Here is a 54,928-nt window from a genome sequence, read left to right on the forward strand (position 1 = left end):
AAGCCACCGCCGCGGTTGTCGTCACGACGGTCGTCGCGACGGAAGCCGCCACCACGGTTGTCGTCACGGCGCTCGAAGCCGCGGTCGTTGCGGTCGCGGTTGAAGCCGCCACCGCGGTTGTCGTCACGACGGAAGCCACCGCCGCGGTTGTCGTCACGACGGTCGTCGCGACGGAAGCCGCCACCACGGTTGTCGTCACGGCGCTCGAAGCCGCGGTCGTTGCGGTCGTCGCGGCGCTCGAAGCGCTCGGTGCGCTCCTCGACGGCCGGCGCGGCCGCGATCTCCGCCGCCACCTCGGCCTCGGCGGCCTCGGTGACCTCGGCCACGGCGGCCTCCGGGTCCTCGCCGCGCTCGCGGGCGGCGCGGGAGATGAGGCGGTCGGCGTCCTCGCGGAGCTCGACGGCGCGGCGCTGGAGGCGCTCCAGCTGCTTGGTGAGGTCGGCGACCTCGCGCTCGGCCTGCTTGGCGGCGTTGGCCGCGGAGTCGGCCTGGACCTCGGTCAGCGAACGGGCGCCGGTGATCTCGGCGACCTCCGGGTCGAAGGCGCCGGCGCCGCCGACGATGTGGCGCGAGGCGTCGACGCCCGCGTCCTCCATCAGGCGGAAGATCTGGCGGCGCTGGTGCGGCAGGGCCAGGGAGACCACGACACCGGAGCGGCCAGCGCGGGCGGTGCGGCCCGAGCGGTGCAGGTAGTCCTTGTGGTCACCGGCCGGGTCCACGTTCAGGACCAGGTCGATGCCGTCGACGTGGATGCCGCGGGCGGCGACGTCGGTGGCGACGAGCGCGTTGACGTAGCCGTCCTTGAAGTCCGCGAGGGTGCGGGTACGGGCGCCCTGGGTCATGCCGCCGTGCAGGGCGTCGGCCTTCACACCGGCGTCGCGCAGCTGCTCGGCGATGCGGTCGGCGCCCAGCTGGGTGCGGACGAAGATGATGGTGCGGCCCTTGCGGGCGGCGATGGCCGCGGTGACCGGGGCCTTGTCCTTCGGCTTCACGACCAGGACGTGGTGGGTCATGGTCGTGACGGCGCCGGCGGAGGGGTCGACCTCGTGCGTGACCGGGTTCACCAGGTAGCGCTTGACGAGCGTGTCGATCTCGTTCTCCAGCGTGGCGGAGAACAGCAGGCGCTGGCCGCCGGCCGGGACCTGGTCGAGCAGCTCGGTGACCTCGGGCAGGAAGCCCAGGTCGGCCATCTGGTCGGCCTCGTCGAGGACCGCGATCTTGACCTGCTCCAGGGAGCAGGCGCCGCGGTTGATGATGTCGCGCAGCCGGCCCGGGGTGGCGACGAGGATGTCGACGCCGCGCTCGAGGGCGTAGATCTGGTTGCCCATCGACGTACCGCCGCAGACGACCTTCATCTTCAGGCCGAGCACGTCGCCGTAGGGCTGGAGGGCGTCCGCGACCTGCATCGCGAGCTCGCGGGTCGGGGTCAGGATGACGCCGCGGGGCTTCTTCTTGTCGGTGTAGCCGCCGGCCAGGGTGGCGAGCAGCGGCAGACCGAAGGAGAGGGTCTTGCCGGAGCCGGTGCGGCCGCGGCCGAGGATGTCCTTGCCGGCCAGGGCGTCCGGGATGGTCGCCGCCTGGATCGGGAAGGGGGTGGTGACGCCGTTCTGCGCGAGCTTGCGGACGACGCCCTCCGGCAGACCGAGGTCCGCGAAGGTGAGCGTCGGCTCGGCAGCCTCAGCGGGCTCGTCGGCCTCGTCGAGCTCGGCGGCGACAGCGGCCTCATCGGCCTCGTCCGTCATGTCGGCCACATCGGCCTCGAACGCCTCGATGGCCTCGTCGACAGCAAGGGTGTCGACGGCCTCGACCGAGTCGTTCTCGGGCATGGCGGAGCGGTCAGAACTGGAAATGGACATGCGAATGCGAAACCTTCCGGAGTCTCGGCACGCGCCCAAACTCCGTGAATCGCAAAATCGACCGCCTCGATGCGGTCAGCCACGGCAAGGGAGAGTACGCGCCACGCGGCGCTCTTCGGGTGCGGCGCCGGGCAATGGGATCAAACGATCTATAACCATACGCACCTCCCCCCCACCATGGCAAGTCGTACGGCCCTAAACCGGGCCGGCCTGCACCGATGCCTGCGGTTCGCCCACCGTGACGACCCGCTCCCCGGCGGCCTGGGGCTGCGGTTCGGGGGCCGAGGAGGGCTCCGGCGACGGGGGCTCCGGGGAGGGCTCGGGCGCCGGGCTCTCGCTCACCGGCGGGTCCACCGGCGGGGTCGGCTCCCCGCCGCCCCCGGGCCCGCCCGGGCCCCCGGCGCCGCCGTCCCCGCCCGAGCCCGCCGAGGCACCGCCGTCGGTCCCGCCCGGTCCGGGCTGCTGCGGACCCGGCCCGGCGCCGCCGGGACCGCCCGCGGCCGGGCCGGAGGGCGAGGGTCCGCCGCCGGGGGCCCCGGCCGCCGCTCCCGGGCTGGAGGTGGCGCCCGGCTTCCCGTCCCCGCCCGCACCGCCGGGCCCGTCCCCGCCGTCCTCCTGGGCGCCCTTCTCGCCCTTCGCCCCGTACCCGCCCCCGCCGCCCCGGCCGGCCTGCCCGTACCCGGTACCCGAACCGGGGTCGGCGGCCGCCTCGCGGCGGTCTGCGGACGAGGAGGGGCCGGGCTTGGCCGCGTCGTCGGTCACGCTCATGCAGCCCGCGGAGGCCGCGACCGCGAGCGCGGTGACGGCCAGTCGGACGGTTGCGGGGATCTGGCGCACGGGCGGCACCTCCGGGACAGGGGCACGAGTGGTCCGCGGTGAGCGGGTCAATGTGCCCAACTCCCTTTGCCCCGTAAGAGACACGCCCCAGGCGCCGCGGGGGCCGCGCCGGTCCCGCACCGGACCGGCGGGATGCGCTCCCGGCAGCCCGCCCCAGCCCACGTCAGCCCGGCCCGACCCGGCCCGCGTCAGCCCGCAGCCAGCGCCTGCGCCACCGTCGAGCCCAGGTGGACGGCGCCCAGCCCCGCCAGCACCGACGCGGTCACGTTCGCCGCCGCCAGGAGCCCCCGCCCGCCCTCGGCCAGCCGCAGGGTCTCGTACGAGAACGTCGAATACGTCGTCAGGGCCCCGCACAGGCCCGTCCCGAGGAGCGCCTGCACCCCTGCCGACCCGGTCGGCCCCGCACCCGAGAGCGCGGCCCCCGCCAGGGCGCCCAGCACCAGGCTGCCGGCCGCGTTGACCGCGAACGTCCCCCACGGGAACACCCCGTCGTGCCGCGTCTGCACCGCCCGGTCCGCCAGGTACCGCAGCGGCGCGCCGACCGCCGCGCCGAGGGCCACCAGCAGCCAGTTCACGCGCGCACCCCGCCGGCCCGGCCCCCGGCCCCGCGCACCGCCCGCCGCGTGGCGGCCGCCGCCGCCCACACCGCGCCCAGCGCCCCGGCCGCCGTCAGGCCCGCGTACGCCACCGCCGTGCCCGCCTCCCCGCGGCCGAGCAGCCGCGAGACGTCCAGGGCGTACGTGGAGAAGGTGGTGTAGCCGCCCAGCACCCCGGTGCCCAGGAATGGCCGCAACAGCGGGTGCGCGCCGCGGCCGCCCTCGGCGACCAGGGGCATCAGCACCCCGATCAGGGCGCACCCGGAGACGTTCACCCAGAAGGTCGCCCACGGGAAGGCGCCCGGGGCGGCCGGCCAGGCCAGGGAGGCGGCGTACCGCGCCAGCGCCCCGGCCGCCCCGCCCGCCGCGACGGCGGCGAGCACCCGCCCCTGCGGGCCGGTCACCCGTAGCCCAGCTCGTGGAGCCGGTCGTCGTCGATGCCGAAGTGGTGGGCGATCTCGTGCACGACGGTGATCTCGGTCTCCGCGACCACGTCCTCGCGGTCCTCGCACATCCGCAGGGTGGGGTTGCGGTAGATCGTGATCCGGTCCGGGAGCACCCCGGCGTACCACTCGCCCCGGTCGGTCAGCGGCGTCCCCTCGTAGAGGCCGAGCAGCTCCGGATCGTCCGCCGGGGGCTCGTCCTCGACGAACACGGCGACGTTGTCCATCAACCGCGTCAGCTCGGGCGGGATCCGGTCCAGGGCCTCGGCGACAAGCTCCTCGAACTCCTCGCGCGTCATCTCCAGCACGCGGCCATTCTCCCTCCGGAGGAAACCGTTTTGGCGATACCCAGCCCCATCCCATATGCTTCTCACGTCCCCGACGCGCTGAGAAGCGCCCAGGTGGGCCCTTAGCCCTCATCGTCTAGTGGCCCAGGACGCCGCCCTTTCAAGGCGGTAGCACGGGTTCGAATCCCGTTGGGGGCACGCTTTACCCGTGCGAGAGCAATCTCGTACGAGCCAGGTCCTGTGGAGCAGTTGGTTAGCTCGCCACCCTGTCAAGGTGGAGGTCGCGGGTTCAAGTCCCGTCAGGATCGCTGCACCTCGCAAGAGGTGCGTGGCTGGGTAGCTCAGTTGGTACGAGCGATCGCCTGAAAAGCGATAGGTCGCCGGTTCGACCCCGGCCCCAGCCACAAGTGAAGGCCCCGTCCGATCCGGACGGGGCCTTCTGCATTCCCCGGGGGGATACCGGCGCACGGATACGGGTGCGGGACCGGCATCCCGGCCCCGCACCCGTACGGTCTACCCCTCTTCCGCGCCCGCCGCCCGGGCCCGGCGCCACTGCACGGCCCCCGCGCCCAGCGCACCCGCGGCGACCAGGCCCAGCAGGGCCCAGTCCGGCACCCGGTCCGCGAAGCCCCGCACCCACTGCTCGACGGCGTACGAGTCGTCCACGTCCAGCAGCCCCGGCAGGGCGCTCGCCCCGTCGTACGCCAGGAAGAGCGCGCCCAGCAGGACGAAGAACAGCCCCGACAGCAGCGAGGTCGTGTGCAGCCGCAGCGGGCCCGCGGCCAGTTCGCGGCCCCGCAGCCAGCGCCGCCTCCCCAGGTCGAAGCGCTCCCACAGCAGGGCGAGCAGGAACAGCGGCACGGCCATCCCCAGCGCGTACACGGCCAGCAGCAGCCCGCCGTAGACCGGGGAGCCGCTCACCGCGGCCACCGTCAGGACGCTGCCCAGGATCGGCCCGGCGCAGAACCCGGCCAGGCCGTAGACCGCGCCGAGGGCGTACACGGACAGGGCCGTGGTCGGGCGGATCCGCCCGGACAGCCCGGACAGCCGCCGCGAGGCGAAGCCCAGGCCGAGGATCTGCGCCAGGCCCAGCGCGATGATCAGCCAGCCGCCGGCCAGGACCAGCTGGTCCCGGTGGCCGTAGAAGAACCGGCCGGCGAGGGAGCCGGCGGCCCCGAGCGGGACCAGGGTGGTGGCGAGGCCCGCGTAGAAGATCCCGGTCCGGGCCAGCAGCCGCGAGGCGGAGTCGATCGAGTACGCGAAGAAGGCCGGCAGGAGCAGGGCGCTGCACGGGCTGAGGAGGGCCAGCAGCCCGCCGAGGAAGGCCGCGAGGTAGCCGATCTCCATCTAGCCGGCCGTACCGGACGGCGCCGTGCCCGACTGCGGGGTGCCGGACTCCGCGGTAACGGGCTTCGGGCTGCCGTGCAGCGCGGCCTGTGCGCGGGCCGCCTCGATGGCCGCCTCGAAGGCCTCCAGGGGCTGGGCCCCGGCGATCGGGTGCCCGTTGACCAGGAAGGACGGGGTGCTGCTGACCCCGATGCGGTAGCCCTCGGCCTGGTCGGTCTTGACCGCGGCCTCGGCGGCGGAGCCGTCCATGTCGGTGCGGAAGCGGGCGAGGTCGGGGACCCCGGCCTCGCGGGCGAGGGCGACGAGCCGGTCCGCTCCGAAGCCCTTCTCCTTCGCCCCCTCGGCGTACGCGGCTGCGTGGAACTGCTTGAAGCGGCCCTGCTGCCCGGCCGCCCAGGCGGCCCGCGCGGCGGCCTCGGACTCCTCGCCGAAGATCGGGAAGTTCCGGTACTCGATGCGCAGGGTGCCGTCCTCGACGTACTTGCGCAGCAGGACGGGCTCGTTGTCCCGGGCGAACTTGCCGCAGTAGCCGCAGCGGTAGTCGGCGTACTCGATCAGCACCACGGGCGCGTCGGCGCGGCCGGCCGCCAGCGGGTCGGCCGCATCCCGGCGGGCCAGCTTCAGCAGCTCCTGCTGGCCTTCGGAGAGGGGCTCGGACTGCGGGGTGCGGCTCGGCGCGGCGCCCACGGCGGCGGCTGCGGGCGCGGGCTCCTCCTCCCCGGGCGCGGTGGCCTGCCAGGAGGCCAGCCCGAGGGCGACGGCGGCGAGTGCGACCCCGGCGGAGATCAGCAGCGGCTTGCGGGACGCGGTGGTCCGGGGGCGGGGCATGACAGGCCTCTCACTCGCTTCGGCGGGTCGTTTGGGAGATCTCGTCCGGAATGCTACGGGGTGCCGCGCAGAATGCGTTCGCCACCCGGCGCCCCCTGGTGAGAGCATCGAACTTGTATGTCTACTTCCTTCGCCGCCCTGCAGACCCAGCTCGGTGAGATCTCGCTCCGCGACGCTCACCGGCTCGGCCGTCGTCTCGAAGGCGCCCGCCGCATCCGCAAGCCCGAGGCCAGGCAGGCCGTACTGGACGAGATCGCCGCGGAGGCCGGCAAGGCCGCCGAGCGGACGGCCAGGCGCGCGGCCCGGCTGCCCGAGGTCACGTATCCCGAGAACCTGCCCGTCAGCCAGAAGAAGGACGAGATCGCCGAGGCGATACGCGACCACCAGGTCGTGATCGTCGCCGGTGAGACCGGTTCCGGCAAGACCACGCAGATCCCCAAGATCTGCATGGAGCTGGGCCGGGGCGTCCGCGGCATGATCGGACACACCCAGCCCCGGCGGATCGCCGCCCGCACCGTCGCCGAGCGGATCGCCGAGGAGCTGCGGACCGAGATCGGGCAGACGGTCGGCTGGAAGGTCCGCTTCACCGACCAGGTGGACCCGGACGCGACCTTCGTGAAGCTGATGACGGACGGCATCCTGCTCGCGGAGATCCAGACGGACCGCGAGCTGCGCGCCTACGACACGATCATCATCGACGAGGCGCACGAGCGCAGCCTCAACATCGACTTCCTCCTGGGGTACCTCGCCCAGCTGCTGCCGAAGCGCCCCGACCTCAAGGTCGTGATCACCTCGGCGACCATCGACCCCGAGCGCTTCTCCCGGCACTTCGGGGACGCGCCGATCGTCGAGGTCAGCGGCCGCACGTACCCGGTGGAGGTGCGCTACCGGCCGCTCCTCGAAGAGGACTCCGAGGACAGCGACCGGGACCAGATCACCGCGATCTGCGAGGCCGTGGACGAGCTCCAGGCCGAGGGGCCCGGCGACATCCTGGTCTTCCTCTCCGGCGAGCGCGAGATCCGCGACACCGCGGACGCCCTCATCAAGAAGAAGCTCCGCTTCACCGAGGTCCTGCCGCTGTACGCGCGCCTGTCGCACGCCGAGCAGCACCGGGTCTTCCAGCAGCACACCGGACGCAGGATCGTCCTGGCGACCAACGTGGCCGAGACCTCGCTGACCGTCCCCGGCATCAAGTACGTGATCGACCCGGGCACGGCCCGCATCTCGCGCTACAGCCACCGCACGAAGGTGCAGCGGCTGCCGATCGAGCGGGTCAGCCAGGCCAGCGCGAACCAGCGCAAGGGCCGCTGCGGCCGCACCTCGGACGGCATCTGCATCCGCCTGTACTCCGAGGACGACTTCCTCTCCCGCCCGGAGTTCACGGACGCCGAGATCCTCCGTACGAACCTCGCCTCCGTCATCCTCCAGATGACCGCGGCCGGGCTCGGCGAGATCGAGAAGTTCCCCTTCATCGACCCGCCGGACCACCGCAACATCCGCGACGGCGTACAGCTCCTCCAGGAGCTGGGGGCGCTGGATCCGGCGGAGAAGGACCCGAAGAAGCGGCTCACGCCGATGGGCCGCAAGCTCTCGCAGCTGCCCGTGGACCCGCGGCTGGCCCGCATGGTCGTGGAGGCCGACAAGAACGGCTGCGTCCGCGAGGTCATGGTCATCGCGGCGGCGCTGTCCATCCAGGACCCGCGCGAGCGGCCCTCGGACAAGCAGACGCAGGCGGACCAGCAGCACGCCCGGTTCAAGGACGAGACCTCGGACTTCCTGGCCTTCCTGAACATGTGGCGCTACGTGCGCGAGCAGCAGAAGGAGCGGGGCTCGTCCTCGTTCCGCCGGATGTGCAAGCAGGAGTACCTGAACTTCCTGCGGATCCGCGAGTGGCAGGACATCTACTCGCAGCTGCGCACGGTCGCGAAGACCATGGGCATCCACCTCAACGAGGAGGATGCGCCGGAGCAGAGCGTCCACGTCTCGCTGCTCGCAGGCCTGCTCTCGCACATCGGCCTGAAGGACACCGACAAGAACGAGTACCTGGGCGCCCGGTCGGCCAAGTTCGCCGTCTTCCCGGGTTCGGCGCTCTTCAAGAAGCAGCCCAGGTTCCTGATGTCGGCGGAGCTGGTGGAGACCTCGCGGCTGTGGGCCCGGGTCAACGCGAAGGTCGAGCCGGAGTGGGTCGAGCCGCTGGCGCAGCACCTGATCAAGCGCACGTACAGCGAGCCGCACTGGGAGAAGGACCAGGCGGCCGTGATGGCGTACGAGAAGGTCACCCTGTACGGGGTCCCGATCGTGGCCCAGCGGAAGATCAACTACGGCCGGATCGACCCCGAGGTCTCCCGCGAGCTCTTCATCCGCAACGCGCTCGTCGAGGGCGACTGGCGTACGCACCACAAGTTCTACGCGGACAACCGCAAGCTGCTCACCGAGGTCGAGGAGCTGGAGCACCGGGCCCGCCGCCGCGACATCCTCGTGGACGACGAGACCCTCTTCGACTTCTACGACAAGCGGATCCCCGAGCACGTCGTCTCCGGCGCCCACTTCGACTCCTGGTGGAAGCACAAGAAGCACGAGGAGCCCGAACTCCTCGACTTCGAGCGGGAGATGCTGCTCACGGAGAAGGCCGCCGGGGTCACGAAGGACGACTATCCGGACTCCTGGCGCCAGGGCCCGCTCAAGTTCCGCGTGACCTACCAGTTCGAGCCGGGCGCGGACGCGGACGGCGTGACCGTCCACGTGCCGCTCCAGGTCCTCAACCAGGTCACCGGCGAGGGCTTCGACTGGCAGATCCCGGGGCTGCGCGAGGAGGTCGTCACCGAGCTGATCCGCTCGCTGCCCAAGCCGGTCCGCCGGCACTACGTCCCCGCGCCGAACTTCGCCGGCCGCTTCCTGGACACGGCGGTGCCCCTCCAGGAGCCGCTGACGGTCACCCTGGCCCGGGAGCTCCAGCGGATGGTCGGGGTGCCGGTCAAGGCCGAGGACTTCGACCTGGGCCGCCTGGCGGAGCACCTGAAGATCACTTTCCGGATCGTCGACGAGCGGCGCCGCAAGATCGCCGAGGACAAGGACCTGGAGGCCCTGCGGCTCCGGCTGAAGCCGAAGGCCCGCCAGGCCCTCTCCAAGGCCGCGGCCGCCACCGCCGAGCGCGCGGGCGGCGAGTCCCTGGAGCGCACCGGGCTGACCGACTGGACCATCGGGACCCTCTCGAAGGTCTTCGAGACCCGGCGGGCCGGACAGCCGGTCAAGGCCTACCCGGCGCTCGTGGACGCGGGCGACAGCGTCTCCGTACGGCTCTTCGACACCGAGGCCGAGCAGGCCGAGGCCATGTGGCGGGGCACCCGCCGGCTGATCATGCTGAACATCCCGGTGAACCCGGCGAAGTTCGCCTCGGACCGGCTCGGCAACCAGCAGAAGCTGGCCCTGTCGCGGAACCCGCACGGCTCGGTGCAGGCCCTGTTCGACGACTGCGCGACCGCCGCGGCGGACCGGCTGATCGCCGACCACGGCGGCCCGGCCTGGGACGAGCAGTCCTTCCGGAGGCTCTTCGACGCCGTCCGCGCGGACCTCGTGGAGGCGACCGTGCACACCGTCGGGCAGGTGCAGCAGATCCTGGCCGCCTGGCAGGCCTGTGAGCGCCGCCTGAAGAGCACGAACAGCCTGGCCCTGGTCGCGAACGTGCAGGACGTCAGGACGCAGCTGGCGGCCCTCGTGCCGCCCGGCTTCGTCACCCTGACCGGGCTGAAGCGGCTGCCGGACCTGATGCGCTACCTCGTGGCGGCGGACCGGCGGCTCCAGCAGATGCCGACGGGCGCCCAGCGCGACACCACGCGCATGGAGAAGGTCCACGAGATGCAGGACGAGTACGCCTGGCTGCTGGAGCAGTTGCCGAAGGGCCGGCCGGTGCCGGCGGCGGTGACGGACGTCCGCTGGATGATCGAGGAGCTCCGGGTCAGCTACTTCGCGCACGCGCTGGGGACGGCGTACCCCGTCTCCGACAAGCGGATCGTGAAGGCGATCGACGCCATCGTCGGGGCCTGAGGAGCCGGGTTCGACCGGAGGCCCTGACCTGCTGTACAGTCTTGTTCGCAGCCGCCCGGCGGATGCAAGCAAGGTCCTGTGGAGCAGTTGGTTAGCTCGCCACCCTGTCAAGGTGGAGGTCGCGGGTTCAAGTCCCGTCAGGATCGCAGGTGCAGGGCCCGTATCTCTCGGAGATACGGGCCCTGCGGCGTTTCCGGGGTGCCCCGGTACGTACGACGGCGTGTCCCGGTGCGTACGACGGAGTGGACGGACCGGTCCGGGTTGCCCGCGGAGCGGAGGTTTGACCCCCGCCAGGGGGCGGAATGATTAATTCCGATTAGACGATGAACCGCAGCGGGACCAAAGTCCCACGAACGCATGACCGGTCTCGCCGCCGAAGTCCCCTTACGGGTGCAATGCCGGATATACAAGAGCGATCAGGTGTGACGGGAGTCACCACACGAGTTTTCGGAGCACCCTTATTTATGGCACACATACACGGGGTCGATTTTATATGTGCCATTGCACCCCACCTCGGAAGGCCCCGGGCGGGCACAAAAAAATCGCGCTGGACCCGGCGGAGTCCAGCGCGATCGACGGCCTGGGAGGACCTGTTGGGGCAGGTCCGACCGTATGAAGCTAGGTGGGCTTATCGGATTGGGGGATCCGGAAAGAGCCCGGCAAAACGGGGTGCTGCGATACTCAGGCCTCGCTGCGCTGCTGCGGAATTCCCGCCAGCAGGGCGCGGACCTCAGCCTCGCGGTAACGGCGGTGTCCACCCAGGGTGCGGATGGACGTGAGCTTGCCGGCCTTGGCCCAGCGGGTAACCGTCTTCGGGTCCACGCGGAACATGGTGGCAACCTCAGCCGGGGTCAGCAGCGGCTCGGCATCAGGGGTGCGAGCGGTCATGAGCGGCCTCCTCGGGAGAACCGAACCATCTCGGTTCTTTCCTCTAAATTCTGCACCTTGGCCCGCGTTGCCCGAAATGGACATACGCGGGCCGAGTCGGTTATAGGACGAACGGCTTGTCCTCGGCACTACAACTACACCATCTGTCCAGCCTCGTCGGCCAAACCGATGGAATTGCCCTCTGAGGTGTTCATCCGCGACGGAAGCCGATGGACCCCCCCATAACGGACAGTCACCCCACAGTGACGATCAGTCACACAGCGATCGGGAGCCACCGGGCCCCCCATAGAGTGCAATACCAAGCGATCCGCCCGGAGTTGGGCGGAAGGAACCCTCCCCAGACTCCTTGTCCTATTTTGGCACGAGGGTAGGGGAACGGCGCAAGGGTGAAGTTAGTGCGGTCCGTCACGCTTGGGCCATTGGCCCGGATCAGGACGTAGGTCCCGGCACTAAGACCCGAGTATCACCCGATCGGGCCTCCCGCGCACCCCTCACCTGCGATTAGTTCGCGAAGAGCCGCTCCCGGACCGCCCGCCACCGCCCGCTCAGCTTGACGTACTCCGCCCCGGCCGCCTCCCCGTCCCCCGCCCCCAGCGCCCGCAGGCCCTCCGCGAGGTCCGCCGCCGAGCGGTCCTCCGCCAGCCGGTCCGCGGGCAGCGCGTGCACCAGCCCGCCGTAGTCCAGCTCCACCAGCGAGCGCGGGTGGAATTCCTCCAGCCAGCGCCCCACCTCCACCAGCCCCTCGGCCAGCACCGCGTGGGACTCGGCCTCCTCGCCCTCGACCCCCCGCAGCACCCGCAGCGCCCGCGCCAGCCGCCGCCGGGCCTGCACCATCGGCGTCCGGTACCGCAGCAGCTCCCCCGGCCGGTACTCGCGCTCCTCGTCGGCCACCAGCACGAACCAGCGCAGCGGCACCTGCCAGACCGCCGTGCGGATCCAGGGGCGCGCGTCCGGGTTCCGCTCCCGCCAGCGCTCGTAGTCCGCCTCCGCCTGCTTGCGGACCACCGGCGGCAGCGCCAGGTCCAGCACCGGGGCCGGGAAGTCCGCCGACAGCTCCTGGAGGGCCAGCCAGCCCCGCAGCCGGGTCCGCCACGGGCAGACCAGCAGCACCCCGTCCACCACCGCCGTGAAGGCGTCCGCGCTCTCCTGCGCCGGCACCCCCGCCGGGGGCACCGCGGCCAAGTCCGCCAGCGACCGGCGCAGTTCCTCCTGGTACGACGGGCACGGCCCGCGCCGGGCGTAGTCCGCCCAGTGGGTGCGCTCCGGCTCCGGGAAGGCCGCGAGGGGCTCGTACACGCGCAGGTAGGAGGCGTACGGCACGGTGAGGGATGGATTCACCCCCACCTCCTCCCCCTCGGCCCGCCCCGCTACGCGTACTCCCCGCGGGGGGTGATCCTGGGCACCCGGCCCCCCGGGGCGGCCCCCAGGTCTTACGCTGCTCACACACGCCCTCCCCACCCGCAGGAGGGCCCCCGCCGCATCACTTATGGGAGTCACCACCGTGACCGAAATGACCGACGGCGTCCTGCACACCCTGTTCCGCTCGGAGCAGGGAGGCCATGAGCAAGTCGTGCTGTGCCAGGACCGCGCCACCGGCCTGAAGGCCGTCATCGCCATCCACTCGACCGCCCTGGGCCCGGCCCTCGGCGGCACCCGGTTCCACGCCTACGCCAGCGACGAGGAGGCCGTCCTCGACGCGCTGAACCTCTCCCGCGGCATGTCGTACAAGAACGCCCTGGCCGGCCTGGACCACGGCGGCGGCAAGGCCGTCATCATCGGCGACCCGGACGTCCTCAAGTCGGAGGAGCTGCTGCTGGCCTACGGGCGCTTCGTCGAGTCCCTCGGCGGCCGCTACGTGACCGCCTGCGACGTCGGCACCTACGTGGCCGACATGGACGTCGTGGCCCGCGAGACCCGCTGGGCGACCGGCCGCTCCCCCGAGAACGGCGGCGCGGGCGACTCCTCCGTGCTCACCGCCTTCGGCGTCTTCCAGGGCATGCGCGCCAGCGCCCAGCACCTCTGGGGCGACCCCACGCTCCGCGGCCGCAGGGTCGGCGTGGTCGGCGTCGGCAAGGTGGGCCACTACCTGGTCGAGCACCTCCTGGCCGACGGCGCCGAGGTGGTCATCACGGACGTCCGCCAGGAGTCCGTCGAGCGCATCCTCGCCAAGCACCCGCAGGTCACCGCGGTCGCCGACACCGAGGCCCTCATCCGCACCGAGGGGCTGGACATCTACGCCCCCTGCGCCCTGGGCGGCGCGCTCAACGACGACTCGGTCCCGGTCCTCACCGCGAAGATCGTCTGCGGCGCGGCCAACAACCAGCTCGCCCACCCCGGCATCGAGAAGGACCTCGCCGACCGCGGGATCCTCTACGCGCCGGACTACGTGGTCAACGCGGGCGGTGTCATCCAGGTCGCCGACGAGCTGCACGGCTTCGACTTCGACCGCTGCAAGGTGAAGGCCACGAAGATCTTCGACACCACCCTGGAGATCTTCGCTCGCGCAAAGGCGGACGGTATCCCGCCGGCCGCCGCGGCCGACCGGGTCGCCGAGCAGCGGATGGCCGAGGCGCGCTCCTCCCGTACGGCGTAAGGGCATGTCCGGGCGGCCCGTCCGAAAGACGTGGTGAGACTCACTGCGCTTCGGCGGGTCGCCCGTCAATAAGGAGCTAAAATCGCAGCTGACCAGCGAGTACGGGGCGTCTCGCAGGCACTGCGCAGAGGCACGTCATGCGGGCGGCGTACCGTATGGCCGCGGAAGCAGGTACCGTTGAAGCCCTACGGACCGGTCTCTCTAGCGAGAGCCCGTTCCGAATCATGAACGCGTGTCAAGACTCTGGGGCCGTCGAGCCCCGTCACCGAGGGGGTCGAGCCATGGGGCGCGGCCGGGCAAAGGCCAAGCAGACGAAGGTCGCCCGCCAGCTGAAGTACAGCAGCGGCGGGACCGACCTCACACGTCTGGCCAACGAGCTGGGCGCATCACCTTCGCAGCCGGTTTCGAACCAGCCGCCGAATGGCGAGCCGTTCGAGGACGACGACGAGGAAGAAGACCCGTACGCCCGCTATGCGGAGCTGTACAACGAGGACGACGACGAGGACGAGGAGTCCGGTCCGTCCCCGCAGCGTCGCGGCGCATGACCCCGAGCTGACTGCACAAGCGAACACACACTCGAACCCGGTCCAGGGAATCCCGGACCGGGTTCAGTGCTGCTCGGGGTGCTGCTCCGGCTGCCGGCACACGGGCGGAGCACTGCGCGGGAACGGGCCGCAGCCCGCTCCCGCGCCGGTGGACGTGCAGGTCAGGCGGAGTACGCACCGGTCAGCTCGGCGCCCTCGGCGTGCGCGCCGCGGTCCAGGATCTCGCCCGCGACCCAGGCGTCGACGCCCCGGTCGGCCAGGGTGGCCAGGGCCACGTCCACGGACTCCTGCGGTACGACGGCCATCATGCCGACGCCCATGTTCAGGGTCTTCTCCAGCTCCAGCTGCTCCACCTTGCCGGCCTTGCCGACCAGGTCGAACACCGCGCCCGGGGCCCAGGTCGAGCGGTCGACCGTGGCGTGCAGGTGGTCCGGGATGACCCGGGCCAGGTTGGCCGCGAGCCCGCCGCCGGTGATGTGCGAGAACCCGTGCACCTCGGCGGTGCGGATCAGCGCCATGCAGTCCAGCGAGTAGATCTTGGTGGGCTCCAGGAGCTCCTCGCCGAGGGTCCGGCCGAACTCCGCGACCTCCTGCTCGAGGGTCATGCCGGCCCGGTCGAAGAGCACGTGCCGTACGAGCGAGTACCCGTTCGAGTGAAGTCCGGAGGACGCCATCGCGATGACCGCGTCCCCCTTACGGATGCGGTCGGCGCCGAGCAGTCGGTCGTACTCGACCACGCCCGTGCCGGCGCCGGCCACGTCGAACTCGTCCGGGCCGAGCAGGCCCGGGTGCTCGGCCGTCTCGCCGCCGACCAGGGCCGTACCGGCGAGCACGCAGCCCTCGGCGATGCCCTTGACGATCGCGGCGACCCGCTCGGGATGCACCTTGCCCACGCAGATGTAGTCGGTCATGAACAGCGGCTCGGCACCGCAGACGACGATGTCGTCCATGACCATCGCGACCAGGTCGTGGCCGATGGTGTCGTACACGCCCATCTGGCGGGCGATGTCGACCTTGGTGCCGACCCCGTCCGTGGCGGAGGCGAGCAGGGGGCGCTCGTAGCGCTTGAGGGCGGAGGCGTCGAAGAGTCCGGCGAACCCGCCGAGGCCGCCGAGGACCTCGGGGCGCTGGGTCTTCTTCACCCACTCCTTCATCAGCTCGACGGCGCGGTCGCCCGCCTCGATGTCGACGCCCGCGGACGCGTAGGAGGCACCGGTGGTCTCAGGCATGGGTGAGAACTTTCGTGTCGTTACTGCGTTTGAGCGGGTGTTACGGGCGGCGCAGCGCGTCGGCGGCGTCGGTGCCGCCCGCGAGCTCGGTCTCCAGCAGCTGCTTGCCCAGGAGCTCCGGGTCGGGCAGCTCCATGGGGTACTCGCCGTCGAAGCAGGCGCGGCACAGGTTCGGCTTCTGGATCGTCGTCGCCTCGATCATCGAGTCGATCGAGATGTACGACAGGGAGTCGGCGCCCAGGGACTTGCCGATCTCCTCCACGGACATGCCGTTGGCGATCAGCTCGGCGCGGGTCGCGAAGTCGATGCCGAAGAAGCACGGCCACTTGACGGGCGGGGACGAGATCCGGATGTGGACCTCGGCGGCGCCGGCCTCGCGGAGCATCCGGACCAGGGCGCGCTGGGTGTTGCCGCGGACGATCGAGTCGTCGACGACCACCAGGCGCTTGCCGCGGATGACTTCCTTGAGCGGGTTCAGCTTGAGGCGGATGCCCAGCTGGCGGATGGTCTGCGAGGGCTGGATGAAGGTGCGGCCCACGTAGGCGTTCTTCACCAGGCCGGAGCCGTACGGGATCCCGCTGGCCTCGGCGTAGCCCACGGCGGCCGGGGTACCGGACTCCGGAGTCGCTATGACCAGATCGGCGTCGGCAGGCGCCTCCTTGGCCAGCCGGCGGCCCATCTCGACCCGGGAGAGGTACACGTTCCGCCCGGCGATGTCGGTATCGGGGCGGGCCAGGTACACGTACTCGAACACACAGCCCTTGGGCTTCGCATCCGCGAATCGGGAGGTGCGCAGGCCGTTCTCGTCGATCGCGATGAGCTCGCCGGGCTCCACTTCGCGGACGAAGCTGGCACCGCAGATGTCGAGGGCGGCGGTCTCGCTCGCGACCACCCAGCCGCGCTCCAGGCGGCCGAGGACCAGCGGGCGGATGCCCTGCGGGTCACGGGCGGTGTAGAGGGTGTTCTCGTCCATGAAGACGAGCGAGAAGGCCCCCTTGACCTGCGGGAGCACCACACGGGCGGACTCCTCGACGGTCAGCGGCTTGCCGTCGGCGTCGACCTGGCCGGCCAGCAGGGCCGTGACGAGGTCGGTGTCGTTGGTCGCCGCGACCTGGGTGGCGCGGCCGTCCTGCCGGGGGAGGTCGGCGACCATACCGGCGAGCTCGGCCGTGTTGACCAGGTTGCCGTTGTGTCCCAGGGCGATCGAGCCGTGGGCGGTCGCCCGGAAGGTCGGCTGCGCGTTCTCCCACACCGAGGCTCCGGTGGTGGAGTAGCGGGCGTGACCGACCGCGATATGGCCCTGGAGGGAGCCGAGGGAGGTTTCGTCGAAGACCTGGGAGACAAGTCCCATGTCCTTGAAGACGAGGATCTGGGAACCGTTGCTCACAGCGATGCCCGCGGACTCTTGTCCGCGGTGCTGCAGTGCATACAGTCCGAAGTAGGTGAGCTTGGCGACCTCTTCACCCGGAGCCCAGACACCGAAGACGCCGCAAGCGTCCTGGGGGCCCTTCTCGCCGGGGAGCAGGTCGTGGTTGAGTCGTCCATCACCACGAGGCACGTCTTGAGTGTAGGCGAGATCGACCACTGGTCCGAATTGGGGACGGCCGGGAAATGTCACAGCACAGAGGGTGACCGAATGCCTCCGTCTCGGTATTCGGATCACCTTGTTGACATCTACAAGCGAATTCGTACAGGCTCTCGCTCCATGCAGCCTCTCGGTGACCGTGCGGTCACCCTCGTCGAGCGCCGCCACGTTGACCTGGTCCGTGTCGCGAGCGCCATCTGTCGCTGTTTCGCGTAGCCGCAACTCCTTTCCTTTTCTCTCTTTTTGACCACCCCTGCCCCGGGCCTGCGTGCCGCGCGCCGTCCCCCGCCGCCGCCACCGGGCCGGGTGGTCCCGCCCTGCCCTGGAGTTCCTGTGTCTTCGTCCAACAGCCCCCTGTCCCGACGTGCCTTCGGAGCGGGTGTCGCGGCCACCGCAGCGGCCGCCTCCACGGGCCTCGGAGCGGCCTCGGCGGCCGCTGCCGGAGCCCCCGCGGAGGCCCTTCCGGGGTCCTCCGCGGCCCCTGCGGAGCGTCCCTTCCGGGCCTCGGGGAAGCGCCCCGGACGCCGTCCCAACATCCTGTTCATCCTCGGCGACGACCTCGGCTGGGCCGACCTGTCCTCGTACGGTTCCAGCCACATCCGCACCCCGAACCTCGACCGGCTCGCCCGCCAGGGGGTGCGCTTCACCGACGCGTACTCGGGCTCCGCCACCTGCTCCCCGACCCGCTTCAGCCTGTACACGGGCCGCTTCCCCGGCCGGACGCAGGGCGGGCTGGCCGAGCCCATCGCGGACCGGTCGGCGGGCCTGGAGCCCACCCACCCGACCCTGGCCTCGCTGCTGCGCTCCACCGGCTACGCCACCGCCCTGATCGGCAAGTGGCACTGCGGCTCGCTGCCCGACTACAGCCCGACCCGCTCCGGCTGGGACGAGTTCTTCGGGAACTTCGGCGGGGCGCTGGAGTACTACTCCAAGCTCGGCGGGGACGGCTCGTACGACCTCTACGAGGGCGCCGCCGAGTACAAGGACCTGCGCTACTACACGCGGATCCTCACCGAGCGGGCGGCCGAGTACGTGTCCCGGGACCACGGCGGCCGGCCCTGGCTGCTGAACCTGAACTTCACCACCCCGCACTGGCCCTGGATCGCCGAGGGCGACACCGAGGAGAGCGCGGAGATCGTCCGCCGGATCAGGGCCGGGGACCGGCGGGCGCTGTGGCACCAGGACGGCGGCTCGATCGGGAAGTACAAGGAGCTGGTCGAGGACCTCGACCGGTCCGTCGGGGAGGTGCTGAAGGCCCTGCGGCGGGCCGGCCGGGAGCAGGACACCCTGGTCTTCTTCGCCAGCGACAACGGCGGCGAGCGCTTCTCGTACAACTGGCCCCTGGCGGGGAACAAGGGATCCCTCCAGGAGGGCGGGATCCGCGTCCCCACGATCGTGCGCTGGCCCGCCCGGATCGACGGCGGCCAGGTCAGCGACCTGCCGGTGTACACCCCGGACTGGACGGCCACCCTGCTGGAGGTGGCCGGGGCCCGCCCCGACCGGGCCTTCCCGCTGGACGGCACCAGCCTCGCGGGCTACCTGCTGCGCGGGGAGCGGGTGCCGGAGCGGGACCTGTTCTGGCGGGTGCGCGGGGAGCGGGCGCTGCGCCGTGGAGACTGGAAGTACTACCGCGGCAAGACGGGCCGCGACCAGCTCTTCGACCTGGCGGGCGACGTCCGTGAGCAGGCCGACAGGGCGGCGCTGGAGCCCCGGCGGCTCGCGGAGCTGCGGGCGGCCTGGGAGCGGACGGACGCGGGGCTGCTGCCGTATCCGGCCTGACGGCCCGGGGGTGTGAAGCGCGGGTGCGTGCGCATACGCGCGGAGGGACCCCGCGGCCGCTGCCGGGCGGTGTTCGTGCGGCCGCCGCCCGGCGGGCCCGGGGTCCCCTGCTGTGCGTACGTACTGCCTACTGCGCGACGACCTCGGCGGCCTTCGCGGTGACGGACTTGCCGTCCTTCGCGGTCAGGGTCAGGGAGTCGCCCTCGACGGTGAAGGTCAGGGGGCCGGAGGCGAACAGCTCGGTCAGGGCGCGCTCGGCGTCGCCCTCGGGGCCGGTGCAGGCCATCCGGGTCGCGGCCACCGGGCCGAAGACCACGGTGCTGCCGGAGACCTTGGCGGTGGCGTTGAAGCGGTTGCAGCCGAGGCTGCCGCTGGCCTTCCCGTTCTGCCCGACGGTGAAGTAGGTCTTGCCCTCGGGGACGGAGGAGACGCTGTCGAGGCCGGCGGAGGCCACGGAGTCCACGTTCCACTGGGTGCCGGCGAAGGTCTTCGCGGGCTCGGCGGCCTTGGAGTTGAAGCTGATCACGTCGCCGGCGGCGTTGGTGAGGGTCAGCCGGTCGCCCTCGGTCTTCACCGTGAGGGCGCCCTTGAGGGTCTTGGCGTACAGGGACTCGAAGTCCATGGCGTCGCAGGCCATGGTGGTGGTCGCGCCCGGCTTCACGGTCAGGGTCCGGCCGTCGAGGGTGACGTCCGCGCCGAAGCGGTTGCAGCCGTAGTTGCCGCTGGCCTCGTTGCCCTCGACGAGCAGGTCGGCCCCGGCGGGGGCGGCGGTCTTCTTGCCGCCGACGGTCACGCTCTCGACGCTCCACTTGACGCCGGTCAGGGCCTCCTGGGGAGCCGTGCCGGCGTCGGAGCCGGCGTCCGTACCGGTGCTGCTGCCGCAGCCGGTGAGGGCGAGGGCGGCGACGAGGGCCGCGGGTGCAAGACGGAGGATTCGCATGCCCGTGTGACGCGGCGGCCACGGATCCGGTTCCCTGCCCGGCCGGCTCAGCCCATGACGGGCAGGACGGGCTCCAGGTCGGCCCGCTCCCCGCTGGCGCCGACCCGGCCCGCCGCGAGGGCCTGCGCCCAGGGGAGACGGCCGGTGGCCAGCCGGATCCAGGTCAGCGGGTCGGTCTCGACCACGTTGGGCGGGGTGCCGCGGGTGTGCCGGGGGCCCTCGATGCACTGGACCACGGCGAAGGGCGGGATCCGCACCTCCACCGCCCCGCCCGGGGCCCGGACGGCGAGGGCGTCGGCGAGGATCCGCACGCAGGCCGCGAGGGCCTGGCGGTCGAGGGGTACGGAGAGGCCGAGGGCGCGGTTGAGGTCGTCGGTGTGGACGGTCAGCTCCACGGTCCGGGTCGTGAGGAAGTCGGCTACGGACATCCCGCCGACCCCGAGGGCGAGCAGCCGGTCCCCGGGGAGCACCGCGAGCAGTTCGGCGAAGCGCTCGCCGGTGCGCGCGTACAGGTCGCCGAGGTCCACGGGCTCCCCGCCGTGGGAGGCGCGGTGCCCGTCGGCGATCGCCTCCGCCCGGGGCTCCGTGGCGGAGGGCCAGGTCTGCACGGTCAGGTCGGCCCGCGCCGCCGGGGGCCTGGCAGCCGCCGCGGAGAGCGAGTCCATGACCCAGGCGATGTGCTCGGCCAGGTCTCGCACGGTCCACGCGCCGAGTCCGGCGGGTGCGGCCAGCTGCTGCGGGTCCAGGGCCCCGACGGCTTCGGAGAGGTGCCCGTACTGGGCGAGCACCGCCGCCCGGGTCCGGTCGGGGTCGTAGGAGCGGGGGCGCGGCTTCCTGGCTGCTGGCATACGGGGAGTGTGCCCGACGGGGCCGACACCCGGCGTCCGCCCCGCTCCTCAGTCCCCGCCGCAGCCGCCCCCGCCGCAGCTGCTGCCGCAGCTGCTCGACGAGCCGCAGGAGCTGCCGCTGCCCGAGGATCCGGAGGAGCGCTTCTCCCGCTCCCTGGCCCGCTCCTCCGCCGCCTTGCGCTCCCGCTCGCGCTCCTTGAGCCGGTACGAGGTACCGGACGGGTACCACGTGTGCGGCGGGCTGCCGAAGAGGTCCCGGGCGCGCGACGTGATCACCGCGGCCTCGAGGCGGGTACTGCTGGACCCGTACGCGGCGGGCTCCAGGACCAGTTCGGCGCCCTCGCGGGGAGGCCCGTACAGCAGCGCCTCGAAGGGCTCGCTGAAACCGCTGACGTCGTGGTGCTTGCGGCGCAGGACCTCCTCGGAGGCGCCCAGGAGGGTGCGCTGCTTGTGCCGGGTCTCGCAGTCGCGGGTGCGGTGCCGGAAGCGCAGGACCGGCCGGGCGTCCCGGGTGCGGGCGTCGGGGTAGAGCCAGGTGCTGCCGGCGTACCCGAAGCGCACGCCGACGCGCAGTACGGGCTGCGGTCCCCGGTGCAGTCTGCGGACGGCGGCCTGCGCGGCCACCCCGTACCCGAGCAGCGTGGTGCCGGGCAGCAGGAAGAGGAGGGCGAAGACCTGCTGGCCGATCGCGTCGTACGGGCCCGGGGCCGGTGCGCCGAGGTCGGCGGACAGGCCCCAGCCGAGCAGGAGCACGCCGGTCAGGCACAGGCCCGCGCCGATCCCCGTGGGCTGGTACCCGCGGCGGCGGTGGGGCTCGGGCAGGTGCTCCGGCAGCGGGTGCCGGGCCTCGCCGGCCGCGGCCAGCGCGAGGGCGGTCTGCCGGCGGCGGGCCCACAGCCGCCAGGCGGTGCCGGCCGCCGCCCACAGGGCGGTCCAGGTCAGCAGCCACAGGCCGTTGCGGCCCTCCCCGTCGGCGGCGGCGTAGCCCGCGAAGGAGAAGGGGGCGGTGGCGAGGAGCACCGCGGCCGCGGCCGCGGCCGCCCACGGCACCCAGCGGAACCACAGCGGCAGGGCGGTCAGCAGGGCCGCCTGCAGATAGCCGGCCCAGTCCGTGCCGCGGACCGGCGCCCCGGGATCGTTCCAGCCCATCAGCACGAGCGAGGTGAGCACGAGCGGCCCGAGGAGCCACGGCCCGGCGACCGGGGCGAAGACCGCCGGGACCCGGGCCCGGCGCCAGCGGTCGGCCTGCTCCACCGGCCAGTCCGCGGCCCCGCCCCCGGGTATCGAGGCAGGTGGGAGGTACTTGACGTAGTCGGTCACGGCGCCAGTATGCGAACGCGTCCCCCACCGCCATAAGGCAGTGGGGGACACGGAATCGCTACGGCCGCTTGCCGCCGGCCGCGGCGGCGGCCGGCCCGGCCGGGCGGCTCAGGCGAGCAGCGCCGGGATGGTCGCCTCGTGGACCTCGCGCAGCTCCGCCAGCGGGATGCTGAACTCGCCCTGGACCTCGATCTCCTGGCCGTCCACGACACCGATGCGGGCGGCCGGCAGGCCCCGGGCGCCGCACATGTCGGTGAAGCGGAGCTCCTCGCTGCGCGGTACGGACACGATGGCCCGGCCCGCCGACTCGGAGAACAGGAAGGTGAAGGCGTCCAGGCCCTCGGGGACGACCACGCGCGCGCCGTTGCCGCCGCGCAGGCAGGACTCGGTCAGCGCCTGGATGACGCCGCCGTCCGAGAGGTCGTGCGCCGCGTCGACCATGCCGTCGCGGGAGGCCGAGATGAGGATCTCGGCGAGCAGCTTCTCGCGGCCGAGGTCCACCTTCGGGGGCATGCCGCCGAGGTGGTCGTGGACGACCTGGGACCAGGCCGAGCCGCCGAACTCCTCGCGGGTGTCGCCGAGGAGGTAGAGCAGCTGGCCCTCCTCCTTGAACGCCATCGGCGTGCGGCGGTTGACGTCGTCGATCACGCCGAGGACCGCCACGACCGGGGTCGGGTGGATCGCCGTGTCGCCGGTCTGGTTGTACAGCGAGACGTTGCCGCCGGTCACCGGGGTGCCCAGCTCCAGGCAGCCGTCGGCCAGGCCGCGGCAGGCCTCGGCGAACTGCCACATGACGCCCGGGTCCTCGGGGGAGCCGAAGTTCAGGCAGTCGGAGATCGCCAGGGGCTTGGCGCCGGTCGCGGCGACGTTGCGGTACGCCTCGGCCAGGGCCAGCTGCGCGCCCGTGTACGGGTCGAGCTTGGCGAAGCGGCCGTTGCCGTCGGTGGCCATGGCCACGCCGAGGTTGGTCTCCTCGTCGATGCGGACGATGCCCGCGTCCTCGGGCTGGGCCAGCACGGTGTTGCCCTGCACGAAGCGGTCGTACTGGTCCGTGATCCAGGACTTCGAGGCCTGGTTCGGGGAGCCGACCAGCTGCAGGACCTGCGCGCGCAGCTCCTCGGAGCTCTGCGGGCGGGGCAGCTTCCCGGCGTCGTCCGCCTGGAGGGCGTCCTGCCAGGAGGGGCGCTCGTACGGGCGGTGGTACGTCGGGCCCTCGTGGGCGACCGTGCCCGGCGGGACGTCGACGATCTGCTCGCCGTGCCAGAAGATCTCCAGGCGCTCGCCCTCGGTCACCTCACCGATGACGGTGGCGATGACGTCCCACTTCTCGCAGATCTCCATGAAGCGGTCGACGTGCTGCGGCTCGACGATCGCGCACATGCGCTCCTGCGACTCGCTCATGAGGATCTCCTCGGGCGAGAGCGTCGCGTCGCGCAGCGGTACGGAGTCCAGCTCGACCCGCATGCCGCCGGAGCCGGCGGAGGCCAGCTCGGAGGTGGCGCAGGACAGGCCGGCGCCGCCGAGGTCCTGGATGCCGGCGACCAGGTCCTCCTTGAAGACCTCCAGGGTGCACTCGATGAGGAGCTTCTCCTGGAAGGGGTCGCCGACCTGCACGGCGGGGCGCTTGGTCGGCTTGCTGTCGTCGAAGGTCTCGGACGCGAGGACCGAGACTCCGCCGATGCCGTCGCCGCCGGTGCGGGCGCCGTAGAGGATGACCTTGTTGCCGGGGCCGGAGGCCTTGGCGAGGTGGATGTCCTCGTGCTTCATCACGCCGATGCAGCCGGCGTTGACGAGCGGGTTGCCCTGGTAGCAGGCGTCGAAGACGACCTCGCCGCCGATGTTCGGCAGGCCGAGGCAGTTGCCGTACCCGCCGATGCCGGCGACCACGCCGGGCAGCACGCGCCGGGTGTCCGGGTGGTCGGCCGCGCCGAAGCGCAGCGGGTCCACCACGGCGACCGGGCGGGCGCCCATCGCGAGGATGTCGCGGACGATGCCGCCGATGCCGGTGGCCGCGCCCTGGTAGGGCTCGATGTACGAGGGGTGGTTGTGCGACTCGACCTTGAAGGTGACCGCGTAGCCCTGGCCCACGTCCACGACGCCGGCGTTCTCGCCGATGCCGACGAGGAGGGCGGTGTTCTCGGGGGCCTTCTCGCCGAACTGCTTCAGGTGGACCTTGCTGCTCTTGTACGAGCAGTGCTCGGACCACATGACGGAGTACATGGCCAGCTCGGCGCCGGTGGGACGGCGGCCGAGGATCTCGCGGATGCGCAGGTACTCGTCCTCCTTGAGGCCGAGCTCCTTCCACGGCTGGGCCGCGTCCGGGGTCTCCGTCGCGTGCTTGACGGTGTCCAGGGTCATGCGCTCACCAGCTTCTTCAGGACCGAGGTGAAGAACGGGAGGCCGTCGGTGCGGCCGGTCCCGATCAGCGGCTCGACCGCGTGCTCCGGGTGCGGCATCAGGCCGACGACGTTGCCCTCGGCGTTGGTGATGCCGGCGATGTCGTTCAGCGAGCCGTTGGGGTTGACGTCCAGGTAGCGGAAGGCCACTCGGCCTTCGGCCTCCAGTTCGTCCACGGTGCGCCGGTCGGCCGTGTAGCGGCCGTCCATGTTCTTGAGCGGGACGGAGATCTCCTGGCCCTGCTCGTAGTCCCCGGTCCAGGCGGTGTCCGCGTTCTCGACGCGGAGCTTCTGGTCCCGGCAGATGAAGTGGAGGTGGTTGTTGCGCAGCATCGCGCCGGGCAGCAGATGGGCCTCGGTGAGGATCTGGAAGCCGTTGCAGATGCCCAGGACGGGCATGCCCGCCCTCGCCTGCTCGATGATCGTCTCCATGACCGGCGAGAAGCGGGAGATGGCGCCCGCCCGCAGGTAGTCGCCGTAGGAGAAGCCGCCCGCGAGGACGACCGCGTCGACCTGGTGCAGGTCCTTGTCGCGGTGCCACAGGGAGACCGGCTCTGCGCCCGCGAGGCGGACGGCGCGCAGCGAGTCACGGTCGTCGAGCGTTCCGGGGAACGTGACGACTCCGATGCGAGTGGTCACCGTCAGGCCTCGACCTTCACGGTGAAGTCTTCGATGACGGTGTTGGCGAGGAACGTTTCGGCCATCTTGTGGATGCGGTCGAGGGCGGCCTGGTCGACCGGTCCCTCCACCTCCAGTTCGAAGCGCTTCCCCTGGCGGACGTCCGCGATCCCCTCGAAGCCCAGGCGCGGCAGTGCACGCTGCACCGCCTGGCCCTGGGGGTCGAGGATCTCCGGCTTGAGCATGACGTCGACTACGACGCGTGCCACTGGCACTCCCGATGAGGTGGTTGGTGCAAGGCGGTTCCCTCAGCGTACCCGCCAGAAATTTCTACGCGGGTAGATATGGGGAGGGTGCCCGGAAGGCGCGGTTTCGCCTTCACCAACACTCCGCAAAATCGGCGGGAAAACCACGCGCCCGGGATTGCGACGGGACACGCGGGCGGGATTAATTGGTCTTCACCGTGCACCGGTATTCGGGGTACAAAGGAATCCACGGGGAATCCCACCCCGCGAGGCATTCTTCCGAAACATCCATACAGTCGACATCGCAGCACGTCAACGCTGCGAGCGGTCGCACGAAGGGACCGATATCCGTGGCGCAGCGCGTAGTAGTCACGATCTCCGACGACATCGACGGCGGAGAAGCAGCGGAAACGGTGGTCTTCGGCCTGGACGGTAAGTCGTACGAGATCGACCTGAATCTCGCCAACGCAAAGAAACTGCGCAAGAGCCTCGCCCCTTACGTGGCCGCCGGCCGCAGGCAGGCGCGCTCCGGCAAGACCTTCCAGCACACCTCCCTGGCGCCCGACCCGGCGGTGGTCCGCGCATGGGCCCGCTCGCACCAGCTCGACGTGCCGCCGCGCGGCCGGATCCCGAAGAAGGTCTACGAGGCCTACAACGAGGCCCACTGACAGACGATTTGCCAACCACCCCACCGCATCGGCTAGTGTGTGGATCACGCCGAGGGGCCAGGCAGCAGCCGAAGCCCGAAGGTCGTGCGGGTGTAGTTCAGTAGCAGAACATCCCCCTTCCAGGGGGAAGGCGCAGTGTGCGATTCCTGTCACCCGCTCTGTATCGCTTTACCGACCACTCCGGTGGATCAGGTAGAGTGGTGCTCGCACCAAGCGGTGAAAGCCGTTTGGCGGCATGCGGACGTGGCTCAGTTGGTAGAGCATCACCTTGCCAAGGTGAGGGTCGCGAGTTCGAATCTCGTCGTCCGCTCAGGAACAGAAGGCCCCGGTCATCACGACCGGGGCCTTCTGCATGTCCGGGGCCGGGGCCCGCCCCCGTCCCGCCCTCCCCATGACAAATGTCATCGGCGCAGGTGACAGCGCGCACTGCCGACCTGCGGACTCCGCCGCGAATCTGAAGTCATGACTGACACCGACCAGAACGTCATCGAGGTGGAGGAGCTGCGCCGCGGCTACTCGGGGGGCTTCGAGGCCGTCCGCGGCATCTCCTTCTCCGTGGCCCCCGGGGAGATCTTCGCGCTCCTCGGCACCAACGGCGCCGGGAAGACCTCCACCGTGGAACTCCTGGAGGGCCTCGCCCGGCCCTCCGCCGGTCGGATCCGCGTCCTCGGCCACGATCCCTACGCCGAGCGCGCCGCGGTCCGCCCGCGCACCGGCGTCATGCTCCAGGAGGGCGGCTTCCCCGCCGACCTCACCGTCGCCGAGACCGTCCGCATGTGGCGCGGCTGCACCACCGCCGCCCGCCCCGCCGCCGAGGTCCTGGAGCTGGTCGGGCTCGGCGCCCGGACCAGGGTCCGCGTCAAGCAGCTGTCCGGTGGCGAGCGGCGCCGCCTCGACCTGGCCCTGGCCCTGCTCGGCCGGCCCGAGGTGCTCTTCCTCGACGAGCCCACCACCGGCATGGACGCCGAGGGCCGCCGCGACACCTGGGCCCTGGTCCGCGCCCTGCGCGCCGAGGGCACCACCGTGCTGCTGACCACCCACTACCTCGAAGAGGCCGAGGAGCTCGCGGACCGGCTGGCGATCCTGCACGCCGGGGAGATCGTCGTCGCGGGCACCCCCGCCGAGGTCACCGCCGCCCGCCCCGCCCGGATCCGCTTCCGGCTGCCCGCGGGCACCCCCGCCGCCGCGCTGCCGCTGGGCCTGCGCGCCGCGGCCGACGGCGACCGGGTGGAGATCCGTACCGAGCGGCTCCAGGAGTCCCTGACCGAGCTGCTGACCTGGGCCGCGCAGGAGCACGTACGGCTGGAGGGGCTCGACGCCCGCTCCGCCTCCCTCGAAGAGGCGTTCCTGGAGATCGCCTCCCGCACCCCGGAAGGTGTCCGATGACCCCGCTCGTCTCCCCCGGAACCCCGGGCCGCCTGGCCGCCCTGGGCCGGGCCGAACTCACCCTCCTGGGCCGCAACAAGAACAACCTGTTCATCGCCCTGCTGATGCCCCTGCTGATGGTCTTCATCCTGCAGTCCTCGCTGGGCGGCATCGACGGCGAGGACCTGCCGATGGGCGTCGGCGCCGCCACCGTGGTCGGCGGCACCGGGATGATCCTGGTCCTGGTCGTCTACATGGGCCTGGTCTCCGCGTACACCGCCCGCCGCGACGAGCTGGTCCTCAAGCGGCTGCGCACCGGCGAGGCCACCGACCTGGAGATCCTCGCCGGGGCCGCGCTGCCCTCCGCCGTCATCGGCCTGCTCCAGTGCCTCGTGCTGGGCATCGGCGGGGCCGTGGCCCTGGACCTGGCCGCGCCCGCCCGGCCCGACCTGCTGGTGCTCGGGGTCCTGATGCTCATGGTCCTGCTGGTCGCCGCCGCCGCGGCCACCACCGTGATCACCCGCAACGTGGAGAGCGCCGGCATCACCACCCTGCCCCTCTTCCTGGTCTCGGCCCTCGGCTCCGGCATGCTGATGCCGCGCGAGGTGCTGCCCGACGCCGTGGCCTCCGTCTGCGAACTGCTGCCGATGAGCGGGGCCATGGAGCTGGTCCGGGCCGGCTGGCTCGGCGTACCGGACGAAGGCGGCCTGGTCGGCGCCGGGATCACCGGCCTGGCCTGGATCGTGATCAGCGTGTTTGCTGTCCAGCGGTGGTTCCGCTGGGAACCGCGGCGCTGAGCGCACGGCCCGAGGAGACGCACGGATGTCGAAGGACGCGGACATGTCGAAACTGACCGGGTGGTGGAGCAGCCGCAGCCAGGCGGCGAAGATCGAGCTCTACACCCGCTGGTCCTTCCACTTCTTCGTGCTCATCGAGATCTTCCTGATCGCGCCGGTCTCCTTCACCGCGCCCGCGGGCGAAGCGCCCTCCGCACAGCTCGGCACCGCCCTCGCGCTGGCCTGCGCCGTGCACGCCGTGCTCTGCGGGCTGCTCTCCGCGCGGGCCCTGGACTGGGTGGTGGGCAGCCGGGAGCAGCGGCCGCTGCGCACCGCCGGGGTGGTGGCCGCCGTGACCGGCGCCGTGGCGGTGGCCGTCCTGGTGCTGCGTTCCGCCGGTACGGTGCCGGCGGGACCGGTGGCGCCCACGATCGTCGCCGGGCTGACCTGCTTCGGCGCGGGCTCCCTGGTCCTGCTGCTGCTCCGGATCCGGCACATGGCGTACGTGAGCCCGGCGGCCGGCGGGGCCACCGGCGGGGCCGCCCTGGCCGTGGGCCTGCCCGCGGGGGAGGCGCTCGGCTACGGGCTCGGGGTGGCGATCGGGGTCTCGGCCCTGAGCTTCACGTACGGGTTCTCGGCCTGGCTGATCCGCACGGTCTGGGAGCTGGACCGCTCCCGGGAGCTCCAGGCCCGGCTGGCGGTGGCGGAGGAGCGGCTGCGCTTCGGGCGCGACCTGCACGACGTGATGGGCCGCAATCTCGCGGTGATCGCCCTCAAGAGCGAGCTCGCCGTACAGCTGGCGCGGCGCGAACGACCGGAAGCGGTGGAGCAGATGATCGAGGTGCAGCGGATCGCGCAGGAGTCCCAGCGCGAGGTCCGCGAGGTGGTCCGGGGCTACCGGGAGGCGGACCTCGCGGTGGAGCTGGAGGGCGCCCGCGGGGTGCTCGCGGCGGCCGGCATCGACTGCCGGGTCGAGTTCGCTGCGGTCCGGGAGCTGCCCGCCGGGGTGCAGTCGGCCCTGGGCTGGGTGGTCCGCGAGGCCACCACGAACGTGCTGCGCCACGGGGACGCGCGCAGCTGCACGATCGGGCTGTCGGGCGGTGCGGGGGACCGCCTGACCCTGGTCGTGGAGAACGACGGGGTGCCGGACGCGCCCGCCGGGCCGCCCGGATCGGGGCTGGCGGGGCTGCGCGAGCGGCTCGCGGTGCTGGACGGGACCCTGGAGGCGGGCCCGGTGGGCGGCGGCCGCTTCCGGCTGCGCGCCGAGGTCCCGGTGGCGGACGGCGTACGGCAGGGGGCGGGGGCGTGAGCACCGTACGGGTCCTGCTGGCGGACGACGAGCACCTGATCCGGGGGGCGCTGGCCGCGCTGCTGGCGCTGGAGGACGACCTGCTGGTGGTCGCGGAGGCGGCGTCGGGGCCCGAGGCCCTCGCGATGGCGCGGGCGCACCGGCCGGACGTGGCCGTGCTGGACCTGCAGATGCCGGGGGCGGACGGTGTGAGCGTCGCCACATCGCTGCGGGCCGAACTGCCCGACTGCAGGTGCATGATCGTCACCAGCCACGGCCGGCCCGGACACCTGAAGCGGGCGCTGGCGGCGGGGGTGCGGGCCTTCGCCCCGAAGACCGTCTCGGCCCAGCGGCTGGCCGAGCTGATCCGCACGGTGCACGCCGGAGGGCGGTACGTGGACCCGGAGTTGGCGGCCGACGCGATCAGCGCGGGGGACTCGCCGCTGACCGCCCGGGAGGCCGAGGTGCTGGAACTGGCGGGTGACGGCGCCCCCGTGGCGGAGATCGCGGAGCGGGCCGGGCTCTCGCAGGGCACCGTCCGCAACTACCTCTCCTCGGCCGCCTCGAAGCTCGGTGCCGAGAACCGTCACGCCGCCGTGCGTCTCGCCCGGCAGCGGGGTTGGGTATAGTGGGCTTCGCGCTACGGCGCATGCGGACGTGGCTCAGTTGGTAGAGCATCACCTTGCCAAGGTGAGGGTCGCGAGTTCGAATCTCGTCGTCCGCTCAGGAACAGAAGGCCCCGGTCATCACGACCGGGGCCTTCTGCATGTCCGGGGCCGGGGCGCCCGCCCGGGGCCTGGTGCCCGGGCGGGCGAGGCCTGGTGCCCGGGCGGGCGGTTTCTGGCGCCGGGCGGGCGGGCCGGGCTAGATCTTCCAGCTGGTGCCGGTGAGCAGCTCGTACGCCTCGATGTACTTGGCGCGGGTCTGCTCGACCACCTCGGCGGGCAGCGCCGGCGGCGGCACGTCGGCCCTGCGGTCCCAGCCGGAGGCGGGGGAGGTCAGCCAGTCCCGGACGAACTGCTTGTCGTACGAGGGCTGGGCGCGGCCCGGCTGCCACTGGTCGGCGGGCCAGAAGCGGGAGGAGTCGGGGGTCAGGACCTCGTCGGCGGCGACCAGGGTCTCGCCGTCGAAACCGAACTCGAACTTGGTGTCGGCGAGGATGATGCCCCGCTCGCGGGCGATGTCGCGGGCCCGGGAGTACACGTCGAGGGTGGTGCGGCGCAGCAGGGCGGCGGTCTCGGCGCCGGTGGTGCGGGCCACCTCCTCGTAGGTGACGTTCTCGTCGTGCTCGCCGACCGCGGCCTTGGCGGCCGGGGTGAAGATCGGGGCGGGCAGCTCGGAGCCGTCGACCAGGCCCTCGGGGAGGGCGAGCCCGCAGACCGTGCGGGACTGCTCGTACTCGGCGAGGCCGGAGCCGGTCAGGTAGCCGCGGGCCACGCACTCGACGGGGACCATGTCGAGGTTCTTGCAGACGAGGGTGCGGCCGGCCCAGTCGGCGGGGGCGCCGGCGGGCAGCTCGGTGCTGATGACGTGGTGCGGGACCAGGTCGGCGAGCTGGTCGAACCACCACAGCGAGAGCTGGGTGAGGACGCGGCCCTTGTCCGGGATCTCCGTGGGCAGCACCCAGTCGTAGGCGGACAGGCGGTCGCTGGCGACCATGACGAGCTCGCCCGCCTCGTTGCGGTAGAGCTCGCGCACCTTGCCGGTGTGGAGATGGACGAGGCCCGGAACCTGGACCGGCTCGGGCTTTTCGACGAATCCGGACACGGTGTCTCCCTGTGGTTCTGTATGAAGCACACCGATTCTCCCGCACCTCGGGGCCGGGACCCGCCCGGGGGTCGGGTCAGTCGCGTTTGCAGATCCGGTCGAGGAGGTTGGCCGTGGCCCGCTGGATCCGCTCGTCGACGTGCCCTGGGCGGTCGAGGGCGGGGGACCAGGCGAAGGTGCCGGAGGCGAAGACCAGGGCGCCGCTGGGGGCCCGGTACAGGGAGGTCTCCTGGTGCCGGCGGGCGCTGTCGCCGTCCCGGTAGGGGGAGTGGGCGAGCAGGATGCGGCTCTGGTGCTCGGGGAGCTGGGTGCGGGGGAAGTAGCGGTCGGCCTCGCCCGCGACCAGTCCGTCGATCTCGTCCCCCTCGGCGGCACCGGTGGACTCCCAGAGCCAGTGCCCGGAGTTGCGGACGATCAGCGGGGCGGGCTCGGGGACCCGGCCCGCGTACTGGATGCCCAGCAGCTGCTGTTCGGGGCGGTCGACCTCGCGCCAGAGGGCGGAGCGGCCGGGGCCGCGGCGCTTGCGGCAGGTGAGCAGCCGGTCGGGGACCCCGGAGGGCGAGGCGGAGAGCTCCACCTGCCAGTACATGGTGTTGGCGGAGAGGAAGACGAGGGACGTCCCGCCGTCGCGGGCGGCCTCGGCGGTCCGCCGCATGGGCGCGGACCAGTACTCGTCGTGCCCGGGGAAGACCAGGCCGCGGTAGCGGGAGGGGTCCACGGTGCCGGCGTGCAGGTCGCGGGTGTCGGCGTAGGCGAGGTCGTAGCCGTACCGCTCGGCCCAGCGGATGAAGTCGTAGGCGTGCCCGACGTGCAGGGGCAGGCCGGCGCCGGCGTACGGGCGGTCGAAGGAGACCGTGACGGCCGCGTCCTCCTCGCCGAGGAGCCGGCCGTCCTCGTCCCAGGCGTGGTAGAGGCTCGCGCCCGTGCGGCCGTCCTCGGGGTAGAGGTTGTAGGCCTGCCAGGTGACGTCGGGCAGGAGCAGGAGGAGGTCGGCGGGGCGGTCGTCGCGGACGGTGAAGGGGATGTGGGAGCGGAAGCCGTCGGCGGTGGTCAGCACGGCGACGTACGCGCCCGGGTTCCAGTACGAGGGGACCTGGAGCCGCCAGGAGAGCCACCAGTGGTGGCAGGAGACCGTGCGGTCGGCGGTCAGGGGGGCGGGCTGGACGATGCCCGAGAGCCGCGGGCTGGAGTGGATCTTCGCTGCGCCGTCGCCGCCGTAGTGGCCGATCCGGTAGATGTCGACGGAGAACTGCTGGGGCGGGTCGACGGTGATGTGGAAGTCGACGGCTCCGCCGGGGGCCACGGCGCCCGTGGACGAGAAGCCCTTGATCTGGCGGTGGACGTCGTCCGCGGTGCGGGGTCCGCCGCCGGTACGGGGGCGGGGTGCCGGGATCGGCCGCGGGCCGCCCGCGTCCGGGCCGCCGGTCGCGGCTGCGGCCGCCGGGTCCACGTACCAGGGCACGACCTGCCCCGTGTCGTCGAAGTAGAGCTCGCTGCCCCGGAACCACGGGAGCGGCCCCTGCCCGAAGGGGTCGGTCACCGCATGGGCGAGAGCCCCCGATTCCCAACGCCGGATCTGGTCCGCACCCATGCGGCTCCCCTCCCTCGCTCCCCCGAACGCACGCTGCCGCGGCGGGGCAGGACTGCCCGCCACCGGTCCCAGCACATCACATAACGCACTCACTCCGTCACCGTTCGTCGCGAATTGACGTAACCGGAACCTGCGGGTCCGATCACCCGTACGGAGCCCTCCCCTTCCGGGTGAGCCCGCGCCGGGCCGACCGCAGCCGGCCCGGCGCCGGAGCCGACCGCGTCACCGCAGGTCAGACCAGGCGGACGGGCTTCTCCGGGCGCACGCCCGTGGCCGCGAGCCAGGCCCGCAGCGGTTCCGGATCGCCGTCCTCGACCAGGCAGAGCACCGGGAGCGCGAGGTCGCTGCGGCGCTCGCCCGCGACCAGCAGGACCGGCCCGTCGAGCCAGTCCAGCCCCGGGGCCGCGCCGACCGAGTCCACGGCGGCGCAGCAGACCATCGCCGTCACGTGGTCGGCGAGGAGGTCCCGCCCGCTGCGCGGCGGCTGGAGCGGGAACAGCGGTACGGCGTCCGCACCGCGGGCCTGTGCGGCGGCCGGCACGGGCGCCTCCGCACGGGCCACGACCGCGCTCAGCCGGCCGGCCAGCGCCTCGGCGGCCGCGGGGTCCGCGCCCGCCAGGCAGCCGATGACCCGCTCCAGGGTCGGCCCGGCCGGGTCCCCGAACCCGCCCGCGGAGCCTTCCCTACGCGCTCCCGGGCCGCCCCCGTGCCCAGCGGGCCCGCCCGCGCCGCGGGCCGCGGCGGGCTCCGCCGGGTCGTGGAGGGCTTCCAGGGCCTCGTGGAGCCGGGCGGCCTCGGTGCGCCACTTCCGGTCCACGACCTCCTCCGGGTACTCCTCCCAGCCCACTGGGGACCAGTCCGGGCCCGGCTCGGCGGGGCCGCCGTGGAAGAGCCGCGCCGCCAGCAGGGAGGCGGCCTCGTCCACCGCTCCCGGCCGGTCCAGCAGATCGCAGGCCGGGCGCTCGCCCAGCCGGGAGGCGAAGCCCTCCGCCAGCCGGTCGCGGCGGGAGAGCTCCGTGAGGGCCGAGACCACCCCGGCGTCCAGCCGCGCGGGCCAGCGCCCCAGCCGCCAGGCGGGCAGCGCCACCCGGGTCAGCAGCCGGTCCCAGCCCGCGTACGCGAGGCCGACCTGCTCCTGGGCCGCGATCCGCAGCCCGTAGTCGATGTCCTGGGCCCGCTCGGAGGCGGCCGAGGCCACCCCGCGCTCCATCTCGGCGGCGTCCTGGTGGCAGCGGCGCAGCAGCAGCCTGCCGAGCCCGCCGATCCAGCCGAGTCCGGGCCGCCCGCCCACCGCCACCGCCGCGTCGAGCCCGCGGACGAAGCGGCGGGCCTCGGCTATGTCGGGCTGCGCGGACGGGCCCGTACCGGCGACCACCGGGGCGAGTACGGCGCGCAGCTCGGCCACCCGCATCCACCACAGGAACGGCGAGCCGATCACCAGCACCGGGGCCTCCGGGGCCCGGTCCCGGCCGGCGGCCCGCGCGGGGGGAGCCGGCCGGGGCCCGCCGGAGTCCCCGCGCCGGGCGCGGTGCGTGTGGTGGCTGCGGTCCTCCAGCCAGCTGTCGCAGTCCGGGGTCAGGGCTATCGCCGAGGGCGCCGGCACGTCCATGCGGTCGGCGAGGTCCCGGACGAGCCGGTAGAGGTCGGGCGCGGACTCCTCGGACAGCGGGACCGTCGGGGTCACCGCCGGGCTCGCGTGCCGTACCACCAGGGCGAAGGCCAGGGCGGGCAGCAGTACGAGGGCGGCGAGGACGCAGACGGCCGCCGTGGCGGTGCCCCAGGCGCCGCCCTGCAGCCGGTCCGTCGCCCGCGCGGCGACCAGCACCGCGGCGAGGGCCGCGGGCAGCAGCACGAGGGCCAGTGCCCGGCTGCGCAGGCGCAGCACGGACAGTGCCCTGGCGCGGGCGCTCAAGGCGCCCACCTCGATCCCCAGACCGGTTCCGGACACGGCCGGACCTCACCCCCTCGGTGCCCTGCGGCGGCTTTGCTCACTCCCCCACTGTGGCACCCGGCGCCGACATCGCAATGCCGGTGGGCCAAGTGCCGGAATCCTTGCGCGGCACCCTAGTTGGGAGTTCGGCGGCCGTCAGCCGGTCGGCTCAGCGTCACCCGATGGAATGGCTTTGGGTAAAGGTGGGTGCACGAGCAGCAGGCCGGATGCAGACGTACGAAACGGGCCCGGAGCGCGGGGTGCGCGCTCCGGGCCCGTGGGTCGGCGGGGGCTCCGGCCCGGGCTCCCGCCGCCGTTCCGCGGGTCCGCGCCGGGCCTGTGCCGGTTGATCAGCTGCCTTGGGCGGCCTTCTCCGCGATGTCCGTCCGGTGCTGCGAGCCGTCCAGACGGATCCGGCCGAGCGCCTTATACGCGCGCTCGCGCGCCTGCGCCAGATCGGATCCGGTCGCCGTCACGGAGAGCACGCGGCCGCCCGCGCTGACGACGGCGCCGCCCTCCTGCCGGGTGCCGGCGTGCAGGACGTACGCGTCGGGGGCGTCCTCGGCCGCGACCAGGTCCAGCCCCTCGATGGGGTCGCCGGTCCGCGGGGTGTCCGGGTAGTTGTGCGAGGCCACGACCACGGTGACGGCCGCGTCCTCGCGCCAGGACAGCGGGGGGACGCTGTCGAGGGTGCCCTTGGCCGAGTTCAGCAGGACGCCCGCGAGCGGGGTCTGCAGCCGGGCCAGGACCACCTGGGTCTCGGGGTCGCCGAAGCGGGCGTTGAACTCGATGACCCGCACGCCGCGGCTGGTGATGGCCAGGCCCGCGTACAGCAGCCCGGAGAACGGGGTGCCGCGGTGGCGCAGCTCGTCCACGGTCGGCTGCAGGACGCTCGCCATGACCTCGTCGACGAGCTTGGGGTCGGCCCAGGGGAGCGGGGAGTACGCGCCCATGCCGCCGGTGTTGGGGCCCTCGTCCCCGTCGAGCGCGCGCTTGAAGTCCTGCGCGGGCTGGAGCGGGAGGACGGTGGTGCCGTCGGTGATGGCGAAGAGGGAGACCTCGGGGCCGTCGAGGTACTCCTCGATGACCACCCGGTCACAGGCGAGCGCGTGCGCGCGGGCTGCGGCCAGGTCGGAGGTGACCACCACGCCCTTGCCGGCGGCGAGGCCGTCGTCCTTGACCACGTACGGGGGGCCGAAGGCGTCGAGGGCCTCGTCCACCTCCTGCGCAGTGGTGCAGACGTACGCGCGGGCCGTCGGGACGCCGGCCGCGGCCATCACGTCCTTCGCGAAGGCCTTGGAGCCCTCCAGCTGCGCCGCCTCGCGGGAGGGGCCGAAGCAGGGGATGCCCGCGGCGCGCACGGCGTCCGCGACCCCGGCGACCAGCGGGGCTTCGGGGCCCACGACGACCAGGCCGGCGCCGAGCTCGGCGGCGAGCGCGGCGACCGCGGCGCCGTCGAGGGCGTCGACCGGGTGCAGCGCGGCCACCTCGGCGATGCCTGCGTTGCCGGGCGCGCAGTGCAGCCCGGTGACGTCGGGGTCGAGGGACAGAGAGCGGCACAGGGCGTGTTCGCGGGCGCCGCCGCCGATGACGAGGACCTTCACGGGAAGCAGCCTAGCCCGCGCCGCGCAGTGCCCCTTGTGCGGGCACCCCAAACCCGGCCCGCTACTCGTTCGTATATTCCTCCACGACCGTGGCCCCGAGCTCGCGCACGATCAGGTCGTGCCCGGTCAGCGCGCTCTCCACGAGGTCCGGGTCGTCGTCCTCCGGTACGTCGTCCTCCGGGGCCACCGGCGCGGCCTGCGGGGGCTCGGGGGCCCCGTGCGCCGGGCCGGTCTGCGGGGGCGCGGAGTAGGAGGACGGGGCAGCCGGGGCCGGACCGGCGGCGGCCGGGGGCGGGGCGGGGGCTGCGGGCGCACCGTACGACGTACCGGCCGCGCTGGTCGCCCCGGCCGCACCGAACCCGCCGGACGCTCCCGAGGAACCGCCGGAGCCGTACGAGGCGCCGGAGCCGAAGCCTCCCTGCGGGGCCCCGAAGGAGGCCGAGGGCGCGGGCGAGCCCCCGCCGACCACGGCGTCGATCTTCCAGTTGACCTGGAACTGCTCCGCGAGGACCTGCTTGAGCACGTCCTCGCTGCCGCTGCTCGCGAAGTTGTCCCGGGCCCCGGCGTTGGGGAAGCCCAGTTGCAGGATGCTTCCGTCGAAGCCGGTGACCTGCGCGTTCTGGCTGAGCAGGATCCAGGTGAAGCGGCGGCGGTTCTTGACCGCCTCCAGGACCCCGGGCCACATGGCCTGCACCTGCCCGGCGCCCTGCGCCATCGCCGCGCCGCCGGGGGCCGGCCCCGTGACCGCGGCGGCCGGGGCGGCGGCCGCGGGCGCCGGGTCGGCCGGGGCCTGCGGGGCCGGGGCACCCGAGCCCGGGGCGGCGGCGCCGGGCCACGCACCGCGGGCGGGCGCACCCGAACCGGGCTGGGCGGCGCCGGGCCAGGCACCGGGGGCGGGCGCTGCGGCGGGGGCCGCCGACGGGGCGGGCTGCTGGGCGGCGGGCTGCCCGGCGTCCGCGGGGCCGGCGGGCGCGCCGGAGCCGGGCTGGGCGGCGCCGGGCCACGCTCCGGGAGCCGGGGCCCGGGCCGGGGCAGCCGCCGCGGGTACGGCGTCGGGCACGGGCACCGGCACGGGCTCCGGGCCCCCGGCCGGGACCGGCGCAGCCGCCGGAACCTGCACCGCGGCTGCGGGCGCACCCGCACCGCGGACCGCCGCCCGGGCGGCGGCCGAGCCGCCGGGACCCGCGGGCGCGGGAGCCATCCCGTGCGCCTCCGGACCGGGTACGTACCCCATCGCGGGGGCCGCGCCGCCCGCCTGGAAGGCGGCAGCGCCGGCTCCCCCGCGCTCCAGCCGGTCGAGCCGGGCCTGTACGGACCGCTCGTCGTCGTAGGCGGCGGGCAGCAGCACCCGGGCGCAGATCAGCTCCAGCTGGAGCCGCGGCGAGGTGGCCCCGCGCATCTCGGTCAGTCCGGCGTTCACCAGGTCCGCGGCGCGCGAGAGCTCCGCGGCCCCGAACACCGAGGCCTGGGCCTGCATCCGCTCCACGACGTCCGCGGGGGCGTCGATGAGCCCCTTCTCCCCCGCGTCGGGCACGGCGGCCAGGATGACCAGGTCGCGCAGCCGCTCCAGCAGGTCGGCGACGAACCGGCGGGGGTCGTTGCCCCCCTCGATCACCCGGTCGACCGCCTCGAATGCGGCGGCCCCGTCCCCGGCGGCGAAGGCGTCGACGACGGAGTCGAGCAGCGAGCCGTCGGTGTACCCGAGCAGGGAGGTGGCCATGGCGTACGTCACACCCTCCTCGCCCGCGCCGGCCAGCAGCTGGTCCATGACGGACATGGAGTCGCGCACCGAGCCCGCACCGGCCCGCACCACCAGCGGCAGCACCCCGTCCTCGACCGGGTTCCCCTCGCGCCCGCAGACCTCGGCGAGGTAGTCGCGCAGGGTGCCGGGCGGCACCAGGCGGAAGGGGTAGTGGTGCGTACGGGAGCGGATGGTCCCGATGACCTTCTCGGGCTCCGTGGTGGCGAAGATGAACTTGAGGTGCTCCGGCGGCTCCTCGACCACCTTCAGCAGGGCGTTGAAGCCCGCCGAGGTGACCATGTGCGCCTCGTCGATGATGTAGATCTTGTACCGGCTGGAGGCGGGCCCGAAGAAGGCCTTCTCACGCAGGTCGCGGGCGTCGTCCACACCACCGTGCGAGGCCGCGTCGATCTCGATGACGTCGATGGACCCCGGCCCGTTCCTCGCCAGGTCGCGGCAGGACTGGCACTCCCCGCACGGGGTCGGGGTGGGACCCTGCTCACAGTTGAGGCAGCGGGCCAGGATGCGCGCGCTGGTCGTCTTTCCGCAGCCGCGCGGGCCGCTGAACAGGTACGCGTGATTGACCCGGTTGTTCCGCAGGGCCTGCATCAGGGGAGCGGTGACATGCTCCTGTCCGATGACCTCGGCGAAAGACTCGGGGCGGTAGCGGCGGTACAGCGCAAGGGACGACACGCTTACGAGGTTATCCGGGCCCGCCGACATCGGGCGGCCACCGCCTGCCCGGGAACGCAATGCGCCCCCCACGCACCCGCCAGAGCCCACTTACCCTTGCTGCCTTCCGGCCCTGGGGGAGTTGGGTGAGATAGCGCCACGTGAGGGGCTGGCCCCAGCGTAGCGGATGAACCCCCCGCCCAACGACCCGCCTCCCGACACCACCCCCGAGCCACCCCCCTCCCGACCCCCTCCGCACCCCCCGCCCCACCCCTCCCGGCGATCACGTTCGCGAGCACCCCTCAACGTCTTGTATTGTTTGCCGCGGAGGATTCGCCTAGTGGCCTAGGGCGCACGCTTGGAAAGCGTGTTGGGGGCAACCCCTCACGAGTTCGAATCTCGTATCCTCCGCCTCTGCCCGCCAGGGCGAACCGAAGGACCCGACCGCATCGCGGCCGGGTCCTTCGGCGTTTCCGGGTCGGGGAGGGGGCCGGGGGCTCAGGCGAGGAGTTTCTGCTTGGCGCGGTCGAACTCCTCCTGGGTGAGGTCGCCCTTGTCCTTCAGGGCGGAGAGCTTGGCCAGTGCGTCGGCGTGGCCGCCCGTACCGGCGCCGCCCTCGGGGCCCGCGGCCTTGCGGACGTACTCGCGGAAGGCCTCTTCCTGCTTCTGCGCCTGCTTCAGGTCCCGCTCGCCCATGCTGCGCCCGCGCACGATCAGGTAGACCAGCACGCCGAGGTACGGCAGCAGGAGGACGAGGACCAGCCAGCCGGCCTTGGCCCAGCCGTTCATCTCGTGGTCGCGGAAGATGTCCGAGATCACTTTGAACAGCAGGAAGAACCACATGACCCACAGGAAGAACCAGAGCATGGTCCAGAAGAGGTTGAGGAGGGGGTAGTCGTCCACGTGCTGCTCCGATCGTGTGCCGGAGTTCCAGTCATACCGGCGGCCCCGGGGGCCCGCATCCGCAGCCGGGGAGAGGTGCGGCAGTCGGGTGAAGCGGCGCGGACGGGTCCGGTCAGGCGTCCGTCATCGGGGGCATCTCGCCGACCGTGGCCGACAGGTCGATGACGGAGAAGTTCGCGCCCTGCGGGTCGGTGAGGGCCGCGAACCGGCCGAAGGGGCTGTCCATCGGGCCGAACTGGAGCACCGCCCCGCGGGCCGTGGCCCGCGCGACCGCCGCGTCGCAGTCGTCGACCCCGAAGTAGACGCTGATGAACGACGGCACCTCCGGCGGGAAGTCCTCGTCCATGACCATCCGGCCGAGGACCATGTTGTCCTTGTCCCCGCCGGCGCTGAAGACCTTGTAGTCCATCGTGTCGTCGTGCATCTTCTGCGCCGTGAGCGGGAAGACGGCCGGCAGGAAGGCGTCGACCTTGTCCGGGTCGCGGGTGAAGACCTCGGCCCAGACGTACGAGCCGGGCTCCCCCGTCTTCTCGAAGCCCTGGTGGTCGCCGGGCTGCCAGACCCCGAAGACCGAGCCGCCCGGCTCCTGGCCGAGCATCATCGAGCCGAAGCTGCCGACGGCCATGGGCTCCATCAGCACCGTGCCGCCGGCCGCGCGCACCTTCTCCGCCGTCGCGGCGGCGTCGGAGGAGGCGAAGTACAGGCACCAGGCCGACTGGCCGTCCTCCCCCGGCATCGGCGGGACCACGGCAGCCACCGCCTTGCCGTCCGCATAGGCCTGGGTGTAGTTCCCGTACTCGCTGGAGCTCTCCCCGAAGGTCCAGCCGAGCACGTCCCCGTAGAAGGCCTTCGCGCCCTCGACGTCGGTGAATGCGGCGTCCACCCAGCAGGGGGCGCCCTCCGGGAATGCGGGCTTGGTCATGAGCGTGACTCCGTATCGATATTTTTGTGCCGTTCCGTCCGGATTCATACGCTAGCCAGCCCGCGTGCCGCCCGCGCGCGGAATCGGGAATCTCCGGAACATGGGGTCATGGAGCACAAGAAGGCCGTCACCCTGCACCTGTCCCAGCAGCCGGAGGCCGACGAGCTGCTCGGCCGCAGCCCGCTCGCCGCCCTGGTCGGGATGCTGCTCGACCAGCAGGTCCCGATGGAGTGGGCCTTCGCCGGGCCCTACACGATCGCGCAGCGGCTGGCCGCCGACGACCTCGACGCCCACGCCATCGCCGCGTACGACCCCGAGGCCTTCGCCGCCCTGCTGTCCGAGAAGCCCGCCGTGCACCGCTACCCGGGTTCGATGGCCAAGCGGATCCAGCAGCTGTGCCAGTACCTCGTCGAGCACTACGACGGGGACGCCGAGGCCCTCTGGGCGGACGCCGGCACCGGCGCCGAACTGCTCGGACGGCTCAAGGAGCTGCCCGGGTTCGGGGACCAGAAGGCGCGGATCTTCCTGGCCCTGCTCGGCAAGCAGCTCGGCGTGCGGCCGCGCGGCTGGCGTACGGCGGCCGGGGCCTACGGGGAGGAGGGCAGCCACCGCTCGGCGGCCGACATCACCGGCCCGGAGTCCCTGGCGAAGGTGCGCGCGTACAAGCAGGAGGCCAAGCAGGCCGCGAAGCTGGAGAAGGCCTCGAAGACCGGCGGGGCCGCCGGGGGCCGGGGGGCGGCGGACGCCTGAGCGGGCCCACCCGAATGCGGGCGGGCCCGGGTCCCTGGGAGACTGGCTCATCGTGAAGACCGAACTCACCGCCACGACGTCCAGCAAGGTCAACGCCGCCCTGCTCGAAGCCCGCCGAGCCGTCGGGAGCCCGGCCATGGGCATGGTCCTGACCCTGCTCGTGGTCACGGACGAGGAGAACGCCTACGACGCCGTCAGAGCCGCGTCCGAGGCCGCGCGCGAACACCCCTGCCGGATCATCGCCGTCATCAAGCGGCAGGGCCGGGCCCACCGCCGCCTCACCCAGACCCGCCTCGACGCCGAACTGCGCGTCGGGACGGACGCCGGCACCGGTGAGATCGTCCTGCTCCGGCTGCACGGCGACCTGACCTCCCACGCCGGCCCGGTCGTCCTGCCGCTGCTGCTGCCGGACGCCCCCGTGGTGGCCTGGTGGCCCGCCGACGCCCCCGCCGACCCGGGCCGCGACGAGCTCGGCCGGCTGGCCCAGCGCCGGATCACGGACGCGTACGCCGCCCTCGAACCGCTCGCCGCGCTCGACGGCCGGGCCGCCGCCTACGCCCCCGGGGACACCGACCTGTCCTGGACCCGGCTGACCCCCTGGCGCTCGCTGCTCGCGGCCGCCCTCGACCAGAAGCAGGGCGCGGTCACCGGCGCGGCCGTGGAGAGCGAGGCCGACAACCCGAGCGCCGAGCTGCTCGCCTGCTGGCTGGAGGACCGGCTCGGGGTGCCCGTGGAGCGCGTGGCCACCGCCGGACCGGTGATCACGCGCGTACGGCTCCAGACCGCGGCCGGGGAGATAACCGTCGACCGCCCCTCGGGCGCCCTCGCCACCCTCGGCGTCCCGGGGCAGCCGGACCGGCGCGTCGCCCTCAAGATCCGCTCCACGGCGGAGCTGATCGCGGAGGAACTGCGCCGGCTCACGGCCGACGAGACGTACGCGGCCACCCTGCGCCGCCTCGCGGGCCGCGGGGCCCCGGCGCAGTAGCACCGCGCCGGGGACGGGACGGCCGGGGACGGCTCAGCGCTTGCGCCGGGCCGTCCCGAAGATCGAGCGGGAGATCTCCCGGCCCAGCTGGGTGCCGATCGAGCGGGCCAGGGAGCGGAAGATCCCGCTCCCCACCACCTGCTCGGTCAGCGACCTGTCCGCGGGGGCCGCCTTCGCCGCCGCCCGCGCCGCCCGCTCGGCCTCCTTCGCCTCGCGTTCGGCCTCCCTGGCCTGCCGCTCGGCCTCCTTCTCCGCCGCGGCGGCCGCGGCCGCCGCCTCCGCCCGGGCCTCCGCGGCCGCCTGCTCGGCGCTGATCACCTCGTACGCCGACTCCCGGTCCACCGCCTCGGCGTAGCGCCCGTACAGCAGCGAGCCCTTCACCGCCCGGTCGAGCTCCGCCTCCCCGACGGGCCCCATGAGGGACTGCGGGGCGCGCAGCCGGGTGGCGGCGACGGGGGTCGGCGCCCCCTTCTCGCTCAGTACGGTCACCACGGCCTCGCCCGTGCCCAGCTGCGTCAGCAGCTCCTCCAGGTCGTAGTCCGAGTTCGGGAAGGTCCGCACGGTGGCCTTGAGGGCCTTGGCGTCGTCGGGGGTGAACGCGCGCAGGGCGTGCTGGACCCGGTTGCCGAGCTGGGCCAGGACGTCGGCTGGCACGTCCTTCGGGGTCTGGGTGACGAAGAAGACCCCGATGCCCTTGGAGCGGATCAGGCGGACGGTCTGGACGACGGCCTCCAGGAACGCCTTCGAGGCCCCGTTGAAGAGCAGGTGGGCCTCGTCGAAGAAGAAGACCAGCTTGGGGCGGTCGAGGTCGCCGACCTCCGGCAGGTCGTTGTAGAGGTCCGCGAGCAGCCACATCAGGAAGGTGGAGAACAGCTGCGGCTTGTCCTGGACCGCGGGCAGTTCGAGTACGGACACCAGTCCGCGCCCGTCCGCGGCGGTGCGCAGGAATTCGCTGGTGTCGAATTCCGGCTCCCCGAAGAATTCCGACGCGCCCTGCTGTTCGAATGCCGTGAGCGCCCGCAGGATCACCCCGGCGGTGACCGTGGAAAGCCCGCCGATTCCCTTCAGCTCCTGCTTTCCGCGCTCGGAGACGAGGAAGGCGACCACCGCCCGCAGGTCCTTCAGGTCGACGAGCTCCAGGCCCTTCGTATCGGCGTAGTGGAAGATCAGTCCGAGGGACTGCTCCTGGGTCTGGTTGAGCTGGAGGACCTTCGACATCAGGACCGGGCCGAAACTCGTGACCGTGGCCCGCAGCGGAATTCCCGGTCCGATCCCGCCCAGGGAGTAGAACTCGGCGGGGCAGCCGGCCGGCTCCCACTCCTGCCCGACTTCCCGCGCGCGCTCGGCGACCTTCTCGTTCGGCGCGCCGGGGGCTGAGATCCCGGACACGTCCCCCTTGATGTCGGCGAGGAAGACCGGGACGCCCTGCGCGGAGAGCTGTTCCGCCACGAGCTGGAGGGTCTTGGTCTTGCCCGTGCCGGTCGCGCCGGCGACCAGTCCGTGCCTGTTCAGCATGGTCAGCGGGATGCGGACCTGCTTTCCGGGCAGGCAGGCCCCCTCCCAGAGGAGGGCACCCAATTCGAGCGCGGGGCCGGTGAAGGAGTAACCCGCCGCGATCTTGTCGGCGGCGGGCTGCTCGGCTGAGGGGGTGGATCCGGTCATCTGTCACTCCCGTATTGGCGCTATTCGTCACCTTTGCACCGACGCACCGAGGCTGCGCCCGCAGGCCTGCTCCCGGTAGGCTTTCCGTGTGATCTTCAAGCGCATCGGAAACGGGCGGCCCTATCCCGACCACGGCCGGGAAAGCGTCCGGGCTTGGGCGGACGTCGCGCCGCGCCCGGTCCGGCTCGACCAGCTCGTGACCACCAAGGGACAGCTGGACCTCGAAACGCTGCTCGCCGAGGACTCGACCTTCTACGGCGACCTCTTCGCGCACGTCGTGAAGTGGCAGGGCGACCTCTATCTGGAGGACGGTCTGCACCGCGCCGTGCGCGCCGCACTGCAGCAGCGCCAGGTCCTGCACGCGCGCGTCCTCGAACTGGGCTGATTCCGGGGCGATTGCGCCTTTCGGGTCGGCCCTGGGCTATTCATAGATCATTTAGTAGGCATCGTCACCGGGCCGCACTACGCTGCGCTCCATGAGCATGCTCACTCCCCCCGGCATGGGCGGAAAGTACCGCGTCACGGGGACCGCCTACCCCCGCATGCGCCGCCCCCGCCGCCGCCGGATCGTGCTCGCGGTACTCGGATCGGTCCTCGCCCTCGGCCTGCTCGGCTACGGGACGCTCCAGCTCATCGGCGTGTTCCGGGGGGACGAGACCGGGAAGACGGCCGCCGGGCAGAAGAAGGCGGAATGCGTCCGGGCCGCCCAGGGAAGACCCGCGGCTTCCCCCGCCCCCGTGCGCGCCCTGCCCAGGCCGGGCCAGATCACGGTCAACGTGTACAACGCCACCCCGCGCAGCGGACTGGCCAAGTCCGTCGGCGACGAGCTCAAGAAGCGCGGCTTCGCCGTCGGCAAGGTGGGCAACGCCCCGCCGACCTTCGACAAGAAGGTGGCCGGCACGGGGATACTGCTCGGCTCCCCCCGGACCGACAAGGCGCTGTTCTCGGTGCTCGGCACCCAGCTGGCCGGGGCCTCCCTCCAGGTGGACACCCGGCAGGGCCCGGACGTCGACCTGATCCTCGGGACGGCCTTCAAGGCGCTCAACAAGAAGGAGGACGCGGACAGGGCCCTGGCCGCCCTGGCCAAGCCCGCTCCCGCGCCCTCCCCGAAGTGCTGAGGCTCCCGGAACGCTCGGGTTACTCCGCCGCGCCGTACATGCGGTCGCCCGCGTCGCCGAGGCCCGGCACGATGTAGCCGTGCTCGTTGAGCCGCTCGTCGACCGAGGCCGTCACGACGGTCACCGGCTGTCCGGCGAGGTCGCGCTCCATGACTTCGATGCCCTCGGGCGCGGCCAGCAGCACCACGGCCGTGACGTCGTCGGCGCCGCGCTTGATCAGCTCCTGGATCGCCGCGACCAGCGTGCCCCCCGTGGCGAGCATCGGGTCGACGACGTAGACCTGGCGGCCGGAGAGGTCCTCGGGCATCCGGGTCGCGTACGTGGAGGCCTCCAGGGTCTCCTCGTTGCGCACCATGCCCATGAAGCCCACCTCGGCGGTCGGCAGCAGCCGCACCATGCCGTCGAGCATGCCCAGGCCGGCCCGCAGGATCGGGACGATCAGCGGGCGGGGGACCGACAGCTTCACGCCCGTGGTCGGCGCGACCGGGGTCTCGATGTCGGCCTGCTCGGTGCGCACGTCCCGCGTGGCCTCGTACGCGAGCAGGGTCACCAGCTCGTCGGCGAGGCGCCGGAAGGTCGGGGAGTCGGTGCGCTTGTCGCGCAGGGTGGTCAGTTTGTGCGCCACCAGCGGGTGGTCGACGACGTGGATCCGCATGGACCCAACAGTAACCGGGGGAAGGGCCGCCCGATGCCGCCCGGCACTGGCATCAAGGGGCCCGTCCGGGGGAAGGTGGTGGCAGGGGCCGCCCCCGAAGCGGAACCGGGACGTAACCAGCCGGGATGGTGACGCCGATGCCCGACCAGCAGCAGAGGACCGCCAGGACCACCGCGAGAGCAGGCGCGCGCGGAGGGCGTACGAAGGCGCCCGAGCCGGCGCCCGGGCCCGCCGTACGGGCCGCCGCGGCCCCGCCCGCGGAAGCGGACGGCGGGACGGGGCCGCCCGCGGAGCCCTCCGAGACGGCGGCCCAGCGCCGGCAGCGGCGCGCCCAGTTCCTGCGCGACCTGAACGAGGCGCGGGAGCTGCGCGAGCGGGTCCAGCCGCGCCGCGCCCGGGCGGCTCGGATGCGCCAGCAGATGCGGATGCGCACCTTCCGCTGGTGAGCGGGCCCGCTCACGCGGGGCCCGGCACGGCCGAAACGCACCCCGTGGAGCCGCCGGCGCGCACGGCACGGCACGACGCAAGCGCGGAAGACCTCTCGCAACGCCGCCGTTTCTGCCACGATGCCGACTGGGGCGGGGCCCGACCGGCACAGCGTGCCGTTCCACCTCCCCCAACCTCCGGCCGGGGGGACCCCCAACCGGCACGCCTATGACCAGTGGGAGAGTCACGGTGTACTTCGCCGCACTGCTCGCGCGCACCGAAGACGGGTGGGAAGCGAGCGACACGGATCTCGACGACGTCGAGACGCTGTCCGATCTGACCGAACTGGCCCGGGAAGCCTCACCCGACGAGGACACCGTGCTCGTCTTCATCGAGCAGGAGGACGCCTGGTTCGGCATCGTCCGCGTGGACGGTGAGGAAGACCCCCGCATCTACCTGTCGGACGCGGCCGCCGCGGCCCGCAGCTCGTACGGGGAGATCCTGCTCACCGACGAACTGCTCGGGCGCACCCCAGGCTCCGGGGACGGCCTCGAGGAGCTCGTGGACCTCGATCTCGACCTGGAGGCCGAGACGGGGTCCGAGGACCCGGAGGAGGGCGGACCCGGAGCGGTGGGCGGGTTCGACGAGGCCGGGGACGACCTGGACGAGGACCACGGGCCGGCCGTCGAGGCCGTCCCGGCGGGGCCGATCGGGGACCTGCAGATCCTGGCCGACCTGGGCATGTCCCAGCGGCTGCTGCTGGCCCTGCGCTCCGACGCCCTGGGGGAGATCGCCGACGCCCTCGGCGCCTCCGAGGTCCTGGAGACCGTCCGCTAGCGGGCCGCGGCACCGGAAGCAGTGAGCACGTAGTGAGCAGGCAGTGATCGAGCAGTGAGCAGCACACCGCACCGACCGGCCCCCGGGCCGGTGACCGGCCCGGAGCGGGGTCCCGTACGGGAATCCGTACCCGACCCCCTCCGGGACCCGTGGCGCCCGGCCATGCGCCGGGCGCTGGACGAGGCCGCACGGGCGGCGCGGGCCGGGGACGTCCCGGTCGGCGCCGTCCTGCTGGCGCCCGACGGCAGCGAGCTGGCCGCCGGGCACAACGAGCGCGAGCTGACCGGGGACCCGACGGCGCACGCCGAGGTCCTCGCCCTGCGCCGCGGGGCCGCGGCCCTCGGAGAGTGGCGGCTGACCGGGTGCACCCTCGTCGTGACCCTGGAGCCCTGCGTGATGTGCGCGGGCGCCCTCGTGCAGTCCCGCGTCGCGCGGGTCGTGTACGGGGCCGTGGACGAGAAGGCGGGGGCCGCGGGCTCGCTCTGGGACCTCGTACGGGACCGGAGGCTGAACCACCGGCCCGAGGTGCTCCCCGGGGTGCTCGGGGACGAGTGCGCCGCGCAGCTGTCGGCCTTCTTCCGGGAGCTCTGAAGACGCCTCCGCGGGCGGAACCGCCGGGGCCGATTTGCAAAGCACTCGGCGCCGTGCGCTAGGATCTCTCTCGGTAGTGTGTCCGAGTGGCCGAAGGAGCTCGCCTCGAAAGCGAGTATGGGGCAACCCATCGGGGGTTCAAATCCCTCCACTACCGCACTGGTCGAGAGGCCCGGTTCGTACGAACCGGGCCTCTCGCGCGTCTGCGCCGTGACCGCCCGCGCACTCGGCCGTTGTCACGGCATGACCAAGACCCAGCGCCTCCTCGCCGCCGTCGCCCTCGCCGGCGCGGCCGCGGGCCTCTCCGCACCCGCCGCCGTCGCGGCCCCCGCCGCCCCGCTGCCGGTGGAGGACCTGCTCCCGGCCGCCGCCCCCGACATGCCCGCGGCCGCCCAGCCCGACGTACAGCAGCTCGGCAAGGGCCTCAACGAGCTCAACCAGCTCAACCAGCTGATGGCCCTGCCGGACCAGCTGGAGCCCGTCATCGCCCCCGCCGCGCCGGCGCTGGGGCTGCTGGGCGCCTTCGAGTAGCCCCGGGGGCACCTCCCGGCACCCGCCGCACCCTCCCGCACCTGCCCGGACGCGCAGAAGGCCCCGACCTGGGGTCGGGGCCTTCGTGCGGATGGGACGGGGGAAGCGGCATCGGGGGGACAAGCCGCTTCCCCCGATGAGGACGGAACCTGCCAGTCCGGGCCGCAGTCAGGGGGGAAGCTTGCGGCCGGACCCCGCAGAGAGGTCCTGTCCCTCCGCCCTCCGGTTTCCTGCCAGAACCGGTGGGCTCATGAACAATCCTGCGCCTCCCCCGCGCCCGGAAGGAGCGGCAAAGGGCCCGTACCACCGGGTCATTGGTCCTTAAAGGCCGGGTGAGGGCCCTCGCCGGACCGGTTAGACTCACGCGACTTGGCGTGGACCGGCAGGGGAGGCCGAAACCCGATCATGGACACCAAGAAGGTCGTCACGGGCGTGCTCGTCGTGTTCGTGCTCTACACGATCATCACCCAGCCCGAGAAGTCGGCCGATTTCGTCCAGATAGGTTTCCAGGGCCTCTCCGATGCGGCGAAGGGCATCGGCGAGTTCATGACCGAACTGGTGCGCTGAGCCCGTACGCCGAAGCGGTTTCCGGTCCTCCGGCCTCCCATCCGACGGGTGGGGGGCCTTCTGTGCATCCGCGCCCTTACGGGCGCCCCCGCCGCCCCGCGCACAACCCCCCGTACGGCCCCCGGACGGGCCACCGAATGTCCAACTTGCCCTCAACACGGCGACATACGGTGCTTGCACACAGTGCACATGTCTTGTGATGCTATGACCGCTTTTGACGGATGAGTTGACCGACCATGAAGGGGTGGCGTGACCGTGCCGGCCAGTACAGCGCCTCAGGTTCCACCCCAGCAGGACGAGCCCCCCGCCGCCGCCCTCGCCAGGCCCCAGGCCCCCGCCGGGCCCGCCGCGGCCAGGCCCCCGGTCTTCGGGGAGCGCCGGGTGCCCGCGAGGCCGCAGAGCCGGGGGGCGGACACCCGGGCCCTCACCCAGGTGCTCTTCGGGGAGCTGAAGACCCTGGAGCGGGGCACCAGCGAGCACAACCGGGTCCGCGGGGCCCTCATCGAGGCGAACCTCCCGCTCGTCCGCTACGCGGCCGCCCGATTCCGCAGCCGCAACGAGCCGATGGAGGACGTGATCCAGGTCGGCACGATCGGGCTCATCAACGCCATCGACCGCTTCGACCCGGACCGCGGGGTGCAGTTCCCGACCTTCGCGATGCCGACCGTGGTGGGCGAAATCAAGCGGTACTTCCGAGACAACGTGCGCACCGTCCACGTACCGCGCCGGCTGCACGAGCTGTGGGTCCAGGTCAACGCGGCCACCGAGGACCTCACCACGGCCCACGGGCGCACCCCCACCACCCCGGAGATCGCCGCCCGGCTGCGCATCTCGGAGGACGAGGTGCTGGCCTGCATCGAGGCCGGGCGCTCGTACCACGCCACCTCGCTCGAGGCGGCACAGGAGGGGGACGGGCTGCCCGGGCTGGTCGACCGGCTCGGCTACGAGGACCCGGAGCTGGCCGGGGTCGAGCACCGCGACCTCGTACGGCACCTGCTCGTCCAGCTGCCGGAGCGCGAGCAGCGGATCCTCCTGCTGCGCTACTACAACAACCTGACGCAGTCCCAGATCAGCGCGGAGCTCGGGGTTTCGCAGATGCACGTCTCGCGGCTGCTCGCCCGGAGCTTCGCTCGACTGAGATCCGCAAACAGGATCGAAGCGTAACGAGAACGGGTGGAGATCGCTCCGCCCGTTTCCCGACAGATCAGTCCCATTCGGCTCTGTCGCTGCACAGATATGTCGACTTGGCGCTACAGCGCGTTGCCGACATGTGACATTCTGCTGGAACCGCGTTTGCCGCAGCCCCGCCTCCGGTATTCAGGTGGAGGCTGCGTTCCTCCGACGGGCGCGCCCTACGCGACCGTCCGCGACCACAAGGGGGTGGCATGTCCGCAGACCAGGGCAGCTCCAAGGTGCTCACGCTCGTCAAGAGCGAGGCCCCGGCAGTGCTCGACCGCTCGGAAGCCATCGACACCCGCACCCTCTCCCGTTCCCTGTTCCTCAGGCTCGCCGCGCTGGCCCCGGACAGTCCCGACCGGGCGTACGTGCGCGACACTCTCATCGAGCTGAACCTCCCGCTCGTCCGGTACGCGGCGGCCCGCTTCCGCAGCCGCAACGAGCCGATGGAGGACATCGTCCAGGTCGGCACGATCGGCCTGATCAAGGCGATCGACCGGTTCGACTGCGAACGGGGCGTGGAGTTCCCGACGTTCGCGATGCCCACCGTGGTCGGGGAGATCAAGCGCTTCTTCCGGGACACCTCCTGGTCGGTGCGGGTGCCGCGCCGGCTCCAGGAGCTGCGCCTCGCCCTGACGAAGGCGAGCGACGAGCTGGCCCAGAAGCTGGACCGCTCGCCCACCGTCGCCGAACTGGCCGCCGTGCTCGGGGTGTCGGAGGAGGAGGTCGTCGACGGACTCGCCGTCGGCAACGCCTACACCGCCTCCTCGCTGGACTCCCCGTCCCCGGAGGACGAGGGCGGCGAGGGCTCGCTCGCGGACCGGCTGGGGTACGAGGACACCGCCCTCGAAGGGGTCGAGTACCGCGAGTCGCTCAAGCCGCTGCTCGCCAAACTCCCGCCCCGGGAGCGGCAGATCATCATGCTGCGCTTCTTCGCGAACATGACCCAGTCGCAGATCGGCGAGGAGGTCGGCATCTCGCAGATGCACGTCTCCCGGCTGCTGACGCGCACGCTGGCGCAGCTCCGCCAGGGCCTCATCGGCGACTGACCGCCTGCGCGGCCCAAGAGCGCCACAGGGTTCCCAATTGACGGAGCGTCAGTAACACTGGCGCGATGCGAAAGGGATCCCTGTGGGCGGCCGCGGCCGCGGCTTCGGCGCTCCTCGGCGCGGCCCTGGCCGGCTGCGGCGACGGCGGGCCCGCGGGGTACGCCGCCGTGGGCGCCGCCGGGGCCGGTCCGGAACGGCGCCCGGGAGAGCTCGTACCGCCGGAGGGCGGGGTGGAGCTCCAGCGGCTGCCGGGGGCGGGGGCGCGTTCGGCTTCGGCACCGGTTGCCGCTTCGGGTGCTGCGTCGGGTTCGGCTTGGGGGTCGACTTCAGGCTCTGGTTCGGCTTCGGCGGGGGTCTCGGGCGGGGCGCAGGGGTCCGTCGGCGGTTCCGGGTCCGCGGGCGGGAGCGGCACTGCGGGGTCCGGCGGCTCGGGCGGGGGCGCGGGCGCTGCGGGCGGAGGCGCGGGCAGTGCGGGCGGTGCGGATTCCTCCGGCGGGACCGGGGCGTCCGGCGGCGGGCCGTCGGGCGGTACGGGCAGCGGCGGCGGCAGTGCGACCGGGGGCGCGACCGGAGGCGGCAGCGGCGGCGGCACGAGCTCCGGTACGGGCACCTCGGGCGGCAGTGCGGCCGGGGGCGCGACCGGAGGCGGCAGCGGTGGCGGTACGGGCGGCGGCGGTACCGGCGGTGGCGGACCCGCTCCGAGCCCGGTCCCCCCGACCCCCGCGAAACTCTCCCTGGGCACCCCGCAGCGGGCGCCCGCAGACCGGCGCTGGTGCGAGCAGGTCACGGTGGCCTTCCGCAACTCCGGCGGCACACCGGTCCGTTCGGGGACGGTCGGCTTCGCGACGCACATCATCGGCGCGCTCGGCGTGGACTGGGCCACGATCCACTCGTCGCAGCCCCTGCCCGTACCGATCGCCGCGCTCTCGGAGAAGCGGAAGACCTACACGGTGTGCGTGGAGGCCTGGCGGGTCCCGCTGGGGATGCACGTCGAGACCCGCGAGGTCACTGCCGACTGGAAGTGACCGCGCGGGCCTGCGGATTCACCGCCGCGACGGGCGCGGGACGCGTCAGGAGCCGGCGAAGGCCAGCCAGGCGACCGCGGCGAGCACGGCCACGGCGGCCACCACGCCGACGATCAGCCCCACGCGCGGGCCGGACTGGCTGCTCGCGGCCGGACGGGCGGCCTCGCCCTCGTCCACGAAGGCTCGGAACATCTGGGTGCTGCCCGCGGGGTCGTAGGAACCCTCGGGGCCCGGGGTGTTGTGTGCCATGGCGGGACCCTAACGGTTTTTACCTTGCTTTACCGCCCCCTGCCCCGATTCGTTTGCCTGTGGCAACCAACTGCTTCTATGGTTGCCCTAAGCAACAAGATGGCCGAGGGAGGGGCGGGACCGCCGTGTACGAGGAGCTCGCCCGCCAGCTCTCCGCCGTCGGCGTGGTCAAGCGCGAGCTGGCCCGCACCCTCCCGCAGGAGTGCCCCGCCGGGCCCGCCGCCGTCCTCGCCCTCCTCGACCGGTACGGGGAGATGCGCCTGAGCCGGCTCTCCGAGCTGCTCGCCGTGGACATCTCCGTCACCAGCCGGCACGTGGCGCACACCGCCGCGCGCGGCTGGCTGGAGCGGGCCCCCGACCCCGGCGACGGGCGCTGCCGCATCCTGCGGCTCACCCCGGCGGGCCGGGACCTGCTCGCCGGGCTCAGCGCCCGCTACTCGGCGGCCCTGGAGCGGGCCCTCGCCGACTGGCCCGAGGAGGACATCGGCACCCTCACCACCCTGCTGGCCCGGCTCCGGTCGAGCTTCTGAACCGAAGGACACAGGACACCCCCATGGCGATATCCACCCCCGCCGGCGCCCGGGAAGGCGGCGCCGCGCTGCCCCCCGGTGAACCCGCCGACCCCGCACCCATGACCCACCGCCAGATCATGGAGGCGCTGTCCGGGCTGATGCTCGGCATGTTCGTGGCGATCCTGTCCTCCACGATCGTCTCCAACGCCCTGCCCCAGATCATCGGGGACCTCGGCGGCACCCAGTCCTCGTACACCTGGGTCGTCACCGCCGCCCTCCTGTCGATGACGGCCGCCACCCCGCTGTGGGGCAAGCTCGCCGACCTGTTCAGCAAGAAGCTGCTGGTCCAGATCGCCCTGGTGGTCTACGTACTCGGCTCCGTGGTCGCCGGGCTCTCCCAGAACACCGGCACGCTCATCGCCTGCCGCGTGGTCCAGGGCATCGGCGTCGGCGGGCTCTCCGCCCTCGCGCAGATCGTGCTGGCCGCGATGATCTCCCCGCGCGAGCGCGGCCGCTACAGCGGCTACCTCGGGGCGGTCTTCGCCGTCGCCACCGTCGGCGGCCCGCTGCTGGGCGGGGTCATCACGGACACCGACTGGCTCGGCTGGCGCTGGTGCTTCTACGTCGGCGTGCCCTTCGCCGTGATCGCGCTGGTCGTCCTCCAGCGGACCCTGAACCTGCCCGTGGTCCGCAAGGACGTGAAGGTGGACTGGGCCGGCGCCTTCTTCGTCTCCGCCGCCGTCTCCCTGCTGCTCGTCTGGGTCACCCAGGCCGGCGACTCGTACGACTGGCTCTCCTGGCAGACCGCGGCCATGACCGGCGGCTCCCTGCTGCTGGCCCTCGTCTTCGTCTACGTCGAGTCCCGGGCCGCCGACCCGGTCATCCCGCTGCGGCTGTTCCGGAACAAGACCATCACCCTGGCCTCGGTGGCCTCGCTGTTCGTCGGCGTGGCCATGTTCTCCGGCACCGTCTTCTTCAGCCAGTACTTCCAGCTGGCCCGCAACGAGTCCCCCACCATGTCCGGGGTGCTGACCATCCCGATGATCGGCGGCCTCTTCGTCTCCTCGACGGTCTCCGGCCGGGTCATCACCCGCACCGGCCGCTGGAAGTCCTGGCTGGTGTCCGGAGGCGTGCTCCTCACCGCGGGCCTGGGCCTGCTCGGCACCCTGCGCTACGACACCCCGTACCTGCACATCGCGCTCTACATGGCGCTCACCGGGCTCGGGCTCGGCATGATGATGCAGAACCTGGTCCTCGCCACCCAGAACCAGGTGGCCCCCGAGGACCTCGGCGCGGCCAGCTCCGTGGTCACCTTCTTCCGCTCCCTCGGCGGCGCCATGGGCGTCTCCGCACTCGGCGCACTCATGGCCCACCGCGTCACCGACTACGTGCAGGAGGGGCTGGCGGAGCTCGGCCCGAAGGCCGCCGCCCTGGGCCACGGGGGCACCGCCGGCGGCGGGATCCCCGACCTCGACAAGCTGCCCGCCCCCTTCCGCGAGGTCATCGAGTCCGCGTACGGGCACGGGGTCGGCGACGTGTTCCTGATCGCGGCCCCCACCGCTCTGGCCGCCCTGCTGCTCGTCCTGTTCATCAAGGAAGTGGCGCTCAAGTCCCGGCCGCTGACCGCGGCCGCCGAGCCGGGGGAGTAGGCGCCGGGGGAGCGGCCCGCCCGCGGGCCGGGGCGGGCGGGAACCCGTCAGCGGGCGGCGGCCGCCGCCTGGGCCGCGATGCCCGCCACCAGGATCTCCAGCGCGCTGTGGAAGTCCCGCTCGGGGGCCGGTCGGACACTGCCGCAGCCGCTGAGGAACCGGGAGACCGCCAGGTGGGCGCCGGTCCGCCCGGCGGCCGGCAGCCCGGTGGCGTGCAGCACCCCCTGGAGCTCCGCGTCGAAGGCCCGCGCGTGCGGACCGATGTTGGGGTACTCCACGGCCAGTGCGGAGACCCACGGGTGCGCGGCGAGCAGTGAGCGGTGGCCCCGGGCCAGCTCCCGCAGCCGGCCGGGCCAGTCCGGGGGGCCGGGCGGCCCGGCGGGCGGGGCGGCCTCGCCCAGGGCCGCGTCCAGGGCCAGTTCGAGCAGGTCGTCCTTGGTGTCCACGTACCAGTAGAGGGACATCGCGGTCACGCCCAGGGCGGCGGCGAGGCGGCGCATCGAGAAGCGGGCGAGGCCCTCGGTGTCGAGCAGCCGGACGGTCGCGGCCGTGATCTTCTCCCGGTCCAGCCCGGCCGGCTGCTCACTGCGGCGTCTCGCACCGTGCGTCCGGGGTGCGAGCCACACGCTCGTGCGCACGGCACCGTCGGTCCTGGCCGGGTCGGCCGCAGTCACCATGGGGCACCCTCTGTCATC

The 54,928-nt window shown here is 72.8% G+C and carries 52 protein-coding genes, 9 tRNA genes and 1 other RNA gene; 33 read left to right on the forward strand and 29 right to left on the reverse strand.

Going from position 1 to position 54,928, the window contains the following annotated elements; translation table 11 throughout:
• The 5 genes from ACZ7JZ_RS09435 to ACZ7JZ_RS09455 all read right to left on the reverse strand — a co-directional run.
• Window positions 1-1,856, reverse strand: a 1,856-nt coding sequence (locus tag ACZ7JZ_RS09435) for a DEAD/DEAH box helicase (RefSeq protein ID WP_470935315.1), incomplete at its 3' end; no start/stop codon positions are given.
• 195 nt (window positions 1,857-2,051) lie between these two features.
• Entirely contained in the window at window positions 2,052-2,693 is a 642-nt protein-coding gene (locus ACZ7JZ_RS09440) for a hypothetical protein (protein ID WP_470935318.1), read from the reverse strand.
• Window positions 2,694-2,881: 188 nt separating this feature from the next.
• Complete coding sequence (locus ACZ7JZ_RS09445; protein ID WP_470935321.1) at window positions 2,882-3,268, reverse strand: fluoride efflux transporter FluC; 387 nt, start codon at window positions 3,266-3,268, stop codon at window positions 2,882-2,884.
• Complete coding sequence (locus ACZ7JZ_RS09450; RefSeq protein WP_470935324.1) at window positions 3,265-3,693, reverse strand: FluC/FEX family fluoride channel; 429 nt, start codon at window positions 3,691-3,693, stop codon at window positions 3,265-3,267. The genes ACZ7JZ_RS09445 and ACZ7JZ_RS09450 overlap by 4 nt, the downstream gene beginning before the upstream one ends.
• Complete coding sequence (locus ACZ7JZ_RS09455) at window positions 3,690-4,040, reverse strand: metallopeptidase family protein (RefSeq protein WP_470935327.1); 351 nt, start codon at window positions 4,038-4,040, stop codon at window positions 3,690-3,692. The genes ACZ7JZ_RS09450 and ACZ7JZ_RS09455 overlap by 4 nt, the downstream gene beginning before the upstream one ends.
• A 104-nt stretch (window positions 4,041-4,144) precedes the next feature.
• Between ACZ7JZ_RS09455 and ACZ7JZ_RS09460 the strand changes: the two genes are divergently transcribed.
• The 3 genes from ACZ7JZ_RS09460 (at window position 4,145) to ACZ7JZ_RS09470 (ending at window position 4,423) form a co-directional block, all read left to right on the forward strand.
• A tRNA-Glu gene (locus tag ACZ7JZ_RS09460) sits at window positions 4,145-4,217 on the forward strand.
• A 36-nt stretch (window positions 4,218-4,253) separates the two neighbouring features.
• Window positions 4,254-4,327: transfer RNA gene (locus tag ACZ7JZ_RS09465), tRNA-Asp, on the forward strand.
• Between the two features lie 22 nt (window positions 4,328-4,349).
• A tRNA-Phe gene (locus ACZ7JZ_RS09470) sits at window positions 4,350-4,423 on the forward strand.
• Between the two features lie 109 nt (window positions 4,424-4,532).
• On the opposite strand, the gene ACZ7JZ_RS09475 is transcribed toward ACZ7JZ_RS09470, so the two are convergent.
• Window positions 4,533-5,366: a cytochrome c biogenesis CcdA family protein gene (locus ACZ7JZ_RS09475; RefSeq protein WP_470935330.1), complete on the reverse strand. Its 834-nt coding sequence runs from the start codon at window positions 5,364-5,366 to the stop codon at window positions 4,533-4,535.
• Complete coding sequence (locus tag ACZ7JZ_RS09480) at window positions 5,367-6,194, reverse strand: DsbA family protein (RefSeq protein WP_470935333.1); 828 nt, start codon at window positions 6,192-6,194, stop codon at window positions 5,367-5,369.
• A 117-nt stretch (window positions 6,195-6,311) separates the two neighbouring features.
• On the opposite strand from ACZ7JZ_RS09480, the gene hrpA reads away from it, so the two are divergent.
• Both hrpA and ACZ7JZ_RS09490 read left to right on the forward strand, forming a co-directional pair.
• Complete coding sequence (gene hrpA / locus ACZ7JZ_RS09485; protein ID WP_470935336.1) at window positions 6,312-10,238, forward strand: ATP-dependent RNA helicase HrpA; 3,927 nt, start codon at window positions 6,312-6,314, stop codon at window positions 10,236-10,238.
• Between the two features lie 72 nt (window positions 10,239-10,310).
• Window positions 10,311-10,384 (forward strand) — tRNA-Asp (locus ACZ7JZ_RS09490).
• 535 nt (window positions 10,385-10,919) lie between these two features.
• On the opposite strand, the gene bldC is transcribed toward ACZ7JZ_RS09490, so the two are convergent.
• Window positions 10,920-11,126, reverse strand: a complete 207-nt coding sequence (bldC, locus tag ACZ7JZ_RS09495; RefSeq protein ID WP_003949541.1) for a developmental transcriptional regulator BldC — start codon at window positions 11,124-11,126, stop codon at window positions 10,920-10,922.
• 501 nt (window positions 11,127-11,627) lie between these two features.
• Window positions 11,628-12,470: a DUF8083 family protein gene (locus tag ACZ7JZ_RS09500; protein ID WP_470935338.1), complete on the reverse strand. Its 843-nt coding sequence runs from the start codon at window positions 12,468-12,470 to the stop codon at window positions 11,628-11,630.
• A gap of 142 nt (window positions 12,471-12,612) precedes the next feature.
• Between ACZ7JZ_RS09500 and ACZ7JZ_RS09505 the strand changes: the two genes are divergently transcribed.
• A complete protein-coding gene (locus ACZ7JZ_RS09505; RefSeq protein ID WP_470935341.1) occupies window positions 12,613-13,719 on the forward strand; it encodes a Leu/Phe/Val dehydrogenase in 1,107 nt (368 codons plus the stop codon).
• Between the two features lie 281 nt (window positions 13,720-14,000).
• Window positions 14,001-14,264 (forward strand): DUF3073 domain-containing protein, encoded by a 264-nt coding sequence (locus tag ACZ7JZ_RS09510; RefSeq protein ID WP_470935344.1) that lies wholly within the window; start codon window positions 14,001-14,003, stop codon window positions 14,262-14,264.
• A gap of 161 nt (window positions 14,265-14,425) precedes the next feature.
• On the opposite strand, the gene purM is transcribed toward ACZ7JZ_RS09510, so the two are convergent.
• Window positions 14,426-15,493, reverse strand: a complete 1,068-nt coding sequence (gene purM / locus ACZ7JZ_RS09515; protein WP_470935347.1) for a phosphoribosylformylglycinamidine cyclo-ligase — start codon at window positions 15,491-15,493, stop codon at window positions 14,426-14,428.
• A 40-nt stretch (window positions 15,494-15,533) separates the two neighbouring features.
• Window positions 15,534-17,051: an amidophosphoribosyltransferase gene (gene purF / locus ACZ7JZ_RS09520; RefSeq protein WP_470935350.1), complete on the reverse strand. Its 1,518-nt coding sequence runs from the start codon at window positions 17,049-17,051 to the stop codon at window positions 15,534-15,536.
• A gap of 147 nt (window positions 17,052-17,198) precedes the next feature.
• On the opposite strand from purF, the gene ACZ7JZ_RS09525 reads away from it, so the two are divergent.
• Together ACZ7JZ_RS09525 and ACZ7JZ_RS09530 are read left to right on the forward strand one after the other, a co-directional pair.
• Window positions 17,199-17,294: a putative leader peptide gene (locus ACZ7JZ_RS09525; RefSeq protein WP_365076803.1), complete on the forward strand. Its 96-nt coding sequence runs from the start codon at window positions 17,199-17,201 to the stop codon at window positions 17,292-17,294.
• A 117-nt stretch (window positions 17,295-17,411) separates the two neighbouring features.
• Window positions 17,412-18,857 (forward strand): sulfatase family protein, encoded by a 1,446-nt coding sequence (locus ACZ7JZ_RS09530; RefSeq protein ID WP_470935354.1) that lies wholly within the window; start codon window positions 17,412-17,414, stop codon window positions 18,855-18,857.
• A gap of 127 nt (window positions 18,858-18,984) precedes the next feature.
• Here the strand turns inward: ACZ7JZ_RS09530 and ACZ7JZ_RS09535 are convergent, their stop codons facing one another.
• From ACZ7JZ_RS09535 to purS, 6 genes are all read right to left on the reverse strand, one after another.
• Complete coding sequence (locus ACZ7JZ_RS09535) at window positions 18,985-19,797, reverse strand: META domain-containing protein (protein WP_470935357.1); 813 nt, start codon at window positions 19,795-19,797, stop codon at window positions 18,985-18,987.
• Between the two features lie 47 nt (window positions 19,798-19,844).
• Window positions 19,845-20,645 (reverse strand): maleylpyruvate isomerase family mycothiol-dependent enzyme, encoded by an 801-nt coding sequence (locus ACZ7JZ_RS09540; RefSeq protein WP_470935360.1) that lies wholly within the window; start codon window positions 20,643-20,645, stop codon window positions 19,845-19,847.
• A gap of 48 nt (window positions 20,646-20,693) precedes the next feature.
• Window positions 20,694-21,965, reverse strand: a complete 1,272-nt coding sequence (locus ACZ7JZ_RS09545; RefSeq protein WP_470935362.1) for a hypothetical protein — start codon at window positions 21,963-21,965, stop codon at window positions 20,694-20,696.
• Window positions 21,966-22,073: 108 nt separating this feature from the next.
• Window positions 22,074-24,323 (reverse strand): phosphoribosylformylglycinamidine synthase subunit PurL, encoded by a 2,250-nt coding sequence (purL, locus tag ACZ7JZ_RS09550; protein ID WP_470935365.1) that lies wholly within the window; start codon window positions 24,321-24,323, stop codon window positions 22,074-22,076.
• The gene (gene purQ / locus ACZ7JZ_RS09555) at window positions 24,320-25,000 is read right to left on the reverse strand and encodes a phosphoribosylformylglycinamidine synthase subunit PurQ (protein WP_470935368.1); all 681 of its coding nucleotides are present in this window, start codon (window positions 24,998-25,000) and stop codon (window positions 24,320-24,322) included. Before purQ ends, purL begins: the two co-directional genes overlap by 4 nt.
• A gap of 2 nt (window positions 25,001-25,002) precedes the next feature.
• Window positions 25,003-25,254 carry a phosphoribosylformylglycinamidine synthase subunit PurS gene (purS, locus tag ACZ7JZ_RS09560; RefSeq protein ID WP_008740952.1) on the reverse strand — a complete coding sequence of 84 codons (252 nt, stop codon included), beginning with the start codon at window positions 25,252-25,254 and terminating at the stop codon, window positions 25,003-25,005.
• Between the two features lie 320 nt (window positions 25,255-25,574).
• Between purS and ACZ7JZ_RS09565 the strand changes: the two genes are divergently transcribed.
• The 8 genes from ACZ7JZ_RS09565 (at window position 25,575) to ACZ7JZ_RS09600 (ending at window position 30,045) form a co-directional block, all read left to right on the forward strand.
• Window positions 25,575-25,892, forward strand: a complete 318-nt coding sequence (locus ACZ7JZ_RS09565; protein WP_470935372.1) for a histone-like nucleoid-structuring protein Lsr2 — start codon at window positions 25,575-25,577, stop codon at window positions 25,890-25,892.
• 86 nt (window positions 25,893-25,978) lie between these two features.
• Window positions 25,979-26,050 (forward strand) — tRNA-Gly (locus tag ACZ7JZ_RS09570).
• Between the two features lie 79 nt (window positions 26,051-26,129).
• Window positions 26,130-26,202: transfer RNA gene (locus ACZ7JZ_RS09575), tRNA-Gly, on the forward strand.
• Window positions 26,203-26,354: 152 nt separating this feature from the next.
• Window positions 26,355-27,278 (forward strand): ABC transporter ATP-binding protein, encoded by a 924-nt coding sequence (locus ACZ7JZ_RS09580; RefSeq protein ID WP_470935375.1) that lies wholly within the window; start codon window positions 26,355-26,357, stop codon window positions 27,276-27,278.
• Complete coding sequence (locus tag ACZ7JZ_RS09585) at window positions 27,275-28,054, forward strand: ABC transporter permease (RefSeq protein ID WP_470935378.1); 780 nt, start codon at window positions 27,275-27,277, stop codon at window positions 28,052-28,054. Before ACZ7JZ_RS09580 ends, ACZ7JZ_RS09585 begins: the two co-directional genes overlap by 4 nt.
• 25 nt (window positions 28,055-28,079) lie before the next feature.
• The gene (locus ACZ7JZ_RS09590; protein ID WP_470935381.1) at window positions 28,080-29,342 is read left to right on the forward strand and encodes a sensor histidine kinase; all 1,263 of its coding nucleotides are present in this window, start codon (window positions 28,080-28,082) and stop codon (window positions 29,340-29,342) included.
• Window positions 29,339-29,950 carry a response regulator gene (locus ACZ7JZ_RS09595; RefSeq protein WP_470935384.1) on the forward strand — a complete coding sequence of 204 codons (612 nt, stop codon included), beginning with the start codon at window positions 29,339-29,341 and terminating at the stop codon, window positions 29,948-29,950. Before ACZ7JZ_RS09590 ends, ACZ7JZ_RS09595 begins: the two co-directional genes overlap by 4 nt.
• A 22-nt stretch (window positions 29,951-29,972) precedes the next feature.
• Window positions 29,973-30,045 (forward strand) — tRNA-Gly (locus ACZ7JZ_RS09600).
• A 140-nt stretch (window positions 30,046-30,185) separates the two neighbouring features.
• Here the strand turns inward: ACZ7JZ_RS09600 and ACZ7JZ_RS09605 are convergent.
• The 6 genes from ACZ7JZ_RS09605 to ffs all read right to left on the reverse strand — a co-directional run bounded on the left by ACZ7JZ_RS09605 (window position 30,186) and on the right by ffs (window position 38,799).
• On the reverse strand, window positions 30,186-31,088 hold the full coding sequence (locus tag ACZ7JZ_RS09605; protein ID WP_470935387.1) for a phosphoribosylaminoimidazolesuccinocarboxamide synthase: 903 nt from the start codon (window positions 31,086-31,088) through the stop codon (window positions 30,186-30,188).
• Between the two features lie 76 nt (window positions 31,089-31,164).
• Window positions 31,165-32,679, reverse strand: a complete 1,515-nt coding sequence (locus tag ACZ7JZ_RS09610; protein ID WP_470935390.1) for a N,N-dimethylformamidase beta subunit family domain-containing protein — start codon at window positions 32,677-32,679, stop codon at window positions 31,165-31,167.
• A gap of 232 nt (window positions 32,680-32,911) precedes the next feature.
• Complete coding sequence (locus tag ACZ7JZ_RS09615) at window positions 32,912-34,627, reverse strand: hypothetical protein (RefSeq protein WP_470935394.1); 1,716 nt, start codon at window positions 34,625-34,627, stop codon at window positions 32,912-32,914.
• A 332-nt stretch (window positions 34,628-34,959) separates the two neighbouring features.
• The gene (gene purD, locus ACZ7JZ_RS09620; RefSeq protein WP_470935396.1) at window positions 34,960-36,213 is read right to left on the reverse strand and encodes a phosphoribosylamine--glycine ligase; all 1,254 of its coding nucleotides are present in this window, start codon (window positions 36,211-36,213) and stop codon (window positions 34,960-34,962) included.
• Window positions 36,214-36,274: 61 nt separating this feature from the next.
• Window positions 36,275-38,647, reverse strand: a complete 2,373-nt coding sequence (locus ACZ7JZ_RS09625) for a DNA polymerase III subunit gamma and tau (protein ID WP_470935400.1) — start codon at window positions 38,645-38,647, stop codon at window positions 36,275-36,277.
• 57 nt (window positions 38,648-38,704) lie between these two features.
• Window positions 38,705-38,799: signal recognition particle sRNA small type (gene ffs / locus ACZ7JZ_RS09630), an RNA gene on the reverse strand.
• Between the two features lie 153 nt (window positions 38,800-38,952).
• Here ffs and ACZ7JZ_RS09635 point away from each other — a divergent pair.
• A tRNA-Ser gene (locus tag ACZ7JZ_RS09635) sits at window positions 38,953-39,037 on the forward strand.
• Window positions 39,038-39,124: 87 nt separating this feature from the next.
• Here the strand turns inward: ACZ7JZ_RS09635 and ACZ7JZ_RS09640 are convergent.
• Together ACZ7JZ_RS09640 and ACZ7JZ_RS09645 are read right to left on the reverse strand one after the other, a co-directional pair.
• On the reverse strand, window positions 39,125-39,529 hold the full coding sequence (locus ACZ7JZ_RS09640; protein ID WP_470935403.1) for an SHOCT domain-containing protein: 405 nt from the start codon (window positions 39,527-39,529) through the stop codon (window positions 39,125-39,127).
• A gap of 112 nt (window positions 39,530-39,641) precedes the next feature.
• The gene (locus ACZ7JZ_RS09645; protein WP_470935406.1) at window positions 39,642-40,451 is read right to left on the reverse strand and encodes a VOC family protein; all 810 of its coding nucleotides are present in this window, start codon (window positions 40,449-40,451) and stop codon (window positions 39,642-39,644) included.
• 108 nt (window positions 40,452-40,559) lie between these two features.
• Here ACZ7JZ_RS09645 and ACZ7JZ_RS09650 point away from each other — a divergent pair, with 108 nt between their 5' ends.
• Together ACZ7JZ_RS09650 and opcA are read left to right on the forward strand one after the other, a co-directional pair.
• The gene (locus ACZ7JZ_RS09650) at window positions 40,560-41,201 is read left to right on the forward strand and encodes an HhH-GPD-type base excision DNA repair protein (RefSeq protein ID WP_470935409.1); all 642 of its coding nucleotides are present in this window, start codon (window positions 40,560-40,562) and stop codon (window positions 41,199-41,201) included.
• Between the two features lie 52 nt (window positions 41,202-41,253).
• Entirely contained in the window at window positions 41,254-42,186 is a 933-nt protein-coding gene (gene opcA, locus ACZ7JZ_RS09655) for a glucose-6-phosphate dehydrogenase assembly protein OpcA (protein ID WP_470935412.1), read from the forward strand.
• Window positions 42,187-42,219: 33 nt separating this feature from the next.
• Here the strand turns inward: opcA and ACZ7JZ_RS09660 are convergent, their stop codons facing one another.
• The gene (locus ACZ7JZ_RS09660; protein ID WP_470935415.1) at window positions 42,220-43,848 is read right to left on the reverse strand and encodes a helicase HerA-like domain-containing protein; all 1,629 of its coding nucleotides are present in this window, start codon (window positions 43,846-43,848) and stop codon (window positions 42,220-42,222) included.
• 88 nt (window positions 43,849-43,936) lie between these two features.
• On the opposite strand from ACZ7JZ_RS09660, the gene ACZ7JZ_RS09665 reads away from it, so the two are divergent.
• Together ACZ7JZ_RS09665 and ACZ7JZ_RS09670 are read left to right on the forward strand one after the other, a co-directional pair.
• Window positions 43,937-44,233: a type II toxin-antitoxin system VapB family antitoxin gene (locus ACZ7JZ_RS09665; protein WP_352197793.1), complete on the forward strand. Its 297-nt coding sequence runs from the start codon at window positions 43,937-43,939 to the stop codon at window positions 44,231-44,233.
• A 115-nt stretch (window positions 44,234-44,348) separates the two neighbouring features.
• The gene (locus ACZ7JZ_RS09670) at window positions 44,349-44,966 is read left to right on the forward strand and encodes a LytR C-terminal domain-containing protein (RefSeq protein WP_470936368.1); all 618 of its coding nucleotides are present in this window, start codon (window positions 44,349-44,351) and stop codon (window positions 44,964-44,966) included.
• Between the two features lie 19 nt (window positions 44,967-44,985).
• Here the strand turns inward: ACZ7JZ_RS09670 and upp are convergent, their stop codons facing one another.
• A complete protein-coding gene (gene upp / locus ACZ7JZ_RS09675) occupies window positions 44,986-45,621 on the reverse strand; it encodes a uracil phosphoribosyltransferase (RefSeq protein WP_470935418.1) in 636 nt (211 codons plus the stop codon).
• 125 nt (window positions 45,622-45,746) lie between these two features.
• On the opposite strand from upp, the gene ACZ7JZ_RS09680 reads away from it, so the two are divergent.
• From ACZ7JZ_RS09680 to ACZ7JZ_RS09720, 9 genes are all read left to right on the forward strand, one after another.
• On the forward strand, window positions 45,747-46,067 hold the full coding sequence (locus tag ACZ7JZ_RS09680; RefSeq protein ID WP_470935421.1) for a hypothetical protein: 321 nt from the start codon (window positions 45,747-45,749) through the stop codon (window positions 46,065-46,067).
• A 229-nt stretch (window positions 46,068-46,296) separates the two neighbouring features.
• Window positions 46,297-46,884, forward strand: a complete 588-nt coding sequence (locus ACZ7JZ_RS09685; RefSeq protein WP_470936371.1) for a tRNA adenosine deaminase-associated protein — start codon at window positions 46,297-46,299, stop codon at window positions 46,882-46,884.
• 162 nt (window positions 46,885-47,046) lie between these two features.
• Window positions 47,047-47,475: a tRNA adenosine(34) deaminase TadA gene (gene tadA, locus ACZ7JZ_RS09690; RefSeq protein ID WP_470936373.1), complete on the forward strand. Its 429-nt coding sequence runs from the start codon at window positions 47,047-47,049 to the stop codon at window positions 47,473-47,475.
• 72 nt (window positions 47,476-47,547) lie between these two features.
• Window positions 47,548-47,632 (forward strand) — tRNA-Ser (locus tag ACZ7JZ_RS09695).
• Window positions 47,633-47,718: 86 nt separating this feature from the next.
• Window positions 47,719-48,006 (forward strand): hypothetical protein, encoded by a 288-nt coding sequence (locus ACZ7JZ_RS09700; RefSeq protein WP_470935424.1) that lies wholly within the window; start codon window positions 47,719-47,721, stop codon window positions 48,004-48,006.
• Window positions 48,007-48,411: 405 nt separating this feature from the next.
• Window positions 48,412-48,573, forward strand: a complete 162-nt coding sequence (locus tag ACZ7JZ_RS09705; RefSeq protein WP_470935426.1) for a hypothetical protein — start codon at window positions 48,412-48,414, stop codon at window positions 48,571-48,573.
• A gap of 255 nt (window positions 48,574-48,828) precedes the next feature.
• The gene (locus ACZ7JZ_RS09710; protein WP_470935429.1) at window positions 48,829-49,737 is read left to right on the forward strand and encodes an RNA polymerase sigma factor SigF; all 909 of its coding nucleotides are present in this window, start codon (window positions 48,829-48,831) and stop codon (window positions 49,735-49,737) included.
• A gap of 221 nt (window positions 49,738-49,958) precedes the next feature.
• Window positions 49,959-50,798, forward strand: coding sequence for an RNA polymerase sigma factor SigF (locus ACZ7JZ_RS09715; RefSeq protein ID WP_470935433.1), 840 nt, complete (start codon window positions 49,959-49,961; stop codon window positions 50,796-50,798).
• A gap of 65 nt (window positions 50,799-50,863) precedes the next feature.
• Window positions 50,864-51,823 (forward strand): hypothetical protein, encoded by a 960-nt coding sequence (locus tag ACZ7JZ_RS09720; protein ID WP_470935435.1) that lies wholly within the window; start codon window positions 50,864-50,866, stop codon window positions 51,821-51,823.
• A gap of 45 nt (window positions 51,824-51,868) precedes the next feature.
• Here the strand turns inward: ACZ7JZ_RS09720 and ACZ7JZ_RS09725 are convergent, their stop codons facing one another.
• Complete coding sequence (locus tag ACZ7JZ_RS09725; protein WP_470935438.1) at window positions 51,869-52,072, reverse strand: hypothetical protein; 204 nt, start codon at window positions 52,070-52,072, stop codon at window positions 51,869-51,871.
• Window positions 52,073-52,197: 125 nt separating this feature from the next.
• Between ACZ7JZ_RS09725 and ACZ7JZ_RS09730 the strand changes: the two genes are divergently transcribed.
• Together ACZ7JZ_RS09730 and ACZ7JZ_RS09735 are read left to right on the forward strand one after the other, a co-directional pair.
• Entirely contained in the window at window positions 52,198-52,602 is a 405-nt protein-coding gene (locus tag ACZ7JZ_RS09730; protein ID WP_470935441.1) for a MarR family winged helix-turn-helix transcriptional regulator, read from the forward strand.
• 101 nt (window positions 52,603-52,703) lie between these two features.
• Window positions 52,704-54,233: an MDR family MFS transporter gene (locus ACZ7JZ_RS09735; RefSeq protein ID WP_470936376.1), complete on the forward strand. Its 1,530-nt coding sequence runs from the start codon at window positions 52,704-52,706 to the stop codon at window positions 54,231-54,233.
• 47 nt (window positions 54,234-54,280) lie between these two features.
• On the opposite strand, the gene ACZ7JZ_RS09740 is transcribed toward ACZ7JZ_RS09735, so the two are convergent.
• Entirely contained in the window at window positions 54,281-54,910 is a 630-nt protein-coding gene (locus tag ACZ7JZ_RS09740; RefSeq protein ID WP_470935444.1) for a TetR/AcrR family transcriptional regulator, read from the reverse strand.
• Window positions 54,911-54,928 lie beyond the last annotated feature (18 nt).

It is taken from the genome of Streptomyces sp. NPDC038213 (assembly GCF_055600495.1).

What these genes read in the sequence shown, in the direction of transcription:
- ACZ7JZ_RS09475 (WP_470935330.1), bottom strand. Translation starts at nt 5,366, where the DNA reads ATGGAGATCGGCTACCTCGCGGCCTTCCTCGGCGGGCTGCTGGCCCTC.
- ACZ7JZ_RS09480 (WP_470935333.1), bottom strand. Translation starts at nt 6,194, where the DNA reads ATGCCCCGCCCCCGGACCACCGCGTCCCGCAAGCCGCTGCTGATCTCC.
- hrpA (WP_470935336.1), top strand. Translation starts at nt 6,312, where the DNA reads ATGTCTACTTCCTTCGCCGCCCTGCAGACCCAGCTCGGTGAGATCTCG.
- bldC (WP_003949541.1), bottom strand. Translation starts at nt 11,126, where the DNA reads ATGACCGCTCGCACCCCTGATGCCGAGCCGCTGCTGACCCCGGCTGAG.
- ACZ7JZ_RS09505 (WP_470935341.1), top strand. Translation starts at nt 12,613, where the DNA reads ATGGGAGTCACCACCGTGACCGAAATGACCGACGGCGTCCTGCACACC.
- ACZ7JZ_RS09510 (WP_470935344.1), top strand. Translation starts at nt 14,001, where the DNA reads ATGGGGCGCGGCCGGGCAAAGGCCAAGCAGACGAAGGTCGCCCGCCAG.
- purM (WP_470935347.1), bottom strand. Translation starts at nt 15,493, where the DNA reads ATGCCTGAGACCACCGGTGCCTCCTACGCGTCCGCGGGCGTCGACATC.
- ACZ7JZ_RS09525 (WP_365076803.1), top strand. Translation starts at nt 17,199, where the DNA reads ATGCAGCCTCTCGGTGACCGTGCGGTCACCCTCGTCGAGCGCCGCCAC.
- ACZ7JZ_RS09535 (WP_470935357.1), bottom strand. Translation starts at nt 19,797, where the DNA reads ATGCGAATCCTCCGTCTTGCACCCGCGGCCCTCGTCGCCGCCCTCGCC.
- ACZ7JZ_RS09540 (WP_470935360.1), bottom strand. Translation starts at nt 20,645, where the DNA reads ATGCCAGCAGCCAGGAAGCCGCGCCCCCGCTCCTACGACCCCGACCGG.
- purL (WP_470935365.1), bottom strand. Translation starts at nt 24,323, where the DNA reads ATGACCCTGGACACCGTCAAGCACGCGACGGAGACCCCGGACGCGGCC.
- ACZ7JZ_RS09580 (WP_470935375.1), top strand. Translation starts at nt 26,355, where the DNA reads ATGACTGACACCGACCAGAACGTCATCGAGGTGGAGGAGCTGCGCCGC.
- ACZ7JZ_RS09585 (WP_470935378.1), top strand. Translation starts at nt 27,275, where the DNA reads ATGACCCCGCTCGTCTCCCCCGGAACCCCGGGCCGCCTGGCCGCCCTG.
- ACZ7JZ_RS09590 (WP_470935381.1), top strand. Translation starts at nt 28,080, where the DNA reads ATGTCGAAGGACGCGGACATGTCGAAACTGACCGGGTGGTGGAGCAGC.
- ACZ7JZ_RS09610 (WP_470935390.1), bottom strand. Translation starts at nt 32,679, where the DNA reads ATGGGTGCGGACCAGATCCGGCGTTGGGAATCGGGGGCTCTCGCCCAT.
- ACZ7JZ_RS09645 (WP_470935406.1), bottom strand. Translation starts at nt 40,451, where the DNA reads ATGACCAAGCCCGCATTCCCGGAGGGCGCCCCCTGCTGGGTGGACGCC.
- ACZ7JZ_RS09650 (WP_470935409.1), top strand. Translation starts at nt 40,560, where the DNA reads ATGGAGCACAAGAAGGCCGTCACCCTGCACCTGTCCCAGCAGCCGGAG.
- ACZ7JZ_RS09660 (WP_470935415.1), bottom strand. Translation starts at nt 43,848, where the DNA reads ATGACCGGATCCACCCCCTCAGCCGAGCAGCCCGCCGCCGACAAGATC.
- ACZ7JZ_RS09670 (WP_470936368.1), top strand. Translation starts at nt 44,349, where the DNA reads ATGGGCGGAAAGTACCGCGTCACGGGGACCGCCTACCCCCGCATGCGC.
- upp (WP_470935418.1), bottom strand. Translation starts at nt 45,621, where the DNA reads ATGCGGATCCACGTCGTCGACCACCCGCTGGTGGCGCACAAACTGACC.
- ACZ7JZ_RS09680 (WP_470935421.1), top strand. Translation starts at nt 45,747, where the DNA reads ATGGTGACGCCGATGCCCGACCAGCAGCAGAGGACCGCCAGGACCACC.
- tadA (WP_470936373.1), top strand. Translation starts at nt 47,047, where the DNA reads ATGCGCCGGGCGCTGGACGAGGCCGCACGGGCGGCGCGGGCCGGGGAC.
- ACZ7JZ_RS09700 (WP_470935424.1), top strand. Translation starts at nt 47,719, where the DNA reads ATGACCAAGACCCAGCGCCTCCTCGCCGCCGTCGCCCTCGCCGGCGCG.
- ACZ7JZ_RS09705 (WP_470935426.1), top strand. Translation starts at nt 48,412, where the DNA reads ATGGACACCAAGAAGGTCGTCACGGGCGTGCTCGTCGTGTTCGTGCTC.
- ACZ7JZ_RS09715 (WP_470935433.1), top strand. Translation starts at nt 49,959, where the DNA reads ATGTCCGCAGACCAGGGCAGCTCCAAGGTGCTCACGCTCGTCAAGAGC.
- ACZ7JZ_RS09720 (WP_470935435.1), top strand. Translation starts at nt 50,864, where the DNA reads ATGCGAAAGGGATCCCTGTGGGCGGCCGCGGCCGCGGCTTCGGCGCTC.
- ACZ7JZ_RS09725 (WP_470935438.1), bottom strand. Translation starts at nt 52,072, where the DNA reads ATGGCACACAACACCCCGGGCCCCGAGGGTTCCTACGACCCCGCGGGC.
- ACZ7JZ_RS09735 (WP_470936376.1), top strand. Translation starts at nt 52,704, where the DNA reads ATGACCCACCGCCAGATCATGGAGGCGCTGTCCGGGCTGATGCTCGGC.
- ACZ7JZ_RS09740 (WP_470935444.1), bottom strand. Translation starts at nt 54,910, where the DNA reads ATGGTGACTGCGGCCGACCCGGCCAGGACCGACGGTGCCGTGCGCACG.